Below are 57,671 nucleotides of genomic sequence, written 5' to 3'. Positions count from 1 at the left end.
TCTTCAAAGAATTTGTTGATTGCTGGAACCAAAGTAGCTGGAACTGCTACAACTGCAGCATAATCATTAGCTTCCCATGCTGCTAGGCTAGCTTCGGATGCTTTAGAAGCAGCTTCGAACAATGCTTTTTCCGCATCTTCTTTCAACAAGTCGCTATTAACGCCTGTATATTCTACATCTTTTACAAGATTGTACATACGAGTATAAGCTTGAACAAGCTCAACGTTTTCATCGATGCGGTTTGCTAACAATGCATTTACAAGACCTTCTGCATCAGCAACGGACAATTCGTTGTTGGACAACAACAAGTCGATGACATGATGAGGCACTTCACGATCAAGGAAGATGTTTTTCAAACGAAGTGTGAAGAATTCTTCTACTTGGCCAAGTAATTCGTCTTGTTTTTCAGCTGGTACATTAAGCAATTCCATAGAAGATTTGAAGATTGGACGCAAGCTGATATTCCACTCACTACCAAGTAAGATGTTCAAAATACCAATAGTTTGACGACGCAATGCATATGGATCTTGAGAACCTGTAGGGATTAAACCACGGCTGAAAGTAGCAACGATGTTATCTACTTTATCGATGATAGACAATACTTTACCTGCTTCTGTTTGAGGCAATACATCACCTGCAAAGCGTGGTAAATATTGTTCGAAAATAGCTTCTGCTACCTCAGGAGATTCACCATCAAGTAAAGCGTATTCTTTACCCATTACACCTTGTAATTCTGTGAACTCTGTAACCATACCTGTTGTAAGGTCAGTTTTAGCAAGCTCTGTAGCGCGTTCCAATACAACAGCTGCATCTTCGTGCAAGCCACATTCTTCGCCAAATACACGGCCCAATTTAAGCAAGCGTTCAGTTTTATCTGCTAAGTTACCAAGACCTTCTTGGAATACGATTTTAGTCAAACCATCTTGACGATCGATAAGAGGTTTCTTACGGTCTTCATTGAAGAAGAATTTAGCATCATCAAGACGTGCACGCAATACACGTTCATTACCAGCTTGCACTACTTCGATGGAATGATTGGAGCCATTACGAACTGTTAAGAACATTGGCAACAATTTGCCCTCTTGGTCAACTAATGGGAAGTAACGTTGATGGTCTTTCATTGGTGTAATAATAGCTGCATCAGGAAGTGCCAAGTAGGACTCCTCGAAGCCACCGCACAATGCTGTAGGCCATTCAACAAGATAGTTAATTTCTTCTAATAAATCATCATCCCAAACGATGGATGCATTTTTAGAAGCTGCTATATCATGTAATTGTTTGGAAATCAACTCACGACGAGCGTCTTGATCAACCATAACAAAGTTTTCTTTTAATGTGTCTACATAGGATGCTGCATTTTTGATAGTGATTTCATCAGCACCTAAGAAGCGATGTCCACGTGTTACATTACCAGATTTTACAGTAGCAAATTCTACAGGAATTACTTCTTCATCAAGTAATGCTACAAGCCAACGTACAGGACGTACGAATTTAGCATCTAAATTACCCCAATGCATGGATTTAGGGAAATTAAGACCTGTAATCAATTGTGGCAACATGTCTGTAACAATATCTTTTGCAGGTACGCCTGCCGTTTTAGTTTCAGCGTAAATATAGCCGTCTTCTACAACGAGATCAGCTACATCAAGACCTTTACCACGAGCAAAGCCGATAGCTGCTTTTGTAGCATTGCCGTCAGCATCATAGGCGATGGATGCAGAAGGACCTTTATGACGTTCACTGATTTCAGCAGATGTGTCAGCAAGACCTTTCACGATAAGAGCCAAACGACGTGGTGTACCATAGGTTGCGATGCTTTCAAAAGGAAGATGGGCATCATTTAATTTTGTTTCAGCCAATTGTTTCAATTGACCTAAGATATTTGGCATAAAGCCGGCAGGAATTTCTTCTGCACCGATTTCAAATAATAAATCCTTTGCCATCTTATTTATCTCCTTTCAAAAGTGGGAAACCTAATTCTTCGCGTTTAGCAAGGTATTGCTGTGCACAAATACGAGCTAATGCACGTACGCGGCCGATGAAAGCAGTACGTTCGCTGATAGAAATAGCACCACGGGAATCAAGCAAGTTGAATGTGTGGGAACATTTCAATACATAGTCGTAAGCTGGTAATACATAGCCCGCTTCGCAAACGCGTTTTGCTTCTGCTTCGTACATATCAAACAATTTGAATAGCATATCTGTATCAGCTAATTCAAAGTTATATACGGATTGCTCAACTTCATTGGCATGCCAAACATCGCCGTATGTAACGTTTTCATTCCATTTAAGATCATATACGTTTTCTACGCCTTGAATGTACATAGCTAAACGTTCTAAACCATATGTAATTTCAACGGATACTGGTTTACAGTCGATGGAACCAACTTGTTGGAAATATGTGAACTGCGTTACTTCCATACCGTCGAGCCATACTTCCCAACCAAGTCCCCAAGCGCCCAATGTTGGAGATTCCCAGTTATCCTCAACAAAACGGATATCGTGATCTTCAGCGTGAATGCCTAATGTAGCCAAGGATTGTAAGTACAATTCTTGGATATTATCTGGAGATGGTTTCACAATAACTTGGAATTGATGATGTTGGAACAAACGGTTAGGGTTATCACCATAACGACCGTCTGCTGGACGACGAGAAGGCTCTACATAACATACAGCCCATGGTTCAGGACCAATAGCATGTAAGAATGTAGCAGGGTTCATTGTACCTGCGCCTTTTTCGATGTCATATGGATTTTGAACGATACAACCTTGATCGCTCCAGAATTTTTGTAGATTTAAAATAATCTCTTGAAATGTCATTGCTGCCTCCACTTTACACAACCGACATAAAATCAACCATTTCGTTACAAACAAAAAAGTCCCTGTAACGAAAAACGTTACAGGGACGAGTATACCCGCGGTTCCACCCTATTTGGCTTGCGCCCTCTTTTTTCTATGTTGGCCTTTACTAACAGATACCTGCGTTCCTGCCAATGCTCTACAGCGCCTTCAACCAAATGTGAGCTTACACCATCCTCACTCGCTAGAGAGGTTTACTACTCTGCTTCATCGCATATATTATACACAATATTGTAGCAATACAGAGGGAAAAATGTCAATAATATATAAAAATGTCCTTATATATATATATATTATTCTTAACAAGGAACATATTCATTTATAGAAGTCAAAAACTCATCAACAGTAAGTATTTTTATATCATGACATAATCTTAAAGTATTACAATAATCAACTATCCCTCTAAGACGCTCTTTTGATGGTGAGTCTAATCCTCCAAGTATATTAATTTCCCTATTTAAAGACTCATATCCATTATTAAACTCAGTAGATTCATCACCGGGATTAAAAACAAGTATAAACCTATATTTTAAATTTGATTGAGAAATAACAAAATCATTTAATATACATTTCTCAAAAAAATGTATTGTATCGGCTAACTTTCTTTTGGTTTTAGAACGAGTATCTTTATTTCTACAATCACTATTTTTAAACTCTATAAGGTTGATCCAGTTATTATTCTTAACTAATGCATCTACACTAGCAAAAGATTTAATCCTTAACTGATTACAAAAATTTTGCATAAATTTATCATAGTCATATGCAAATAACTCACATCTACACCATGAATTATCATTTCTACAATCATCTTTAGCTAATTCAGTGATAGTATTTAGTTCAGCATCATGATTATCTAGGAACTCTATGACTTGACAACACATAAAACAGCCCCCATATTATTAATCTAATTACAATCTAACTCATCAGAAATATTATTTAATATAGAAAAAGTATTAGCCATTTTCTGATAAATTTCAGTGGTATTTTCAACTTCAGAGAAAGTAATCAGTGAATCAGTTCCAATTTTTGATAAGTAGTATTTACATTTTTGATTAAGTTCATACTTTTTTGAAAAAACTTCTATAGCTCTCAAGAAGAATGGACTATGAGTAGTTAATAATATTGTTAAATCAAAATATTTTTGTAACAAAACCAATAGCTCAGCATATACAATTTGCCATTCAGGATGAAGATGAATTTCTGGTTCATCTAAAATAAGAATATCTCGATTTACTATTAGGTTATCAGTTATTAATTTCTTTATGATTAAAAATGACTTTAAACCTGTAGATAAATTAGAAACATTTATCCCTTCAGGATATTCATTATTTTTTAAAGTATATCGCCCATCTTTTTTTAAGATTAATTGGCCCTTTATAACTAAATTAATCATTTCTTCTATCTCTGCATACTTATCTTTAGCTATAATTTGCTCAATTATTTGTTCTTCGTCTTCCTTAGAATGTAATAACTTAATAAGGTTATTATTAATTTCATTACGACCTCTAAGAGAATTAGTTGATCTAATAATTCTAGAATCTATAATATAAGGATCATCTACATAAATGGCCTTATTAATTAATTTAATATCATCTTGAACAACTGTACAAGTATTTTCGATAAATTCAGCTTTAATGTGCTTGTTTTTTATTAGCAAATCAATATATGCTGATTCAGAAATACTCATATTATTAATTTGATTGTCAAATATATCATTAAAATAATTACTAATAATTTCAGCTTTTATTCTCTTAACATCTAATTCTTCAATCTCTTTCGAAGAATTATCAATCATGTTATCAATATTTGAACGTATAAACTCTAGAGTTCTATCAGATATTAACCCTTCTAAAAATTTTAATATAGATTGTGAACTCTGATAATTCCCACGTTTAAACATTTGTATTAAAGCTGGTGACCCAAGAATAATAGAATCATCCAAGTCATAAGTAGAGAGCTCTTTAAAGACTCTAGCAATAATTGCATCATATTTATATTTATCAATAGCCTCATTAATATTATTAAACTTTGAAAATAAAGCAAATAATACCTTGCCGATAGTACTTTTACCAGTATTATTATTACCAGCAACAACAGTAATTCCATTAAATTCTAAAGTAGCAGATTTTATTTTACCGATATTTTTTATTTCTAATTGCATTATCTTTCTCCACTACACCAATATAATAAAAATATATTTATATCATCTTCTATATAAAGATATCTGTCAAGAAGTCAATATAAAAATATGATGATTATGAATACTAAGTAAGTCTTATAATTTATAAAGTATACAATTGCTATTAAGTTCCCTTAGCAATACGATCTAAGAGTTCAATATAGCTTTGTTTGTTTAATGCTGGTGTAAAGTTGTCTAATACCTCTTTAGCGCCTGCTGCGTCATCATATAGTAAATCTACGATTGTCATAGCCAAGGCTTGTGCTGTTTTAATGTACGCTACGTCAGGTACAGAGATTTCATATTCTGCACTGTGTAGTACACCACTGATACAGCCAACCCATGGATGGATAACCGGCATCAAGTGAGATACGTCTCCCATATCTGTACTAGCTGTAATATGTGGACCTTGGTATACATTGGCTTTACCAAAGATAGGATTTGAATTTTCACGTAATAAAGCATTCATACGTTCATCATTACGCATTGGTAAATAACCAGGTAGGTCATTAATAACACATGTGGCCCCTACTGCATCGCCACCGGCTTTTAAGGCTCTGTTAACACGATGATTGCCATCTACAATAGCTTCAATATTAGAAGCACGCACGTAGCTTTCAACTTGAACATAATCAGGCACACAATTTACCAATGTACCCCCTTGATTAATAATGGGATGGAATCTGAAATAATCGCTTTCTTTGAAAGTTTCACGAATGGAGTTAACCCCCATAACACCCATCAAAGCAGCATTAAGAGCATTGATGCCTTCATGAGGTGCTTGAGCCGCATGAGCCACCTTGCCATGATACTCAATCAGCTTAGATACGAAACCATTAGAGGTGCTACCAAGCCCCATTTCACCAGCTGGAGTTTTGGCAGTCTCCACATGCATTTGCATAGCCATATCGATATCGTCAAAAGCACCTTCATAAATGAGCTGTTGCTTACCACCCATATACTTAAGCTTACCTTGTTCACGCAATTTATTGCGGTAATCAATTTCAATCATTTCCTCTGCAGGGACAGCAAATAGTACAACATCGCCTGCTAATTCGTCCATCACTGCTTGTAGGCCTATAGCTACGGCAAACATATTAGTAATTTGTACATTATGACCACAGCAATGAGCAGCCCCTGTTAAATCATCGGCACGAGGATGGCGAGGACAGAGAATGGCATCTAATTCTCCCACCATTGCAACCGTATATTTACTATCTCGGCCTTTCATTCTACCTTTTACACCTGTCAATGCATGCCCTGTAGTATAAGAAATGCCAAGTTCATCAAACATAGCTTGAACCTTTTTAGAGGTTTTTACCTCTTTAAAACCTAGTTCAGGTTCAGCCATAATAGATTCAGCCAATTCTCGTAAACGCGGTTGTGCATCAACAATAGCCTTACAAACACGTTGTTTAACTTCTTCCTTTGTCATACGGCTCATACTATCTCCTTTATAAAATCGACCGTATAAAATACGGTCGATCATGTCATCATGATATATAGATATCTTCTAAAATATAAATCTATAATTATATCTTAACATAATTTAGACATCTAACATTATGATTTTGTATTAAATTAAACCTTCTAAATGAAGTACTAATTGGGCTAATGCTGTTGCACAGATGAAAGTACCTGCTGTTACAGCTAGTGCAACAGGAATAATGCGCCACGATAAGCGACGGAATGCACCAAGGTCTTTCCCTAAGGATAAACCTGCATAAGCAAGTACTGGTGTTGTAGTAGCAAGGAATGTTACTTGGCTAGTTTTAGCAATGATCCATTCTTGACCAGGCATACCTGGTAAGGATGCAACAACACCGACTAAGGAAACCCAGAATACCATAGGTAATTTATTAGCATATGGCAAGTAAGATATCAAAGCACCAATCGTAGCAAGGGCTGCCAAGATAGCTACGCCAACTAAGCTATCACTAAATAGATGTTTACCATCCATTACATTACCTACTGCAGTAATGATAGCAGCAATACAAATAACGATGACAAATTGTGTTAATTTTTCGCTTTTACTCATGATTTGCTGCCTCCTCTGCTAAATCCTGTTCACGGGTACGCCCTGTAAAGAAGTTGTATGTTTTTTCCATAACTGGTAAAGAAACAAATAGGCCAAAGTATACGCCTAGAACGGTAGTTAACAAGTTTGCAGCCCCTGCAAGAGCCATAATTTGTTGTTCGTAATCCGGATAAACTGCAATGATTGGAGCCGTAGCGGCAGCCATCATACTAGCACTACCTACGCCAGCGCCCATAGCTAATGCCAATGGATGGAACCAACCAGATTGTGCCAACATACCAGCCAATACGGAGGACCACATAGCACCGATAAGAACGCCACAGATGTACATGCCCATAACACCACGGCCCTCAGGAGAGCTAAAGCCAAATTTGTCGATAATAATCGCTACGTTCGGCTCACGGTCTACGGAGTAACAAGCACCTACTGCTTCACGACGCATACCAACTAATAAAGCTACTGGTAAACCGAATACAATAGTACCAAAGAAATGACCAAGCTCTTGTAATAACAATGCCCAGCCTGCACTTGTAAGAATACCAAGATTTGGTCCGATACCTAAACCTACTTTTACCATCAAGATCATAACGGCAATACCGATATAATCAGCGGATTTTTCCATCTGTTTAATAGTAAGAATTTTAAACTTAGGAATAGAAATTAATAAACCTAGAACCAATGTGTACAATAATGGCAATAATACAACGGGACCTAGTTTTTTTATGCCTATAAATTCAGCGACTACAGTTAGTACGAGCGCTAGAAAATGTATTTTGAGATTTCCCAAAAGCTGCATAATGACCTCCTATAAAAACTTATAATATAACATTGTTATATTATAAATAATTGTTATTAAAAGTGTCAACTACAGATGTACAAATGTCTATTTGGATTATCTTTTTTCAATCATATAAATACCCTTTTCAGCATCAATTACCTTAATGATAATATTTTCTATCATTGATGGTTTCACTTTATGAAACCTTTGATCTTGTTCATCATAATAAATGGCCCATTCAGACATAGATGCCGGAATAGTGTCACTATCATAATCCTTTCCCCTCCAAATGGCATCATCTCTAAAATAACTTAGTCCATCTTTTACTAATTCTGTTTCTAAACAAAATTCCCCAGCTAAGCTAATATGATTATCTAATAGAAGATCTCTAACAATGATGGCTTCATATTCCCAACTTAAGAAACATAAATAGTCAAAGTATCTAAGTGCCATTTTTTGATCCCAACTATTATTTAAAACCATCGTTTGAAATAACTTATTTATTACCCCATAATCAGCAGATATATAATAGTCATTAGTTAAAAGAAAATTATATATCTGTTGAATTTCTTGTAAATCTAAAGTTTTATCTTCATTTATTTTTTCTATAGGCAACGAAGAGAATATTATATCCATTTAGTACCTCATATATATTTCAACAAAAGGCAGTTTGATTTCTCAAACTGCCTTTTACTATCATTAAATTATAGAATTTAAAAACTTAACGCTTTGTAATGGTTTACCGATTTCTTGCTCGCAGTATGCCAATAATAGTTTTTCTAGTTCCTTCCATATTGTTTTGGGAAGTTCTATAGGCGTGTCTTCACCCCACTGATATCCGAGAATTTGAGGTAATCCAGCTTTTACAGAAGGAGAAATGCTAAGATTTGTCGTTTCTTTCAACTGTATCCAGAATGGATCGATACCATCTTGATGTGAAAAAGCATTAGCACTAGGCACAACCCCTGCGAGGGATAGTAATTGCCATCCTAACATTATCGTTCCTAGCTGTACATTTCGGCGCCGTATTTGCTTGGAATAGTTTACAACGGTATCAAACACCTTGCGATCTACATCATACATTGCAAATAGTTCTTGAATAAGCTCACTGGCCACTGCAGCATAAGCAATATTATCTAAATTAACATCTAATGATTCTACCACATAGGAACCATCAATTTGTGTTACATTTACATATTCACCATCAGGTACCACTGTGATATACATGGCACTAAAGGGACGTAAATAGGAACTGTTACGCATTGTCATCATACGCTTATGCGGGATGGATGCACGAATGAGTCCTAAGCTAGGTGTGATAAAAGTAAATACGGAGTATAGCTTATATTTTTTTCGACTAATGACGATGGCAGGTGTGTTAAAACCACCATTAAGCTTCTTCATGTTCTTCTTCCGTTGTTTCCTCTTCAGGTAAAGGTGTTACTTTAATACGAGAAACGCGATACCCTTGCATTTGTGTTACTTCAAAGGTATATCCCAATGCATCGACCGTATCACCAACGATTGGCGTCCGTTCTAAGAGACCAAATACATAGCCACCGATTGTATCAGAGTCAGAATCGTCAATTTCAACGTCCATCATTTCTTCTACTTCATCTACGAGGACCTTGCCATCAAACTCGAAGGACCCATCTGCATAAGCGATTTTAGCTGGTAAGTGTGGTTCATGTTCGTCTTGAATATCCCCAACGAGCTCTTCAATAATATCTTCAAGCCCTACGAGACCAACCATACCACCGTACTCATCTACAACAACAGCTTGATAAATACGGCGAGTTCTCATGTATTGTAGTAATGTAGATAATTTCATTACTTCTGGCACAGTTAAAATATCTCGTTTAACATTACGCAAATCCTTACGCGCTTGATTAGGACGTTCCATGAGGTCCTTAATATGAACAAGACCGATGATATGATCCTTATCCTCTACACATAGAGGATAACGTGTATGTGCTTTAGAACGAATAAATTTCATCGCTTCATCGTAACCGTCTTCAACGAAAATACAGTCCACATCTTGACGAGGTACCATAACCTCTTTGGCTCTACGGTCCACAAAGTTAAATACATTGTCGATCAATTCAGATTCCACTTGGTCTAGTTGACCTTCTTCATGACTTCGAGAAATCATCATACGAATTTCTTCTTCAGAGTATACAAGATCTAGTTCTGTTAAATATTTTGTTTTGTAAAAGCCCAAAATAACTGTGGAGATTTTGCTAGCAATCCAAATAAACGGATATACCAAACGACCTGCCGCTACTACAATACGACAATATGTATTTACGTACTTTGTTGGGAAGGATAAACCTAATGCTTTAGGTACGATTTCACCAAAGATAAGAACTATTAAGCTAATAAATAGCAATAAAAGTATATCTAGTACGAAGTGCATCCATGTACTATGCACATTAAATACCGATACAAGTTGATCTACGATATTATCAAATACATAAGTGCCTGTACCAGCAAGAGCCAAAATAAAGAATAAAATCAAAAACTGCGTCGTATTCAAGAAATACTCAGGGTTTTGATAGAGCTTTAATAAAAACTCTCGATCCTTTTCCAAAAGGATATCCATATCCTCTACATGCTCTTTACGAAGACGAGCAAAGGAGAACTTTGCAACCACAAAAAAGTTAATTAAAAATATACATACAAGACCAAACCCTATGGGTAACAGGCCATCTACACTATCCATCTTAATTCCTTTCGTACAATTGAGAAAACAAGTTAGTTTTTATTATAGCAAAAATTATTTTCTATAACCAAGTTCAGATAACATGCCAGATTTATTACGCCAATCCTTTTTAACCTTAACCCAAAGGTCTAAGTATACCTTTGTAGCCAATAGTTTTTGAATATCTGCACGCGCTTCAGCGCCGAGTTGTTTTAACAAGGCCCCTTTTTTACCGATGATGATACCCTTTTGGGAATCTCGTTCACAGTAGATAGTAGCGCGAATATAGGTTGTGCCATCATCACGTGTTTTCATTTCATCTACGTCTACAGCGATAGCATGAGGAATTTCATCCCGTGTAGACAATAAGATTTTTTCGCGTACGATATCGGAAATGATTAAACGTTCTGGTTGATCCGTAATCATATCTTCTGGGAAGTATTGCGGACCTTCAGGTAATGTTTCCTCTAATACCTTAAGAACTTCAGTTAAGTTCTCTTTATCTTTAGCAGAAATAGGAATGACCCCTGCAAATGGATATGCATCTTGATAAGAAACAATGGCTTCCAAGAGCTCTTCTTTTTTAAGGGTATCAATCTTGTTAACTACTAAGAATACAGGAACTTTTACACGTTTCAATTGTTCAATAATGAAGTTGTCCCCAGGACCGCGCTTTTCATTACCTGCTACTACAAATAAAACAGCTTCCGTTTCTTTCAAGGACTCAATGGCAGCATCTACCATGAATTCACCTAATTTATGTTTTGGCTTATGTACACCTGGTGTATCCATGAAAACGATTTGTTTTGCTTCATCTGTATATACACAGATAATACGGTTACGCGTTGTTTGAGCCTTATCGGATACGATAGCGATTTTGTCGCCAATAAGGGCATTAATTAATGTAGATTTACCAACATTAGGGCGTCCTACAACGGCAACAAAGCCAGATTTAAAATGTTCGTTCTTATTCATTATATGGTGCATCCTCCCGCACATAACCGAGATTACCTAAGATAAATTCTTCTTCAGTACGCATCTCTTTTTTATCTTCGTCGTTCATATGGTCATAGCCTAAGATATGTAAGCAACTGTGAGTCGTTAAATACGCTAATTCTCGTTCAAAGCTATGTCCATATTCGATAGCCTGTTCACGAGTGCGCTCTAAAGAAATAATCATATCACCAAGTAAGTGATGTTCCTCTTCACTGCCTTCGTAATCATCCCCTTCATTAAGGGCAAAGGACAATACATCGGTAGGTCTATCGATGCCGCGATATTCTTTGTTAAGCTCGTGAATCTTAGCATTATCGCAGAGCAAAATACTCATTTCATCCTCTTCAAGACCATATACGCGACTCACTTCATCACAGACCTTGCGTATAACAGCCTCAATATTGGAATCCTCTCGAATTCCTTCATCATAGCTAATATGTATATACATGCTTATCCTTTCGCTACATGGTCTTTAGATGCTGCTTTAGTTTCCGCAGTCTCACCAGCTAATTTACGTTCATGATACTGATCGTAAGCTTTTACAATACGACCAACTAAATCGTGACGAACAACGTCTTGATCGCTAAAGTAAACCATATTAATCCCCGGTACATGACGCAATACCTTTTCAGCCTCGCCAAGACCAGACACAACACGTGGTGGCAAGTCAATTTGTGTCTTATCACCGTTGACTACCATTTTAGAGTTGTTACCTAAACGTGTTAAGAACATCTTCATCTGCTCAGCCGTCGTATTTTGAGCTTCGTCTAGAATAACGAAGGCGTTTTCTAAGGTACGACCACGCATATATGCTAATGGTGCTACCTCGATAGTACCGCGCTCCATAAAGCGTTGTACTTGCTCGATGCCAAACATTTCATGTAATGCATCATAAAGAGGTCGCAAATAAGGATCTACCTTGTCTTGTAATTCACCAGGTAGGAAGCCTAATCGTTCACCAGCCTCTACAGCAGGACGAGTCAAAATGATTTTATCTACATTGCGGTTTTTTAAATAGAATGCGGCTAACGCTACGGCTAGGAATGTTTTACCTGTACCAGCGGGGCCTATACCAAAGGTAATGGTATTTTTACGGATGCTATCTACATAGTATTTCTGACCTTCCGTTTTAGGCGTAATATTTTTACCGCGCATATTAACAGATAAGGTATCTTCAAACATAGTATGTACAGCATCAGCTTTACCGTTCGCTACGAGTTTGGCCGCAATACGAACTTGGGACTCAGTAATGGTACTACCTTCACGATATAAAAATACCAGTTCCTCTAACGTACGATACAGGGCCTCTACTTGCTTTTCATCGCCTTTGATAACCACAGTATCCCCGCGTGCCACTACATCTACAGAGATGACTTCAAGCATCATATGCAAATATCGATTATGTTGACCTAGTATGGATTGTGCTAGGTCATATGTAGGAAATGTAAATACTTGTTCGCTCATACAACCTCCTAATCTATAAACTTACGAACGGCTTTGCCGTTTAAATAATCACATAAATCACCTTGATGGGCATCCAGTTCGTCTAATTTATCATCAATTAAGTCTTGAACTCGCCACCATCCCATAGACCAATTTGTAAATAACGTATTATCTTCAGGCGCTCGCCCAACAAGACGTTGTAATACAATGTCAGGGTGTAAATGACGGACAAAATTGACTACGCGGTCAGCATATTCTTCTGCACTGATTAAGGTGAACTGACCTTCTTGATACCACTTAGCCATCAATGTATTTTTAACGATATACAAGGCATGTAATTTAACTTGATCTACGCCGAGCGCTGATAAGATACGGGCCCCTTCAATAGTATCCTTCATAGTATCCCATGGAAGATTTACTATCATATGGGTTGTTACATTAAATCCATATCGTTTAATACGTAGTACAGCATCAATAAACTGTGCTAAATCATGGCCTCGATTAATTTTCTCTAATGTATCATAATTGACCGTTTGCAAGCCTAATTCAATATAGATATCCTTTTGAAAGCGATTTCTAATATCAGCCAATATGTCTAAGTATTCATCGGCAATACAGTCTGGTCGCGTCGCAATAGCAATACCTACCGCTTCGTCGATGCAGCCTTGCTCCATATAGCTTTTAAAATCATCAAGTCCCAAATAGGTATTACTAAAGTTTTGATAATAGGGTATAAATTTTTTCGCCTTATATTTAGGACCTATGTGAGCAATGTTTTCCTCTAATTGCATACGCACTGTCATCCAAGCAGGACGATTTTCATAGCCCGCACCAATTTCTCCGCAGAAGGTACAGCCCCCTACGCCAGCTGAACCGTCTCGATTAGGACAAGTCAAAGGCAACGCCACAGGCAATTTATAAACCTTTTCCCCATAGGTTTCTTTATAATATTTAGATACCATGCGGTATCGTTTTGGTCTCGTTGTATCGGTCATAACACTCCTATTTAACTAACCAATCATCGCTTGTTATGTAATATCTCAATTATCAAAAATTAGATAAATTATTTTTATGTTACTAACAAGCCTCTATTTCAGGACGTATAAATGGTTTTACCTCTTTATTAACGTCAATAATTACTGTAAATGGTGTATTAGGTACATTCTCTATGCCTAATACATGTGCCGTATCTTCAGACATTGGCATTTCTACGTATTGTTGGCGAATTTTGCGCCATTCTTTAAATGTATAGTTTGGAATATACTGAGATGCAATCTCTTCGTTGCGCCAGAATGCTTCCCCTTCTTGTAAAAACTCTTTTGTTTGTTTTGGTAAGCCAACGGCTTCGCTGCGAACCTTACCTCGATAGCTAACAAGTGTATCATATTGCAATAGTTCAGCTGCTACTTTGTCGCCTTTAGACAAGAAGAAATTATACAAGAACTCGATTTGGTCGATATCTTTCAAGTTAACCTTGTGATTGCCTGCATCGAGCCAAGCTTGTGTCATTTCACAGAAATAAGAAAAAGCATCTTTTTTAGGCTCCACTTTAGTTGGATCATACTTTTTCATTGGTGGTACATGATTTGTTACTGTATCTTCACCAGTTATGGATGTATCAGTATGTTCCTTAATAAGCTTACTACCAATATAACCAAAGACAGTTCTAAAACGCTCGCTATTATAGAAGCGTTCAAATACATCTTCAAAGTGCTTCAAGAAACGAACGTCTTTATATGGCAATACATGGGTACTTAAAACCTCGTAAGGTGCTAAAGGATCACTAATATATTGGTATTCCTCCATGCGGCGTACACCAGAGCCTTTTAATAGTTTCAAGAAACCTATTTGTAGCGCATGAGGTTGCAAGCTAAAGAGATCATTAAAGGATTGTCCAAATCGTTCTCTATTTTCATGTGGTAATCCTACAATCAAATCCATATGTACATGTGTACGACCGGCCTCAATAATAGGACGGATAGCCTTTTGAATGTACGGCCAATCATTGTAACGATTAATAGCATCCAAGGTTTTCTTATGTGTACTTTGTACGCCCACTTCGATTTGAATACGGCCTGGTGGTGTTTCACAGAGAATTTGTGTTTCCCACTCCGTCATGAGTTCTGGTTCCATTTCCAAATGGAAGTTCGTCTCTGTATCTGCATCACGCATGAATTCCATCATAGAGCGATGATGATGTGGTGCACAGTTAAATGTTCTATCTACAAATTTAACCTGTTTCACCTTGTGATCGATAAACCATTGTAACTCTTTGAAGGTTCTCTCCTGTGGGAAGAACCGTACTGTATTCTTATTACCAGATAAGCAATACTGACAAGAGAATGGACATCCGCGAGAAGATTCATAATAGATGATTTTATGTTCTAAATCCTCCATATCCTCTTCCACATATGGGAATGGAATGGTACTAAGATCTTTAACCTCTACAGCCTCTGTAGAGCCCATAAGTTTGCCTGAAATATGACATCCTCGTACCCCAGGGATTTCTTCTTCTAATCCATCCTTCCCATTTTGTAATGCACTAATGAGTTGATAGAAAGCTTCTTCCCCTTCGCCTTGTACAACATAATCTACAGCATGACAACGATTTAGAATTTCATCAGCAGTGAAAGATACCTCCGGACCGCCTAAGATAATTTTAATATCTGGTCGAACGGCTTTCACCATGTCCACCACATGTAAGGTCATTTCGATGTTCCAAATATAGCAAGCGAAGCCCAATACATCTATATTGCGCTCTGTAATATCGCTAAGAATATGTAAAACAGGCATATTAATAGTATATTCTACTATATCGTATGCCTGTCCGTGAGCCTGCCCGTAGGCTTTGAGATACCGCAAAGCCAGGGAGGAATGTATAAATTTTGAGTTTAATGTGGATAAAACTACGTTCATAGGTCCCCTTTAAATCATCGAATGGCTCAGCCACCGTCTAGTCATAATATATATATTATACCATTAAAAGAGGCCAAAGATAAAGGAAACAATAGCACCCACTAAAATGACAACCCCTACTACAGAGAGGATAATGCCACCGAAGAATACTACAGCTGCTAAAACAACAGCTAATATGATAATCAAAATGATGCGACTAAGCCAGCTTGTACTATTAAAGCTATACACCTTAACATGAGGGCCATATTGATTGTACTCTTCACCGCGTTGATACTCTTCGTTCATATTGCTAGGTGTAGAGTCCACATGAACAGAGTCTCCTACCTCTTCAATGGTTACACCATCAAAGTCACGGCGTTCATCATCAGATAATACCCGTGTATTTGGCTCTCCGAAGTGAGCATTACTACCAAAGCTATCGCTACGTTCATTATTTCTATATGTATTTTGATTGTTATTTGTATTGTGTTGATCAGACATCGTTACGTCCTTTATATGACCAAAAGAATAATTAATTTTATACAACTTATTATACCATATTTCTCTGATAAAAATGCAAATAAATATCCCCTATAGATATAAATTCATATATCTATAGGGGATATTTTTGTTTGTATTGCTTATATGACTATAGGCTAACGGGCAAATTAGTCTTTCAAGTATTTTTGAAGCAATTGATTTACCATACCTGGGTTAGCACGGCCTTTAGATTCTTTCATAACTTGACCTACTAAGAAGCCAATAGCTTTACCATTACCACCTTTGAAATCTGCCACTGGTTGTGGATTATTAGCAATAACTTGCTTAACGATTTCTTCAATAGCACCAGTATCTGTGATTTGAACAAGACCTTCTTCTTTTACGATAGTATCAGCATCCTTGCCAGATTCCCACATGGATACGATAACTTTTTTCGCAATTTTACCAGAGATTGTACCTTTATCGATAAGGGCAATCATACCAGCCAAGTTTTCTGGGCTTACTTTAGATTCAGCGAATGTTAAACCACTTTCATTAATCATCTTGGACAAGTCACCAAGCATCCAGTTAGCCACAGTCTTAGCATCTGCACCTGCTTTTACAGTAGCATCTAAGAAATCTGCAGTTTTACGAGATACAGTAAGGATTGTTGCATCTTCACGAGACAAACCATATTCAGATACAAAGCGTTCAATCTTAGCATCTTGCAATTCAGGTAACGCACGACGTACTTCTTCGATTTTTTCGTCCGTAATTACAATTGGTACCAAGTCTGGTTCAGGGAAGTAACGGTAATCGTTTTCTTCATCTTTCTTACGCATACCAATAGTAATGCCTTGAGCATCATCCCAAGTACGTGTTTCTTGATCTACTTTGCCGCCAGCTTCGATCAACTTAGCTTGACGCAAGGCTTCATATTCAACAACCTTTTGAATAGCTGTTAAGGAGTTAACATTCTTAGTTTCTGTACGTGTACCAAACTCTTTAGTACCGCGCAAACGTACGGATACGTTACAGTCACCACGCAAGGAACCTTCTTCCATACGACCATCAGATACTTCTAAGTATTGCAAGATGGAACGTAGTTTTTCAACATATGCTCTTGCTTCTGCACCAGAACGAATATCTGGTTCAGATACGATTTCAAGAAGAGGAACACCTGTACGGTTGTAGTCAACGTTAGAAGATTTAGAATCAGAAATAGTGTTACCACTGTGAACGAGTTTACCTGCATCTTCTTCCATGTGAATACGCGTAATACCAATGCGTTTAGTTTCACCATTTACTTCAATGTCCAAATGACCATTTAAGCAAATTGGCAAATCATATTGAGATGTTTGATAGTTTTTAGGCAAATCTGGATAGTAGTAGTTTTTACGGTCAAATTTATTAAAGTTTAGAATTTCACAGTTCAATGCTAAACCAACTTTGATAGCAAATTCTACTACTTGTTTATTTAACACAGGCATAGCACCAGGTAAGCCAAGGCAAACTGGGCATACATGTGTATTTTGATCGCCGCCGAATTCAGTGGTACAACCACAGAAGATTTTAGACTTAGTCTTAAGCTCTGTATGAACCTCTAAACCAACGACTGTTTCGTATTTACTACTCATAGAGAAACCTCCCCAGTTGGTGCTACTAATTGACAGTCTGGACGTGCTTGTTCAAATGTGAAAGCAGCACGTAATAATGTTTCTTCACCCATAGCAGGGCCAAGTAATTGTAAGCCAATTGGCAAATTATTGCTACTCATACCTGCTGGGATGCTAATACCTGGAATACCTGCAAGGTTTGCTGGTACTGTACAGATATCTTCTAAGTACATTGCCAATGGATCATTTGCTTTTTCACCAAATTTATAAGATGTATTAGGTGCAGTTGGTGTTAAAATCAAATCCACTTTGGAGAATGCTTCATCAAATTCATTTTTAATGAGGCGACGTACTTTTAATGCTTTCAAATAGTAAGCATCATAGTAACCAGCGCTCAATACATAGGTACCTAACAAGATACGGCGTTGTACTTCAGGACCAAAACCTTCTGTACGAGTTTTAGTAGACATATCTACTAAGTTATCTGCAGATACGCGCATACCATAGCTTACACCGTCATAACGAGCCAAGTTGGAGCTAGCTTCTGCCAATGCGATGATATAGTATGCAGACAACGCATATTTAGAGTTAGGTAAGGAAACCTCAACGATTTCAGCACCTAATTTTTTATATGTTTCGATAGCCTCTTCCATAGCTTTTCGAACTTCGCTATTGAGACCTTCGCCAAAGAATTCTTTTGGCACACCGATTTTAAGATTTTTTACATCATTTACAAGAGCTGTAGTGTAGTCTACACGAGCACCTGGAATGGATGTAGAGTCTTTCGCATCATGACCAGAGATGGCATTTAATACTAAAGCAGCATCTGTTACATCACGAGTAATAGACCCAATTTGATCCAAAGAGGATGCGAAGGCAATAAGGCCATAACGAGATACATTACCGTATGTTGGTTTTAAACCTACTACGCCACAGAAGGACGCTGGTTGACGAATAGAACCACCTGTATCAGAGCCAAGAGCCCAAATTGCAGAGCCACTAGATACAGCTGCAGCACTACCACCAGAAGAACCACCTGGTACGCAATCTGCATTCCAAGGGTTAGTCGTTTTTGCTAATGCAGAGTTTTCTGTAGAACCACCCATAGCAAATTCGTCCATGTTAAGTTTACCAAGACTTACAAATTGATTATCTTGTAAACGTTCAATAACAGACGCATTGTATGGAGGTACAAAGTTCTCTAACATTTTAGATGCACATGTTGCAGGTTCATCTTTAATACAAATATTATCTTTAATCGCACCAGGAATACCTGCCAATGGAGAAATAGCTTCACCTTTAGCAATTGCTTCATCTACAAGCTTAGCTGTAGCTAAAGCACGATCATGAGAATCGGATAAGTACGCATGTACAGTCGGTTCCACTTTCGCTTTATGTGCAATAACAGCATTCGTCAATTCAACGGCGCTGATTTCTTTATTCACTAGTTTCTTGTGTAATTCATGAATTGTTGCCACAGCAAAACCTCCTATTCTTGTACAACGCGAGGTACTTTAAAGTACCCATCCTCTGCTTCTGGAGCATTGGACAAAGCTAAATCATGGTCTAAGGATGGTTTTGTTTCATCCTCTCTAAATACATTGTGCAATGGTACTGCATGAGCCATTGGTTCTACATCATTAAGCTCTAATGCATCTAGTTCAGCAACATAAGTCAAGATATCGGATAACTCTTTTTCTACATGTGCCATATGTTCTTCCTTAACTTCCAAACGTGAAAGCCAGGCGATTTTTTTAATTTCCTCTTGGCTGATTTTCATCGGAACACATCCTTTCATAATTACTTATTATAAAGCATAGATGTGTTATTTTCAAAGAAATTAACATATCTATGATTAATGTTAAACTATAAACATTATAAACAAAATTTGTCAGCTCTTTTGCTTGTATTTTTACATTAGTATATATATCATTAAAGTAATAATATATAAACATATAATGCAACTTAGCTTAAGAGGTAATATACATGACTAAACTTTTATTATTAGTACTATTTATTCTAATACCACTTACGTCAAATGCTATATCATTAAACGAATTAAGAAATAATCCTACCAAATATAAACTTGTATACTCAGATAGTTCAGGTGATCAATATGTTGATAATGATACTATTAATGTCATTAGATATGCACCACCGTACTATGTTATAAGCTCTACATCATATTTAGTATCTTATGAATATAATGTTCTATCCGAATTGCATAACACATATTTTTATGATTATAACAATAACATATCAACTTTACTTGAAAAAACGCACTCAGAGCAGGAGTTTGGTAGTCAAGTCACACAATACGCTGGTATCAAATATAAAACTAATAAAATAACTATATTTAATTATAACGGGGAGGTATATCAAGGTCCAATTTTAAGGAATGAATCGGCAAAGATTCCAAAAATATTATCGCCTGCATATGAATCCGCTATGTATTCGTTTTATAAATCTTATAATACTTATTTCAATATTCCATCAAAAATTCAAAAATTCTAATAACTTATAAGGAGTGTATTAATCCTATGATTAAAATCTTTTTCTATATATTATTAATACTATTTCCTATCACCACTAATGCCATTTCACTTCAAGAAATAAGGGATAATCCAACAAGATTCAAATACATCTATGCAGATAATAGAGGAGATGGATACGTAGATATTAGTAGTATCAATGTTATAAGATATGCACCTCCATATTATGTCATAAACTCATCTCTATATTTAGTTGATTATAGTAAAGGTGCAATAGCACAAATAAATAGTACTTATTTCTACGACTACAGCCAGAATGTAACTTCAACTTTAGAAAAAAGTAAGAATAAAGCAGAGTTTACTAATAAAATCCTAAAATATGCAGGTATAAAACATAAGATTAATTCTATGCCAACATATGATTTTTCTGGTAATGTATTATCCACAACACCTTATTCTGGAAATTTAACAACTCCAGCACTTTTATCTCCAGCATATACTGCTGCTATGTTCTCGTTTTATAATTCATATAATGAATACTTTAATCCACCAGATAAACATCAAAAGTTCTAATTATGTCTCCCAATAATCGTGATCGAAATATCATGATTATTGGAGTTCTTTTTATAAGAAAATTAATTTTTTGATGGGACTTCTTTATATAAAATGTAATAAAAAGAAATTACTATACCTGTGCAGCGACATTACGTAGGACGGAGCAAACAGGTATAGTAATTTCTTTTTTACTAGTTAACACTAATATAACAGGGCCCCATCAAAAAATTAAATATCTTCTCCCAGTTCGCGTAGGAGTTCTACAAACTCTTCTTCATTCATAACGCGAATACCCAATTCATTTGCTTTAGTAAGCTTACTACCACTGTCTTCGCCAGCAATAACAAGGGTTGTTTTCTTAGATACGGAACCTGTTACCTTTGCGCCATGAGCTTCAAGAATCTTACCAGCTTCACTGCGGCCCATAACTTCAAGTTTACCTGTGAGAACGACGATTTCGCCTTCCATATGGTTGTCTGCTGCTTCAACAACATCTACAGTCATCTTAAGTCCTGCCGCTGTTAAACCTTCAATAATTTCTACATGAGCAGGATCTTGACGGTATTCAACAATACTATCTGCCATTGTAGGACCAATCTCTTCTACTGCAACGAGTTCTTCCTTAGTAATAGTCATGAATCGTTCCATAGATTTTACAACACTTGCAATTGTTCCGGCTGCCTTAGATCCAATTAGTCGAATACCAAGACCATATAGTACACGATCTAATCCGCGAGATTTAGAATCTGCGATAGCTTTTACCAAATTCTCAGCAGACTTCTTACCCATTCGGTCCATGGTAACTAGTTGTTCGACCGTTAAATGATATAAATCAACAACATTGGTGATTAATTTGTTATTGATTAGGTTTTCTACAATACTAGGACCGAGACCATCGATATTCATAGCATCGCGAGATGCAAAATGAATAATTTGTTCCTTTTCAATGGCAGGACAATGTTTATTGGTACAACGAACAGCGGCTTCACCTTCACGTCGAACTGTAGGCGATTCGCATACAGGACATGTATTAGGAATTGTGAAAGGCACTTCAGAACCAGTTCGTTTTTCTGGGACTACGCGGATAACCTCTGGAATAATCTCGGCTGCCTTGTGAATGATGACATGGTCACCAATACGAATATCTTTTTCATTGATGAAGTCTTGATTATGTAATGTAACACGACTTACATTTGTACCGGATACGAATACAGATTCCAATTCACCAGTTGGTGTAAGAACCCCCGTACGCCCCACATTGATAGTGATATCCTTAAGAATGGTTTCCACTTCTTCTGGTGGATATTTGTATGCTGTTGCCCATTTAGGATCCTTTGCAGTACTGCCAAGTACCTCTTGGTCGTCAAAACTATTAACCTTAATTACCATGCCATCTGTGTCGTAAGGCAAGTCATGACGCTTTTCATCCCAATAATTGATAGTTTCAATAACTTCATCAATGGTTTGACACACGCGATAGTGAGGATTTACAGAGAACTTAAAGCTTTCTAGGCTTTTAAGTAATTCCTCTTGGCTATGAATACTAGCACCTTCTTCAGAGCCAATAGCATAGGCAAAGAAAGCTAGGTTTCTACTTGCTGTAATAGCAGGATCTTGTTGACGCAAGGAGCCTGCCGCAGCATTACGAGGATTTACGAAGGTTGGCAAGCCCTCTTCATCACGTTCTTCATTTATGCGTTTAAATTCGCTATGAGGCATGTAGGCTTCACCGCGAACCTCAATAAATTCAGGTGCATTTTCTAGATATAAGGGAATGGACTTAATTGTTCGTACATTGGCTGTAACATCTTCACCAACACGGCCATCACCACGTGTTACAGCACGTACAAACATGCCATTTTCATAGTGCAAATTAACAGCTAAGCCATCTATTTTAAGTTCTACTACATAAGCAGAAGGCTTATGGCCCAATTCCTTTTCTACGCGATTTGCAAACGCACGCACTTCATCAGCACTAAATACATTAGATAAGCTCAACATAGGGCGGCCGTGAACGACCTTTTCAAAGGAACCTTCCACCTTCATGCCTACACGTTGTGTTGGAGATGATGGCACAATATATTCAGGATGAGCTGTTTCTAAATCAACGAGCTCTCGATATTTTTTATCGTATTCAAAGTCACTCATTGTAGGAGCATCTTTTACATAGTATAAATACTGTGCATGAGTTAGCTCTTGTTGTAACTCTTTAATTCTATCTTTTGGATTCATATTACATCCCTTTTACTATGCAGTAACAATCTATACGTTCCATACAAGCAAGGTAAAGAGGTTAACTGCTATACATAAGTTTTATCCCTTTTTAACCGGTGCAAATTTAGCCATGACCACACGTACACCTTGTGTGGGGAATTCAATAGTTAGCTTCATACCAGCCCCTTCACCAGCAACATTGATAACCTTACCATTGCCCCACTTACTATGAATGGCTGTATCACCAATCTTCCAATCAGCAATTACTTCATTGCGAACAATTGGCTTCGTAACAGGTCGGCTTGTGACACTCATATGTTGCGGCACATGACGCTTAATATCATCAGGTACTTTACGCTTAGCACGCAAACCATCTACTAACTCTTCAGGAATTTCGTCGATAAAGCGAGATGGTAAATAGCTGCTAGTGCGACCAAATACGGTGCGCGTAGTGGCATTAGAAATATATAATTCCTTTTCAGCACGAGTAATACCTACATAAGCAAGGCGGCGTTCCTCTTCGATTTCCTCAGGGTTCATCAAGGTGCGGCTATGAGGGAATAAACCTTCCTCCAATCCTCCTAAGAATACAATTGGAAACTCCAAACCTTTGGCAGCATGTAATGTCATTAATGTCACTTTAGACTCTTCTTGCTCGAAGGAATCAACATCATTAACAAGGGCTACTTGTTCCAAGAAGTCCTCCACTGTACCAGTTGGATTTGTATCTTGGAAGTCTTTAGCTACAGATAAAAGCTCACCGATATTCTCAGCGCGAGCCTGATCTTGTGGATCTGTACTTTCTTCTAATTGTGCCAAGTAACCTGTTCTATCTAAAATAGATTCTAAGATATCAAGAACAGTTCTATCTTCCATTTCAGCTACGAGAGTAAAGATAAGGATACCAAACTCCTCTAACTTTTCCTTTGTCTTACCTTTAATCGTATCTACCAGATGTAACTGTGTTAATGTCATAAACAAGGATGTGCCATTTGCACGTGCATAATCTTGTAGTTTTGCCACTGTAGTAGCACCAATACTACGCTTAGGTACATTGATAATACGTAATAGGCTCAAATCATCGAAAGGATTATATAATACGCGCAAGTAAGCCAATACATCTTTAATTTCTTTCCGATCATAGAACTTTGTGCCCCCTACCATTGTATATGGCAAAGCTCGTTTAATCAGTGCTTCTTCGAGTACACGAGATTGAGCATTTGTACGATACAAAATGGCCATATCTCCATAAGGTACACCATGAATATCGTGCTTTTTAGCAATAGTATCTCCAATGAAAGCCGCTTCTTCATGTTCAGACTGCGCCGTAAAATGCTGGATTTTAGCGCCTTCTGTCTTATCTGTCCACAAGTTTTTCTTTGGACGACCTTCGTTATTTTCAATTACCGCATTGGCTGCATCAAGGATAACCTTTGTAGAGCGGTAGTTTTGCTCCAACTTAATAGATGTACAGTTTGGATAATCCTTTTCAAAGTCTAAGATATTTTGAATATCTGCACCACGCCAAGCGTAAATACTTTGGTCAGCATCACCTACAACGGCAATATTTTTCCAATGAGAAGCTAATAATTTTGCCAATAAATATTGAGCATGGTTCGTATCTTGATATTCGTCAATCATGACATAACGAAAACGCTTGCTATATTTATCTAGCACAGCTTCATTAGATTGCAATAATTTTACTGCCACCAATAAAAGGTCATCAAAGTCTAAGGCATTATTTTTACGTAATTCCCGTTCATAATATTCATATACATCGGCTACCTTTTGTTGGTAAAAGTCCCGTGCTTGTTTTCTAAAATCAGAGGCAAATAACAATTTATTCTTTGCATCTGAGATAGCAGCGATCATAGCGCCTACGGGATAGTATTTATCGTCGAGGTTTAATGCCTTTAAGGCAGCCTTAATAACAGCTTGAGAGTCAGATGTATCATAGATTGTAAAATTACTGTTATAACCTAAGAAATTATCTAGCTCAAAACGCAAGAATTTCGCACAGAAGCTATGAAATGTGCTGAGCCAAATACGATTAGCTACATCACCTACAAGACCTTCTACACGACTTTTCATTTCTTTTGCCGCTTTATTGGTGAACGTAATAGCCAAGATTTCATAAGGATTGACACCTTGAGCCAATAAATGTGCAATACGAACCGTTAAAACCTTTGTTTTACCAGATCCGGCACCAGCTAAAATCAATAAAGGGCCTTCCGTATGTTGAACGGCTTGTTGTTGCTCTTTATTTAAACCTGTTAATAATGAATTCATCGGAACCCCCCTATCGACCTTACATATACTATAGTTTGATAATCATATAAATAGAGAAGAAGAACGTTGCAAGCAACGTTCTTTTCCCTTTGTATACTACTATACTATTTCATAGCCCCAAGAATTGGTGGTACGATTTGTTTTTTACGAGACATAGTATTTGCCAAGAATACGCCATTGTCTTTAACTTCTTTTTCAAATGCTTTTGTTACTACAGCTTCTACATCACCGCTGAATAACAATGTAGTACTTTCATCAAGAATATTAGTAACCATGATGTAAGATGCATCGTAGTTATTCGCAGTGCGAAGAGCCTCTAGCGCAGCTACAAGCTCAGCTTGTTTAGCCAATACATCTGTTGTATCCATAACAGAAATTTGACCGATGGAAATCGTTTTACCTGCTTCGGAGAATTCTTTCATATCTGTACGAACGATATCATCATTAGTCAAATCAGAAATATCAGCACCAGCTTTTAACATATCAAGACCATAAGACTCGATGTCAACACCGGCGATTTCAACCAATTTATGTGCCATTTCTTTATCTGTTTCTGTGCATGTTGGGGAACGGAATAATACAGTGTCAGAAATGATAGCAGACAACATCAAGCCAGCAATGCCTTTAGGAATTTCTTGATTGTTTTCCATGTACAATTTAGTAATAATTGTATTGGAGCAACCTACTGGTTCTAAGCGCATGAATACAGGACCATCAGTTTCAAAATCACCAATGCGATGATGATCAACTACGCCACACATATTCATGGATTTATAACCATCGATGATTTGCTTAGATTCATTGTGGTCAGTTAGGTATAAGTTGCCACCTTCTGGCGCAAACTCTTCCCAGTTTTTAACAATTTGCGGATGTTCAAAACCAAAATGGTTCAAAATGTATGTTGTTTCTTTGTTTGCTTCACCGGCACAAACTGGAGTTGCTGGTGTGCCCATTTGTGTTAATAAATTTGCAAAGGAAATAGCAGAACAAATAGAATCTGTATCAGGGCTTTTATGACCTGCTACATATGTTTTTACGTCACTCATAATATACCTCTTTTATTTTTAGTTTCACATTTTATATTGACCTAGGTCAATCCGATTTTTAACTATATTATTATACCATAAATTATACAAAAAAACACGCCACTACTATGTAGTGACGTGTTTTTAACATTCCTCATTATCAGCTAATATAGGGAATCATTCATGGTCTTTTTTACGATTTGTAAACAAACCAGGACCAAGTGTTTCAATAATGATGAACAACATTGGAATGATAAAGATACCAAATAATGTTGCTGTTGTCATCCCTGCTACTACTGTAATACCCATAGATGTACGAGCGCCAGAGCCAGCACCAGTAGAGATAGCTAATGGGAATACACCAAGAATAAAAGCAAAGGATGTCATCAAGATTGGACGCAAACGAATTTTTGCAGCTTCAATAGCAGCATCAACTACGTTCATACCGCGCTCGTCAACACGAATCTTCGCATATTCGATGATCAAAATCGCATTTTTCGCTGCTAAGCCAACCAATGTCAAAAGACCGATTTGCATATAAATATCGTTAGCTAAGGTATATCTACCAGTAAAGTTCAACAAGAATGGTACTAAAGCGGCACCAATCATACCAGATGGTACGGAGAACAATACGGCAAATGGAACCTTCCAAGATTCATACAAGGCAGCCAAGATCAAGAATACGAAGACTAGACCTAAACCAAGAATCATCATAGTTTGAGAACCAGCTTTCAACTCTTCTCGAGATTGACCTGCCCAATCATAGGTATAACCAGCAGGTAATGTTTTAGCTGCTGCCTCTTTCAATGCGTTAATAGCATCACCAGAGGAGTAACCACGTGCTTGGGAACCACCAATTTGTACGGCCATCGCATTATCGAAACGAGTAATACTAGATGGCATACCGGTTTGTTCCTTACTGATGTAGTTAGATACAGGAACCATAAGCCCCTTACTATTTCTAACAGCCAACATATTAAGCTGATCTGCATTTTGGCGGTATGCATCTTCTGCTTGAACTACTACCTTATAGTTTTTACCGTACATGGTAAAATCATTGACTTGAATACTACCGTAGAAACCTTGTAATGTAGTGAAAATATCAGCTAAAGCAACACCATCTTGTGCCGCTTTTTCACGATTCACATCAAACTGTAAGGATGGTGTAGATGTATCAAATGTAGTGTAAATAGATTGAATTGCTGGACTCTTACGAGCTTCTGCTAAGAATTCGTTAGCACGTTCCGCCATAACTTGTGGGCTGTCACCAGCTTTATTAATGATATACATACTGAAACCACCAGTAGCACCTAGACCAGGAATAGATGGTGGATTCATAGCAATTACAGTTGCTTCTGGTACGCCTTGAGCTGCAAAACCAAAGGTTTGACCAACCATTGCATTAATAGATGTAGCTTGTGTAGTACGATACTTCCAATCAGACATAGTCGCAAAGATTACACCAGCACTAGATTTTTGACCACCACCTAAGAGGTCAAAGCCAGCTACCGTAAATACTTCTTGGAACAATTGTTCATCTTTAGGTTTTTCTGGATCATTTTTACCTTCTAAGAAGGAAGCAATTTTTTCAAGTGTTGCCATAGTACGCTCAGATGTAGCACCAGGCGGCTCATTAACAGCAATCATGTAATAACCGCTATCCTCTGCAGGTACAAAGGATGTAGGCAAGAAGTGGAATACTAAGCCTGTTCCCCCCGCAAAGATAAGCAATGCAATAACGGTTAAGCTCAAACGATGGCTTAAACGAGCCAATTGGATACCATACCAATTGCTGAAACGTTCTAGGCCTGCATTGAATTTGTTTAACTGACGATGTACCCAGTCTTCGCGTTCTTTAGGTGTGTGAGGTTTTAACATCGTAGCACATAGTGCTGGTGTTAATACAAGGGCAACAATCGCAGAAATAACAACAGATACAGCGATTGTTAAAGCAAACTGTTTGTAAAGAATACCTGTCATACCACCCATGAAGGCAACCGGTACGAATACCGCTACCAATACGAAAGCGATACCAATTACAGGGCCTTGTACATTTTCCATCGCTTTAATAGCCGCCTCTTTCGGAGGTAAGCCATTATATTTTAATTCATACTCTACTGCCTCTACTACTACGATAGCATCGTCAACAACGAGGCCGATAGCCAATACCATGGCAAATAATGTTAACGTATTGATAGAGAAATCAAGTAATACGAAAGCCCCAAATGTACCAAGCAAGGATACTGGTACGGCAATCATAGGAATGATCGTAGATCTCCAAGATTGTAGGAACACATATACTACGATAAGAACGAGTAACAATGCTTCTACAAATGTATGCTCTACCTCATTAATGGAAGCACTTACGAATTTAGTATTATCTACAACCACGTTATATTGCATATCTGGTGGGAAAGATTTAGATTGTTCATCTAGTACCTTCTTAACATTCGCAATAGTTTCTAATGCATTGGCATCATTTTGTAAGGAAATAGCAAAACCTGCTACCTCTTTATGAGCGGACTTAGCAACAAAGTCATATCCTTTAGCACCAATTTGAATGCGAGCAACATCTTTTAGATGCAATACCTTACCATTAGAGCTTTTAATAGCAATGTTACCAAATTGTTCAGGTGTCACAAGACGACCTTCAATTTTAATAGGATATTGGAAAGCTTGTTCCCCATTAGTAGGATTTTGACCAACAGTACCTGCTGCAGCCTGTAAGTTTTGCCCCTTAATAGCTGCTGTTACTTCAGAAATAGTAACACCGAGATTTTGCATCTTTGCAGGATCTAACCAAATGCGCATAGCATAGTCAGAACCGAACTCTTGTACAGAACCAACACCCTTAATGGCTTTAATAGCATCCATCATATAGTTGGTAGCATAGTTCTTTAAGAATGTAGAATCATAAGTACCATCAGGTGAGCTCAAGGAGAATACCATAGCCATATCACCAGATGATTTAGTAGTTGTAACACCAACTGCTTGTACCTCTGCAGGCAATTGTGCAAGTGCTGCTTGAACACGGTTTTGAGTATTAACCGTATCCATATCGGCATCTGTGCCTTGATTGAACTGAATAGTCAAAGAGTAACTACCATTACTAGAGCTACTAGATGTCATATAGTCCATATCTTGTACGCCTACGATTTGTGTTTCAATAACACTGGCTACCGTATCATTAACAACTTGAGCCGTTGCACCAGTATAGGCTGTGTTAACACGTACTGTAGGAGGAGAAATTTGTGGATATCGAGCTATCGGAAGGCTCATCATAGAAATGAGACCTACCAAGGTAATAACAATGGCTATTACAATGGCAAAGATAGGTCGATTAATAAAGAATTTCGACACGATCTAGCCCCCTTCTATTTTGTAGCTTTTAATTGTTCTTTGGAAAGTAATTTTGCATTTACTTTCGCACCGTTTTTAACCTTAGTTAAACCATCAACGATGATTGTGTCTCCAGGTGCTAAACCGGCTTTAATAATTGTATCGCTACCACTTGTACCGCCAACTTCAACACTTTTTTGTTCTACTACACCATCAGCATTTACAACGAAGATAAAGTTTTTATCCATGATTTGAAGAATAGCGCGACTAGGAACAAGAATAGCGTTTTTAAGTTTTTGACCAGGAGAAATTACTGTGGCAAACATATTTGGCAACAACAAATGATCAGGATTTGGGAAAGATGCTTTCAACACAAGCTTACCTGTTGATTGATCAAGACTTTTTGCGGCTTGAACAATAGAACCCGGTTGATTATACGTTTCGCCATCAGCAAGTTTTAATTGAATATTTGGACCATTGGAATCATCGCCAGTTGGATTTTTCATGAAGTCAAGATATTCTTGCTCTGTCATACTAAATTCAACAAAGATAGGATCGATAGAATCAATAGTTACTAATGTTGTAGAACCTGCTTGTACAAATGTACCCATATCGATATCATCCATACGTAATGTACCAGAATATGGTGCATATACCATTGTATCGCCATAGTTATCTTGAGCAATTTTTACGGATGCTTCGTATGCTTCATAAGCTGCCTTAGCTTGTTCTACAGTGCTGCGTTGTGTATCTACACGTTGTTGCGCAATAGCATCTTGTTGAGCTAATGTTTCATAACGATTAAGGTCTACTTCAGCATTTTTATAGTTTGCATTAGCTTGAGCAGCTTGTGCTTCTGCATTGGCAAGAGTAGCTTCGTATTGACGAGAATCGATACGATATAATGGCTGGCCAGCTACAACTTGCTCCCCGCCTTTAACAAATTTTTCAACTACGTAACCAGATACACGAGCATGTACAGCTACAGAGTTTTCTGCAACTACTGTACCAGCATAGGTTTGGTTTACCTGTGCATCACTGGCAGTAATTTTGTATGCATTGACACTCACATCGCCTGCTTGCTGTTGATTACTGCCACAACCAGCAACCATTACAGCGGATACAACGAGAGCCGCTAACATACGGGAATAACGGAACTTCATTATCTGTACTCCTTTACACGAAACTAATCATCTATGTGTCATAATTACATAAATATCTATATATATTTTACAGGATTCTATAGACAAAGTCAATTTTTTCGATACCCTGCTACCTTTGTAAAACCTAGATAAAATCTAAATAGTTCCACATTCATTGTATACAACAAAAATGATAAAAATTATTGACTTTCATCATTTTTTGTGTACAAAAAAATGCTAGTAGTATAGAAACTATTACCAAGCATTCTATACTACTAGCATATATATTTAATATGGTGGAGATGAGGGGAGTCGAACCCCTGTCCAAAAGTGTTGCCATATAGACTTCTCCGAGCACAGTCTATGATTGAGATCTCAGGTTGCTACCGCTCACAGACAAGCTACACAACCCCAGTTCATGTTGTCTCGCCTAATTCATATGAACAACTGAATTAAGCCAGCCTACGGTTTGACGTCCATTCACACTTGGTAGGCACAAGTATGAGGGACGTAGCTTATGCAGCTAATGCAAAATTTTCTTCTGCGTTTAAATGTTTTCCCACCGTTTAACGGCCTCATGGAACGCCGACTCGCTATCTATACCACACGCACCCCTGTCGAAACCTTTACATCCCCGTGCGTCGGTCTCATAATTATAAGCCTATTTAGTAGTACTGTCAATTCAACCAAAACTTCTCTAGACCAACATTCTTACTTACTTTACTGTCTGCATCGCTTTATGTAATGTATGACATACATAATCAATTTGTTCTTTATTATGAGCTGCTGTAACGGTCAATCGAATTCTACTTTCACCAATAGGTACAGTAGGTGGACGAATAGCTGTTCCAATAATTCCAGACTCATATAGATAATCAGATACTGCCAGTGTATCTTCATTACTTCCGATTAGAATTGGGAAAATTGGCGTTTCATTGGTCGCATCAATTCCCATAGAAGTTAATTTATCTGCCATATAGTTTACATTTTCTTGTAAACGCCCTAAAACAGATGCATCTGTCTCAAGAATATGTAATGCAGCCAGGGCCGCTCCTATATCTGCAGGAGATAATGCGGTGGAGAATATAAAGCTACGACTCGTATTAACGAGATAATCTATGATAGTGCTATTTGCAGCTATATAACCACCAACAGATCCTAAGGATTTACTCAATGTACCGAGTTGAATATCTATCTCTTTCTCTAAATTAAAATAAGCAGCCGTACCATGACCATTACCAATTGTTCCTGTTGCATGAGCATCATCTACCATGAGCAATGCATTATAGTCACGGCTTAATTCATATAGTTTATCAAGCGGTGCAATATCCCCATCCATGCTAAATACACCATCTGTGACAATAAGCTTTCTTGCATTACGATCTACTTGCTTTAATAAATACTTTAGTTCGTCTACATCACAATGGCTATAAGCCTTTACGGCTCCTCTACTCAATCTACACCCATCAATAATACTAGCGTGATTTAAAGCATCGCTAAAAATGATGGTATGTTTATCAGCTATAGCAGAAATAGTTCCTACATTGGCCATATAACCTGTATTAAATACGAGGGCTTTTTCAGTATTCTTAAATTTTGCTAATTCATTTTCAAGATCAGTAAATAATGGAAACGTACCAGATACGAGGCGCGATCCACCAGACCCTGTACCATATTGTTGAGCTCCTTTCAGAGCCCCTTCTATTACACGGGAGTCAAAGGTAAGGCCTAAATAATTATTTGAAGCCATCATTAAATATTCTTTATCATCTCGTTTAACTCGCACTGCATCTATAGGACAATATTCTTTTAAGGTTCGTAAATTATGATTCTGTTCCTTAGCATCTAATTGCTCTTTAAAAAATTCGTACATGTTATCTCCGTTGAACAAGTATAGGAGCACTCTCCAAATACTCGATTACACTTTCACTATCTATATCAGACCGTACAAAGAAAACCCGTCCCCCTATATTAGACCCTAATTCTTTCATATGAGGAATTCGATGATATACACCATTACAAGCCACATAGCCTACTGTATAATCTGGATCATCAGACCAACATAATTCACCAACAACACCCTCTGCGGATTGAACCTTAGAGGCCAATACTAAAGCCTCCCTCATATGTTCATTGTCACCTAATGCATGAGAGTCAAAGGAGTCCATATGACTCACACGTACACCGCGATTGCCTTCATCTAAGCGTTCACCCGAAATAGCATCCACTAACATAGCGCCGCGCATGGATCTATCTAAATTTTTTAACATACCGATAGCTTTTCTAACAGCAGTTTCAGTAATAGTGGTACCTTGTAAAAGTTCCGTTGCCAATTGATGGGATTCAGGAATGCTACCAGTTTTATGTTCCTCTACCCTTAGACAGTCTATATAGGAAATCTTCTCCTGTGGAATTAAATCTACTGTAATATTTATAAAATCAGCAGTTCCTTTGCTGTGATGCAGTGCACGTTCAGCTAAGGATTGTGCTATAGCTCCAACTTCCTCTAATTTTACGATACGCTCTGCACCAGAAATATGGTGGCCCCCTTTTTCATGGGGACCACCTTGTGCTGCACGCATGCGTACACTATATAATTCACTCATTATGATACCTTGCCTTTTATTACGTTATTTTGATGTGCTTGACTATGAATTTTACGGAATACCTTTACAAATACAGGAGCCATAATAACCGTGAAAATCATGCCAGGCACTGCTAAGGCAACCATAGGTAATGCGGCTTTACCAATATATACGGACAAGGTTAACCGCGCTAAGGCAGATGCAATTGGACCTGAAATCATAATACCGATTAAGTGATTATGGCACATCCAAAGGATTAAACCTACAATAAGACGGAATTGCATAGCAATCATAACATTTAATATAGTTTGAGTACCTAGCGCTAAGCCGATTAAACTAGATAGACATCCACTAATAATATACTTCTTAAATCCGAATACAGCACATATTGCTACCGCCAACGGGGCCGATAATTGAAACTCTATACCTGGAATGACATTAGGTATTTTAATAGCCCCTAATACAGTAATCATAGCAGTTAAAATAGCGACCTCAGTAATGTACCGAATGTTCTGATTCATGATGTTTCTCCTCTACTTAGAAAATGTCAACCACAAACACGACTCTTTGTTTACATTATAAATTCAATATACATATTTATCAACTAAAAATACAGAGTAAGTTGACAAATATCACAAAAAAATCGAGTCATTATGACTCGATCTTTTTATTTTAATATTTTTGTTGTTCTTTAAGTCTCTTAGCAATGTCTCGCTTAGCATCGCGCTCTGCCATATCTTGACGCTTATCATATAGCTTTTTACCAGTTACAAGACCAACGGTTACCTTTACATAACCATGACTAAAATGGAAATTAAGCGGCACTAAAGAGAATCCTTTCTCCTTAACCTGAGCATGCAATTTATTGATTTCAGATTTATGCATCAACAATTTGCGAGTTCGTTCAGGTTCATGATTAAAGCGATTCCCCTGTTCGTATGGACTAATGTGAACGCCATACAATAAGAGCTCACCTTTATCAATGCGACAAAAGCTATCTTTTAGATTCAGCTTACCTTGACGTATGGATTTAATTTCAGTACCTGTCAAAGCAATACCGGCTTCATAGGTTTCATGAATATTAAAATCATGACGGGCCTTACGATTATCCGCAATAAGAGATGGACTAGATTGTTTCGCCATATATACCTCTATCGTTTACGTTTACTCTTAGATTTCTTAGATTGATTGCGCTTCGATGTTTTATTAGATTTCTTACGACTTGATTTACCTTTACCAGATTTTTTACTGAAAGTATCATATCTAGAATGACCAGATTTATTGCTATCCCGTCGTGAAGATTTTTTACTAGATTTGCTTGAAGATTTACGACCTTTACGACTACCAAAGCTATCTCGACTACTTACATAGTCAGAATCATTGCGCAATTGTTCTTGAATAGCCATTAAGTTATTTACTTCACCTAGTACAAAGTCGATTTGTTTCTTTTCTACATCAGCTTTTACTAATGTAACGGTTACCTTTTCACCTAAGTGATAGATTTTACCAGTTCTCTTACCTACGAGCACAAAATGTTCTTCATCAAAGAAATAGTAATCATCGTTCATCATGCTCATATGCACGAGACCATCGATACCATTTTCTAACTCTACAAACATCCCAAAGGATGTAATGCTAGAAATAGTTCCTTCAAAGACTTCTCCCACAAATGGAACCATATATTGCGTCTTTTTGAGATCTACCGTATCTCGTTCGGCCTCAGTGGCAACTTGTTCTTGTATAGAAGAATGTTCTACAGCCCCCACTAAGAAAGTTTCATCTACATCGCGTTTAGAATAGCCATTTTTCCAATGCATATCCGCTTTTAAAAGGCGGTGAACCATTAAGTCTGGGTATCGTCTAATAGGAGATGTAAAATGCGTATAACATGTAGATGCCAAGCCAAAATGTCCCACATTGTTGGTACTATATTTAGCTTGCTGCATAGAGCGCAAGGTCATAATTTGAGCTACTTGCTCAATATCTTGCCCTTTTACTACATCTAAGATTTTTTGGAAATCTCGTGGTGTCACACCATCAGTACTTAGAACTAGGTTTTGACCTAAATAATTAAGCACCTTTTGGAATAAATCTAGTTTTTCCTCACTAGGATTCTCATGAATACGATATACCGATGTACGGTGTGTATGCTCTAAATGTGTAGCCACTGTTTCATTGGCAATGAGCATACATTCTTCGATAAGTCGTTCTGCCATGGTGCGATCTCGTTTTACGATGCGCAACGGTGTACCATCATGATCAAGTAATACCTTGTACTCAGGAAAATCAAAGTCCAATGCACCTCTACGGCGACGCATTGCATTAAGAATTTTAGAGATTTCTGCTAAATCGCGAAGCATAGGCATAAAGTCTTGTAAATCGTCAGGAATAATATTTTCTTCCAGCGCCTTATACACTTCTTTATAGCTACAACGACGGCCTACATGGATAATAGATGGTCGAATGCGATAATGTACAACCTTACCATCTTTATTAATTTCCATCATACACGTCATAGCATAACGGTCTTCATGAGCATTTAAACTACAAATACCATTGGATAAAACCTCTGGTAACATCGGTACTACTCTATCAACTAAATATACAGATGTCCCCCGTTTATAGGCCTCGTTGTCAATGGCTTGCCCAGATGTTACATAATGACTTACATCTGCAATATGTACGCCTAATTCATAATTACCATTTGGTAATTTACGACCACTCACAGCATCGTCTAAATCTTTTGCATCTTCCCCATCGATGGTAACCATCTGTACATCACGAAGGTCCCAACGATCAGAATCCTCATGAATCACAGTATCAATTTTCTGGCTAGTTTTAATGACATCGTCTGGGAAATTAAATGGAATCTTATGATTCGCCATGATGCAGTTAATATCGAGACCTACATCACCTTTATAGCCAAGAATTTCCGTTATAATACCTTCTGGCTTTTTATCACCTTCCGGCCATTTTGTAATTTTGACTAGTACCTTTGCGCCACTACGAGCATCTAATGTATTTTTTAAATCTACAAAGATATCTGTCCCTATACGCTCATCATCAGGGATAACAAAGCCAAAGTGTTGTTGTCGGTCATAGGTACCTACTACAGTTTCATTAGCTCGTTCAATAACATCAACGATGACGCCTTCTCGTTTATGCTTTGTATAGTTAGACGGTACAACGCGAACTCGAACCTTATCATTGTGCATAGCAGTCCCTTTATTTTGTTCTGCTACATATATATCTTCATCATCAGGCATAATCACAAAGCCATACGACTTACGATAGCCCTTATAAATACCTTCATATTCTTCATGTTGTTGTTCTGCATATTGATATACATCAGGTCGAGAAGATGTTAGCACCCCTTCTCGAGCAAGCATTTTTGCTGAACGAATAAACATCTCAAGATCCTTACCACCTCGAATGTGATTATCCATAGCAGCATCTTCAATATGATATGCATGTGGTTGTATAGATTTATAAAAGTCTAATACTTTCTTCTTCAAATCTTCACCTCCTTATTCTGAAAAAAGAAAAAGCCTGCAAAGCAGGCTTTCATCATTAGAATTGATTAATCATTGCCCCTAACACTAAGCTCAACACAGCAAAGATAATCCCCAATATAATCGTACATTTAGATAAGAAAGCATCTAAACCGCGTTGCTTACCACCAAAAGAAGAGTCTGCCGCACCAGAAACAGCACCACCCATGCCTGCGTTTTTGCTATTCTGTGCAACAACTACTACGATTAATAAGATAGATACAATAACTTCTACAATCATTAAGAAATTTGTCACGACTGTCATCCTTCCTGTGTGGCTCTTGGAGAATCCAAAACCCGATGTTCTAAATACTTCTCTAATTTACGTTTAACCCTTTGTAACGCATTGTCTATAGATTTGACACTGCGATCTGTGACCTCAGCCATTTCTTGGTAAGAACGTCCGTCTAAATAGCCTTCCAAGACCTCCCACTCGAGTTCACTTAAAATATGACCAATATTGCGCTCAATATCATCCAATTCCTCTTGGCTGATAATAAGATCCTCAGGATTGGTAACCTTTGCTGAAGATAGCATCTCGATCAATGTACGCTCTGATTCCTCTGTATAAACTGGCTTATTTAAAGATACATAGGAATTTAAAGGCGCATGTTTTTGTCTAGTAGCCGACTTAATAGCCGTAATAATCTGTCTAGTTATACAAAGCTCCGCAAAAGCTCTAAAGGACGCTAATTTATCATGTTTAAAATCTCGCGTAGCCTTATAAAGACCAATCATCCCTTCTTGAATGATATCTTCACGATCTGCGCCTACTAAAAAGTAAGAACGCGCCTTTGCACGAACAAAGTTTTTATATTTATTAACAATATAATCGATTGCAAACTCATTTTGCTCTTCTTGAGCTATGACCACAACTTGCTCATCGGTCATTTCTTTGAAATTGTAATCGGGCTTGCGTGTATGAATTGTGTTCATATGCTCCTCCTTACAATTGAGCAGAAAAACCAATATATTCATTATACTGGAACTATATGTGATTTTCAACTATCAATGGCCACGCCGTAATTTCTCTAGCTTTTCAGCTACTTCAGGAGATAATAACCCTCCTACTTCATTACGTCGCAAGCTAAATTGATCTCGTCTATGTTCATGAGCGTATTGTAATCGTTCCTCTTCCTTAGCTATGCGAATCATATTTTGCAATTCTCGAGCTGGAATGCGTAAACCACCAGATCCAAGAATTTGATTTTGTTCAGCTCCATCAGAGGTTACAACATATACATTGGTATATTTGCCTTTCCGCAAAAATACCTCTCGTTCAATAAAGGAATCCGCCGTCTCTCCATCCTCAGTATAGACTTCAAGAAATCCGCTCATAATAGCCTCTACAGAACCGCCAGACTTTGTATATTTACCATCAAACACAAGGATAACTTCGTATCCCTTGAATTTTCCGTAGTTTAACAATCTATCTCTAAGCTCCATACGGGCATGTTCTAATGACTCATGAGCCAATTTCTTTAGATGAGTCCAGGCGAATATCACATTATATCCATCTACAATTAAGATATCTTTTAACATAATTATTTCGCTTGTCGTTGACGAACCGCTTCATACATAAGAACGGCGGCTGCAACAGATGCATTCAAAGAATTTAAATTCCCATACATAGGGATGGTAACGAGGAAATCACAAGCCTCTTTCACAACGCGGCTAATGCCCTTACCTTCATTACCGATAACGATAACTGTAGGAATTGTCATATCCGCCTCGTATAAGGTACGATCACCTTCCATATGAGCGCCCATAACCCAAAAACCTTGTTTTTGAAGTTGTTTAATAGTTTGAGCTACATTCCCAACCTGTACAAGTGGAATTTGTTCAATAGCACCTGCCGATGTTTTAGCTACAGTAGCATTAATAGGAGCATTGTGACGCTTAGGAATGAGTACGGCCGTAGCCCCTACACATTCCGCAGTACGGATAATTGCGCCCATGTTATGTGGATCCTCAACACCATCTGTTAGGATAAGCAAAGGGACATCATGATTCGTCTCTTGTAGTACTTCACCAAGTTCCTTAAATTGAACAGCAGAAACAAGAGCAATAACACCTTGGTGTGGTACCTCTAAATCATATTTATTCATTTGTTTGATAGGTGTTGGACGCACTTCAATGCCTTGAGATTTAGCAAGGCCAACAATATCAGCTAGACCTGTTTTAACCTTATCTTCACTGACCATAATGCGCTGGATGGAACGACCACTTTTAAGGGCCTCTTTAACCGCATTGCGACCTACAATATAATTATCCATACTACATACCTCGTAGAGTTATTGAAAAGGCTTGCTTCATAACATCTTGTAAGCGCTCATCTTGACGCGTTTCATAAAGAAATCCAAGTACGGCTTCAAAGGCTGTACTACTACGATACTCTTGAACAGAACTACTTTTTGGCACATTTACATTACTATTTCTAGCTCGTCGTGCAATAGCTTGTTCTTGTTCTGTGAAAGCATCCTCTATTTCAAGCAATACCTTCGCTTGTGACTTAGCACAAATAAACTCAGTAACAATGGTGTGCAACACTTGTACCTTAGATATATTCATTTGTACCACTCGTTCACGGACATACATGGAGTATACGGCATCGCCAATATAGGCAAGCATAACTGCATCTGCACTGAGACACTCCTCTATAGTTCGTTTACGCAAACGAAGCGGCTCTTGTTCAAGAGCCGTCAACTTTTTTATTGCTTCATTCTTTAAGAATTGAAATTGTTTAAACTTCACGTTTTTTCCACCGTGCACCTTGAGGGGAATCCTCAATAGTAATACCGATTTCAGCCAAACGATCGCGGATACAATCAGCTAATGCCCATTGTTTTTGATCGCGACATGCTTGACGTACAGACAAGATTACTTGCATTAATTCTTCATATTCAGCAGCGTTAGCACCTGTGTTGCCTTCCCATGCTTTTTCAAGAATACCAATTACTTCTGTCATGAACTTGAAGATACGTTTTACTTCAGCAATAGCTTCTTGGCAAACAACACCTTCACGACCTGTTACAGTTTGATAGTAAATGTTGATCTCTTTAGCAAGACCAAACATGCTAGATGTAGCTAACGCAGTATTGAAGTCATCGCTCATAGCTGCTTCGAATTCTTCTTCATACTCTTTAGCTTTTTCTAATAAGTGTTGCGCTTCATCACATGGACCTGGTTCACATTTTTCAAGGTACAATAGATTTTCAATAGCAGTGCTTAAACGTTCTAAGGATTTATTTGCTTCCTCTAAACGTTCATCAGAGAAATCTAATGGACTACGATAATGTGTACTCAACAAGAAGTAGCGCAATGCATCTGGACTATATTGTTCTAAAATATCTTTTACCAAGAAGAAGTTATTCAAGGATTTAGACATTTTTTCAGAATTAATAGTAATAAAACCATTGTGTAACCAATAGCGTACAGATGGATGTTGACCAGAACAACCTTCAGATTGAGCAATTTCGTTTTCATGATGAGGGAAGATCAAATCGCTACCACCACCATGGAAGTCAAATTCTGTACCTAAATATTTTTGGCTCATCGCAGAACATTCAATATGCCAGCCTGGACGACCGTTACCCCAAGGACTTTCCCAATATGGTTCACCTGGTTTTGCTGCTTTCCATAATGCAAAATCCATAGGATTTTTCTTACGGCCATCAACTTCGATACGAGCACCGGCTTCCATATCATCTAATGTACGGCCAGATAACTCACCATAATGTTCAAATTTATCAACGCTATAATATACATCGCCATCGAGTTCATAAGCATAGCCTTTTTCAATCAATGTAGAAATCATAGCGATAATGTCTTCGATATGTGTAGAAACACGAGGATAAATATTAGCACGTTGTACACCAAGTGCATCCATTACTTCAAAATAGCTATCAATATAACGGTTTGCAATAGTATCCCAGGATACACCTTCACCATTAGATGTATTGATGATCTTATCATCTACATCTGTAAAGTTTTGTACATATGTTACTTTATAGCCTACATGTTTCATATAGCGACGAATTACGTCCCATGTTACGAAGGGACGTGCATTGCCAATATGAGGATGGTTATATGGTGTAACACCACATACGTACATCTTTGCCTCACCTGGTGTTACAGGATTAAACACCTCTTTTTGGCGCGTCATAGTATTATAAACTGTAATTTCTCTCATCGTTACCGATGCCTCCATGTTCGTAAAATAAAAAAGACCCCTCATCTCATACAGAGACGATGGTCCGCGGTTCCACTCTGTTAGGTACCAATGTAGTACCCACTCATCGCATAACGGCGCGTCACCGGACAAACCTACCTATAATCGGAGTGTCAGCTCGTGAATGCATTTTGTCTACCTATCCTTGAACCCTCCCACCATCGGTTCTCGCTAAAAAGTTAGTTGTAGAGTACTTCTTTCAGTCTCAGCTATTAGTAATCATCTATATTCAGATATGTAAATATTGTATCAATTATCCTATAGAATGTCAATGAAAACAAGAAAACCCTCATCTTTCAACATAGCCAAACAATGTATTAAACATGCATATTTCGGATATAAATTTGAAAGATGAGGATGATGAATTAACTATTAAGCATTTTCCAACTTCTCTTGATCGTCATGTTTACGGCAAATACCTGCGAAGATAGAGCCTGTAAAGTTATGAATGATAGAGAATACTGCACCTGCTACTGCCGCTTGAGGAGTAAAATGTTTAAGCGCTAAAGATACGGATAATGCAGAGTTTTGCATTGCCACTTCAATTTGCATTGCACGACGAGAGGAAACATCAATACTAAGAGCCTTACATATAAAGTACGTTACTACATAACCACTCACATTTTGTACTAAGCAAGCTACGAAGATGATGAAACCAGTTTCAGCAATTTGTTTTTGGTTCACTGCAGTAACAGCAGCCAAGATTAATAATACTGCAATAGCCGCAATTGTAGGACATACAGATTTAACAGGTTCGATCTTAGAGCCGATGAAGTAATTCAATACGATACCCAAGATGATCGGTACCAATACGATTTTTACGATAGAAATAAACATCGGCATAAATTGGATTTCAATGGAAGATGTAGCACCTGCATACAATACAACGAATAAAGGTGTCAAAATTGGAGCCAATAATGTAGAAACAGTCGTTGCAGATACAGATAACGGAACATTACCATTCGCAAGGAATGTCATTACATTAGAGGCAGTACCACCAGGACATGCACCTAACAAGATGAATCCGATACCAATTTCTGGAGGGAAATTGAAAATAAGGGCTACCAAGAAACCTGCTAATGGCATCCACAAGAATTGAATTACAGATACAAGGATAACTTTCATCGGTTGCTTAAATACATCAAGGAACACTTGAGCTGTTAATGTTAAACCCATGGCAAACATTACAAATTGAAGCATGTACGCAATGTACGGCGTCATCCAAGAAAATACAGTTGGTAATACATACGCTAACACTGCCATCAATAGCACGACCCAGGAAAGATAGCTATTGAATAAGTGGTTAAGAGAACGAATAATACTCATAAATGCACTCACTTTCATAATAAATAAAAATAAAAGACGCCGATTATTATAGCATTTCTATAGGATAATCTCAATATACATAAAAAGCTCTCATAACAATAGCTATGAGAGCTTTTTTCTTAGATTGTATTACTATTTTGTTAAAGCGCTAACATTGTCTAAGCGATGCAAGCATTTTTCTTTACCAAGCAATGTAACAATATTATTCAAATCTGGACCATGCATTTGACCAGTTAAAGCTACGCGAATTGGCATGAATACGAATTTACCTTTCAAAGCAGTTTCTTTCATAACTGCTTTAATAGTTGCTTTTACAACATCAGGCGTAATTTCATCAAGTTCAGCCAATGCACTGCGGAATGCACCTAGAACTGTTGGTGCTGTTTCTTCATTCAATACAGCACGCAATTCCTCTTCGTGACCTTCTTCAAGGAATACAGTTTCACCCATAAACATGCCTACATGATCTTTAATTTGCGCCCCATAGCTAATATGGTCGCGGAATGTAGAGCATAATAATGTCAACCAATCAATATCCGCTTGATTTAAGCTATCTGGAGCCAAGCCAACTTCTTTCAAATGTGGCAAACAAAGATGGAATAAATCTTCGTCGCTCAAATTTTTCATATAGTGGAAGTTGATATGGTTTAATTTATCAATATCAAATACTGCTGGGTTCTTCGCTACGCGATCCATGGAGAAAGCTTGAATCAATTCATCTTGTGTGAAGAACTCTTCTTCCCCTTCTGGAGCCCAACCAAGAAGAGCCAAGAAGTTTACTAGTGCTTCTGGTAAATAGCCCAATTGTTTGTATTGTTCAACAGATGTAGCACCATGGCGTTTGGACATTTTTTTGTAATCTTTGCCAAGAATCAAGGAAATGTGACCAAATTTTGGCACTTCCCAGCCTAGTGCTTCATAAATAGCCATTTGACGTGGAGTATTAGATAAATGTTCTTCTGCACGAATAACGTGAGTAATCCCCATCATATGATCATCCATTACTACTGCAAAGTTATATACAGGAATACCATCAGATTTTACGATTACAAAGTCACCTACACCATTGGATTCAAAGGATACATGACCACGTACCATATCATCGAAAGCATATGTTTTATTCAAGGGAACGCGCAAGCGAATGGTTGGTTTACGACCTTCTGCAATATATTTAGCCTTTGTTTCTTCATCTAAATGTTGGCAATGGCCATTATATTTAGGTGTTTCACCACGATCCATTTGTTCTTGGCGAACAGCATCTAATTCTTCAGGTGTGCAATAGCACTCATACGCTTTGCCTTCATCCAACAAACGTTGTGTTACTTCTTTATATAAGTCAAGACGTTCTGTTTGACGGTAAGGACCATTATCGCCACCTACATCAATGCCTTCATCCCAGTTCATGCCAAGCCATTGCAAGGAAGCTTTGATATTTTCTTCACTTTCACGAGTAGAGCGAGCCAGATCTGTATCTTCAATACGCAATACAAATGTGCCTTTTTCTTTACGTGCTAACAACCAGTTAAACAAAGCAGAACGAGCGCCACCAATGTGGAATGGACCCGTAGGGCTTGGAGCAAAACGAACTTTCATGGAACTCATGATTATACCTCTCCTTCATATACAGAAACGACAGCTTGTGCAGCAATGCCTTCACGGCGCCCGATGGCCCCAAGCATTTCATTTGTTGTCGCTTTAATACTAATACGTTCTAATGGTATTTCTAAAACAGATTGTAAGTTAGACTTCATCGTGTCGATGTGTGGTTTTAACTTAGGTGTCTCTGAAATAACCATAATATCTATATTATAGGCTTGTAACCCACGTTCTTTCAATAAGGAATTAACCTTTTCTAGTAAAAGCATGCTAGAAATCCCTTTATACTGGTCATCTTCAGGCGGGAAATAATAGCCAATATCTCGTAGACCTGCAGCACCTAGCATAGCATCCATCAATGCATGAATGAGAACATCCGCATCGGAATGACCATCAGGGCCGAGTTCAGATTCGATATGAACACCGCCAAGAATACATGGGCGACCTGCTTTTAATTGATGAATATCATAACCAAATCCAACGCGCATACGTGTATCCTCAATTCCTAAATATCGCTTAGCTACTGCAATATCATTTGGTGTTGTCACTTTAATATTACAATAATCCCCTTCAACTATATGCACAGACTTGCCTACATACTCAACTAGTGATACATCATCAGTACCAAGATACTTAGTTTCATATGCCGCTTGATGAGCCTCTACAAATAATTCTTTTTGAAAGCCTTGTGGCGTTTGAATTTGGTATAGCTCACTGCGCTGTAATGTTTCTAGAACATTATGGTCCATATCAACTCGTTTAATAGTATCTGTAGCTGGAACACCTACCGTAGCAGCACCATAGGTATTAGCCGAGTCAGCAACATTATTAAACATTTCTGTAGAAGCTAATGGTCGCGCTCCATCATGAACAAGGACAATATTGGTATCCTCTGATACAGCCTGTAAGCCACATGCTACAGAATCTTGCCGTTCTTTTCCACCAAGTACGATGTGAACTGGAACAGTTAAATCCAACTCTTGAATATGTTTTGTCATATATTCTTGTTCACCATCGGCTACAACAAGAATAATCTCATTCAAACCTTCAACCTTTGCTACATTTTGTAGTGTACGTTGAATGATTGAAAATCGGCCTAAAGGGATAAATATCTTATTTTCTTTATATCCCATGCGGCGCCCAGCACCAGCGGCGAGAACAATACAACTAATTACCTTGTCCATTTTGTCCCCCATCTACACGAGCAAAAATCATGCGACCTGCACTCGTTTGTAATATAGATGTAACCATAACCTCTACGGTTTGGCCCACATAAGGTTTACCATCTTCCACAACAATCATGGTACCATCGTCAAGATAGGCTACACCTTGATGTACTTCCTTACCTTCTTTCATAATTTGCACGCGAATCCATTCACCTGCAATGAGGGCTGGTTTAAGTACATTAGCGAGCTCATTAAGATTGAGTACTTCAATACCTTGTACTCTAGCTACCTTATTTAAGTTGAAATCGTTAGTCATCAACTTCCATTGCTTGTCTAAAGCAAGACGCATCAATTTAGAATCAACTTCTGTAAGATCATCGTAATCATCTTCCACTACTTCAATAGCTACCTTATTGGCATCTTGCATCTCTTTCAAAATATCGAGACCACGACGACCACGATTGCGTTTTGTAGCATCTGCAGAATCAGAAATAATTTGTAACTCATTCAATACAAAGAGCGGTACCATTAGAGGTCCTTCAATGAAGCCTGTATTACATAGCTCCTTAATACGTCCATCAATAATAACGGATGTATCTAATAGTTTTGGAGTACTCGTCGTTTTATCAGATTTATGAGTGGAGAACATTTTAAAACGACTAGTCTTTTTATTACTATCTCCGCCCCATTGTTGTACATAATTATTGTACATTTCAGGGCCCTTGCGAGCCATGATTTTAAGGCCACTATATCCAAAGATAGCACTTAAAATAATAGGAATGTAAGGTCCTATAATAGGTACTTGATTGAATGCAACACCAATTAAATTTGCAATAATAAGACCGAATAATAAACCGATGGTGCCTGCAATCAATTCTTGATTTGGAATATGAGTAAGAATACGTTCTAATCGTTTAGCAATCACTAAACCTTGTTTTAAAATGAATGAAGAAATTAAATAACCAATAATAACGCCAATTAAAGTACCAAGAATTAATACTGAAATACGTGCAATGGTCAATGACATATCCCCAAAGGACTCGAATTGAGAGACCAAATATGGGTCGATAATAGGTGCTAAGCTATCCATTCCAACATAGGCCGCTGTACCCACAAGAATGGCTATTACATAGCGCAATATCCGATAAATCATCAAATCACCTCCTAATTAAGAAAATACCAGTTGCATTGCTTCTTGAATAGATTTAACGCCTCTAATTTTGATAGAACTATCATTATCCTTGATCTGCTTATAATTGCCTTCAGGAATAATAAACTTTTTAAAACCTAATTTTTTAGCTTCATTAATACGCTGTTCAATACGTGGAATACTACGAACATTACCGGTTAAACCAACCTCGCCTAAGATGACCATATCAGTAGGTACAATACGATTTTTTAAATTAGATACGATAGCAACAGCCATTGATAAATCACAAGCTGGCTCATTCACCTTGAGACCACCTATAACATTGACATATACGTCTTTATTACCCAATGTAAAGCCACATCGTTTCTCTAGTACTGCTAACAAGACAATTAGGCGATTTAAATCATAACCTATGGCAGTCCGTCGTGGCATCCCAAAAGCAGTTGTAACTACAAGGCTTTGTACCTCTACAAGAATAGGACGAACCCCTTCAAGATAAATCATAACAGCACTGCCACTTTCCTCATCAGATCGTTCTGCCAATAAGGATGCTGATGGATTAGATAGCTCTTGTAAGCCTTCCTCAACCATGGCAAAGATACCTGTTTCAGATGTAGATCCAAAACGATTCTTAATAGAGCGCAAAATACGGAATTGGTAAGACCGTTCACCTTCAAAATAAAGTACCACATCCACCATATGTTCTAACATCCGTGGACCAGCAATATTGCCTTCCTTAGTTACGTGTCCAATGATTACTGTTGGAATATTGCGTTCTTTACAGAATCGAAGAAGTCGAGATGTACATTCTCGCACTTGGCTTACACTGCCTGGAGCAGCATCAATATCACCGGTATACATGGTTTGTATAGAGTCAATAACAAGTAAAGATGGCGTCATTGCATCAGCTTGCTCTAAAATATGATCTAAATCTGTATCGGCAATCACTTGTAAACGTTCACTATTAATATGAAGTCGTTCTGCTCGAAGTTTAAGTTGTAACTGAGACTCTTCACCAGATGCATAAAGAACTGTACCAACAGTATCGGCTACCTTTTGGGAAACCTGTAGTAATAATGTAGATTTACCGATGCCTGGATCGCCACCTAATAGCATTAAAGCACCAGGTACTATACCTCCACCTAATACGCGGTCAATTTCACCAAAGGTTGTAGATACACGCGCAATGGAGGAAATTTCAATATCCGGTAAAGCAGTTGGTTTTGTTGTTTGGTTTCCCACACCTCGTGAAGGTGTGCGGCTATGTTTAGTTTCTTTAATAATCTCTTCAACTAATGTATTCCATTCGCCACACTGTGGACAACGTCCCATCCACTTAGATGACTCAGCCCCACAATTCTGACAGAAGAATACTGATTTTGCTTTTGCCATATTACCTCAAAATTTTTATATAAGATAAAAAAGGTCATGAATGATAACCATTCATGACCTTTTATGCATAATTTTACTACATGGTTAACTATCACTATTCTATAGTATACCATTTAAGCCATATAATTTATATGAAAGGTAGTCATTAACTATATATTTTTGTATTTATATTAAACCGTTACAACAATATCGTTATCCTTTGCATCTGCTTTAATTGTTTTACCTGCTATCGCCTCTCCTTTCAAAATAAGATCGGATACAGGGTCTTCAATTAAACGTTGAATAGCACGTTTTAAAGGGCGAGCACCCATAGTAAAATCTGAACCTTCTTTAACGAGTAATTTCATAGCCTCAGGTGTAATTTCTAAGTGCAAATCACGTTCTCCAAGACGTTTTGTTACATCACTCATCAAAATAGTCACAATTTTTGTTAAGTCCTCTTCAGTTAACGGATGGAATACAATCATCTCATCAATACGATTCAAAAACTCTGGTCTGAAATGACTTTTGACTGCATCCATAACAGACTTTTTAGCCTCTTTAAAATCAATATTTTTAGCATCTTTAGCATTAGATTCAGCTTTTTTCGGTGCTAAGAAGCCTAGTTCTGTAGAGTTCTTATGCAATGCTTTAGCTCCTAAATTACTAGTCATAATGATAACCGTATTTCTAAAGTCTACGGTTCTACCTTGACTATCTGTAAGTCGGCCATCATCAAGTACTTGTAATAGGATGTTAAAGAAATCAGCATGAGCCTTTTCTACTTCATCCAGCAAAATAACGCTATATGGTTTACGACGAACTGCATCAGTGAGTTGACCGCCCTCTTCATATCCTACATATCCAGGAGGGGCCCCAACTAGACGAGAAACAGTATGCTTTTCCATATATTCAGACATATCAAGTCGAATCATTGCAGATTCATCGCCGAACAAGGAGGATGCAAGTGCTCTTGCTAATTCAGTTTTACCAACCCCTGTTGGTCCAAGGAATAGGAATGAACCAATAGGACGTTTTGGATCCTTTAATCCAGCCCTTGCACGGCGCACAGCTTTCGCTACAGCTGTAACAGCATCATCTTGACCGATAACGCGTTTATGTAGCTCATCTTCTAAATGAAGCAAGGTTTCAGATTCTTCTTCTGCAATTTTAGCCACAGGAATCCCAGTCCACTGAGCTACTACTGCAGCAATATCTTCCTCTGTAACAATGAGTTTTTGATCACTTTCCTCTTTAGCTACAGCTTTTTTATCATCAATCTCTTTAACGAGAGCTTGCTCTTCATCACGAAGCTTAGCTGCCTTTTCAAAATCTTGAGATGTAACAGCAGCTTCCTTTTCCTTCTTTACCACATTGAGTCGGTCTTCTAAAGCTTTAACATCTGGCGCTGCAGAAAAGACTTTCATACGTACCTTAGAGGCAGCTTCATCAACCACATCAATAGCCTTATCAGGCAAAAATCGATCTGTAATATATCGACTAGATAAGGTAACAGCAGCTTTTAATGCTTCATCTGTAATTTTAGCCTTATGGAAAGCCTCATAGCGATCTCGCAAGCCCATCAAGATTTCAAGAGCATCCTCTTCATTAGGTTCCCCTACTTGAACAGGTTGGAAACGACGCTCTAAAGCAGCATCTTTTTCAATATGCTTTTTATATTCATCAAGTGTCGTAGCGCCAATCACTTGGAATTCACCGCGTGCTAAAGCTGGTTTTAAAATGTTTGCCGCATCCATTGCACCTTCAGTAGCACCTGCGCCAACCAATGTATGAATTTCATCAATGAAGATAATCATATCATCATGTTGTTGTACTTCATCGATTGCTTTTTTCAAGCGTTCTTCAAATTCACCACGGTATTTTGCACCAGCTAACATGGAACTAATGCTAAGCGAAATAATGCGTTTGTTGCGCAAAATCTCTGGCACATTTCCATTCACAATACGTTGTGCCAAACCTTCAGCAATAGCCGTCTTACCTACGCCAGGTTCACCGATAAGAACTGGATTATTTTTAGTTCTCCGGCTAAGAATTTGGATAACACGTTGAATTTCTGTATCACGACCAATGACAGGATCAATCTTACCTTGTTTTGCAGACTCATTTATGTCTGTAGCGAAATCAGCTAAATCACCTAGGTTACCATTATGACTCGCACCCTCTTGCCCATTATCATCACCATTTGTATTAGAGCCAAGAATGTGACGAATCGCTTCTACTATATCATCGGTACGAATATTCATAGCTCGTAGAATGCCAACTGCTACGCCGCCACCGTCACTGAGTAATCCTAAGAGAATATGCTCAGTACCAACGTAATTATGATTCATGCGATTAGCTACTTGAATCGCTAGCTCAAGTACATGCTTAACGCGAGGGGTCATATATATGGAGGTTGCTTTTTTATTACCACGACCAACTTGTTCTTCTACAGCTTCAAAAATATCTTCTGTAACAATACCAAGCTCTTCTAAAGCCTTAGCGGCAACACCATTTTTAACCTTTGTAAGGCCGATGAGTACGTGTTCAGTGCCTACATAGTCATGTCCTAGTTCCAGTGCTGCTTCTTGAGCAAAGGAAAGGACACGCTGTGCATCATCTGTAAACCGTTGCATCATAATATCACCTCATCTATCTATGTAAATTGTAATTATTTCTCTTCAAATATATGTAAACAACGGTAGGACATACCATTGGAATAGCTATTAATATGAAAGCTTTTGGCGGATTACCTTTGCCCGATAGCTATCACGCTCGATTTCTGTTAGATCATCATTTCCTGCATATTTAGAAAGAAAATTAGGTCTAGTTATGGCGATTAATTCATTAAATGAATCCTTACTCCAAGAAGGTAAAATCTCTAAGTCAACGCCTAATTGGATATCGCTAAGCTTTGTTAAGGCCTCTTTACCATTTACACGACGCGCATATTGTAAAACGCCAAACGAGCGCCATAATACATCTTCTAAACCTTCTTTATCATTATGTAATAAGGATTGTCGAGATTTTCGCTCTTCTGCAATGATACCTTCTACAATCTTCGTCAATTGCTCGATGGTATCCTCTTCACTGACACCCATAGTACGTTGATTAGAAATTTGGTAAATATTTCCTAACGCTTCGGAGCCTTCTCCATATAGTCCACGTACAGAATAGCCTAATTGAATGATGCTACGTATGAGTCGTGTAATTCGACCAGATATGGTCAATGCTGGCAAATGTAGCATTACAGATGCTCTCAAACCTGTGCCTACATTCGTAGGACAGGCTGTTAAATAACCAAATCGTTCATCAAAAGCATATGGATATTTTGCTTCAATAGCCTTATCTATTGTTTGAGCATGTTCATAAGCTTCTTGTAATCGCAATCCTGAAACCATTGATTGAATCCGCAAATGGTCTTCTTCATTCACCATAATTACAATAGATGCATCGTCAGATACTACTAAATTGCGATATGGCAATTTTTCCTCCAATGCAGGACTCATTAAATGTTTTTCAACCAATATAGCTCGCTCACGCTCGCTTAATTGCTCAAGATTAATATTGGAGTATTGATGTCCATCTACTTCTTTTAAAGGTTGAAGCAAACCTCTAGAAATGGTATTTACCTTTTCTAAAGATGACGTATCATTACGATTTGTAAACAATATACCATCAAAATTTCGTGCTAATCGGATTCGACTAGATATGACAATATGATCGGTTGCGTCCGTATCATGTTGTAGCCATGGGCTTAAAGGAGAATCTAATATAGTATCTAACATAATAAGAACCTCCTATTCTTTATCGCCACCAATGATGGCTTCTAATTCTTTTATTTTATCTCTTAAAATGGCTGCATCTTCGAAGTTCTCAGCTTGAATTGCTGAGTCTAATTGATGACGTAACCGCTTTAGTTCATACTTTGCTTTAAATACATTATGACCATGACTAGGAACAGTTCCTTCATATTCAGAACTACCTTGTAATCTTTGTAATAACGGTTTTATTTCACTAGCAAAGGTTTCATAACATGTATTACAACCAAACTTGCCTACCCGATTGAACTCATCATAGGTAATACCACATTGAGGGCAACGTTTAGACTGATGAGATTTTAATAGATTGTCAGGATAGACCATATTCTTAAAGAACTCATTGGTAAAAAAGCTATCATCCCACATATCATTCATAAAGGAACTATAAGGAGATAATTTTCCCTCCTGCTGTAGTGCTGTAGCACATGTATTGCACAAATGTTGTTCCGTCTTCTGATTATTTACAATATTTGTCATGTGGATGGTAGCTTCATTTTTATGGCAATGATCACATATCACTGATCATCACTCCTTCCGTAGTGTATCCACCATTGTTGCGTATAGCTCACGAATTGCATTATTTCGATGTTCAATATCTGTATTTTCAATCAATGTAGCAAAAGAATTATGCATCAATTGAGCCTCACGACGAGTAATTTTTTCTGCTTGTAGTAATTGAAATAATGATTGGTCTACATCTTTTATATCAATTAAACGATCTACTGTATTTTGACCTTCATAAATACGATAGGTTGTTACAGCTGGTAGAGAATCAGAACTTTCTGGATTTAATTTTGTGATTCGAATATATCCACCTAATCCACGTCTTGATTCAACATCAAACCCACGCTCATTGGAAAATCGCGTACTTAAAACATAACTAATTTGCGAAGGTGCACAATCTAACTCATCAGCTAATTCGTTACGCTTTAAAATTAATTTCTCTTGTTCTTCACGCATACGATCCAATATAAACTTTTCTATTTTATCAGCTATCATACTCATAAAAAACACCTCTTTAACATTTTATTTAATATATATTTTGACTATTTGCTTTTTACATATATCTATTATATTTGACTTTTTGACTTTAGTCAATATAAAGGTCAAATTTCTATACTATACATTTGACCTTTTAATACATCCCCCTATAATTGGACTTAATCTTAAATTATAGGTATAATAAATGAGATATATTTTTATGAAAGAAGGTGTTGTTATGGCAGAAGCATTAGGACAAGAACTGTTAATTGATTTATATTCCTGCGATGAAGATGCAATCTCATCCGCTACAGCTGTACAAGAAAGTGTAGCAACCGCATTTGATTTAGCTGACCTTGATGTTGATGAAATCAGTTGTCAAGTTATGGACGAGGAGATCGCCCTCCTATCTGTTGCACCAGGCTTTCACTTTACATTGCACACGTATCCTGCTCTAGGCTATGTGGCTGTTGATTTGTATTCTTTTGAGCAATCCTTACCGCTCACATTAATTATGAAAGCGTTGCGTAAATCTTTCAGAGCAGAAAAGGTAAAAGCAACAAGTGTACAACGTGGCGACTTTGGTAACGAGCGCGATATGAAGCCACGTCGCAAAACAAAGATTACTACACTTGGTCGTGTTTCTCGTACACGTATTCAACTCAAACAAACAGGCGGCAAATTGAAAAAACAAAGTGCTAAGGTTATCAAAACATTAGCTAAAAAAAGCGGTCTAAAAAAATAATACAAAGGACTAACCTTATTGGTTAGTCCTTTTATTAGATAGATACAAAAAGGCTAGAGGAAATTCCTCTAGCCTTTTTAAGGTTAATATTTTATTTATAAGAGCTTATCTACGAACCATCATTTCTTCAAGATCGAGAACGTCAGCAATTTCATCAACATTATCACAGATGTACTCTGCATCGGCTTCTTTTAGTTCAGCTTCTGTACCATAACCATAAGTAACACCGATAGAAATACAACCAAGTTCGTTAGCTGCCTCTACATCATACTTACGATCGCCTACCATAAAGGCCAAACGACGACCATTTTCATCAGTTAAAGGATTGCCACAAAGTTTAAGAGCTTTTTCAAGAATCTCTTTCTTATGCAATAAACCACTTTCATAATTAGCACCTACAATTACATCAAAGTAAGGTGTTAATTCAAAGTGATCTAAAATATCCTTAGCATAATGCTCAGGCTTTGCTGTAGCAACGGCAATAGTATATTGTTCTGTTTTGCATTTAGCCAACAAGTCTACAATATTCGGATACACTTGATTTTCAAATTTACCGATTGTACCATATCGTTCGCGGAATTTAAAGTACGTTTCTTCCGCTTGGTCAAAGGTCATGCCACAATGCTCTTGAAAAGCATCTACCAATGGTGGTCCTAAAAATAATTGCAATGTTTCTTCATCAGGAACATCATAGCCAAAATGTTCCAATGCAAATTTAATACTTTTAAGAATACCTTCTTGAGAATCTGTTAAAGTTCCATCTAAATCAAATAATATTGTTTTCTTCATATTATTTCTTTAAAGCCTCTTTTAATGTATGCCATGCAAGAACCGCACACTTAACACGCGCTGGCATGTTAGAAATATTTTGCAATGCCATAGCATCTTCTAATTCTTCTAACTCATTTTCATCGGTAATTTCTTTTTTGATCATACCTAAGAAAATTTCTACCAAACGAAGAGCTTCTTCAACAGATTTTCCCTTAATAATATCAATCATCATAGATGCAGACGCTTGACTGATAGCACAACCAGAACCGGTGTAAGCAGCATCTTTGATAATGCCATCTTCTACGTTGAGTTGTAATGTTAGATCATCACCACAACTAGGGTTATGGCCATGTTCAGAATTTGTAAAATGAGCTAACTCATGTTTATTACGCTTATCTTGGTTATGTTCCAAAATAAGTTCTGTATATAATTGATCCATTTCCATTGATGGTAAATCTCCTAATCTTTAAAACCCATTACTGAACGAACTGTCTTCAATACTTCTAGGAATGCATCTAGATCTTCCTTACGAGTATATAAGTACATGCTTAGACGAGTAGATGCAGATACATTGTAGAATGCACCTAATGGTTGTGCACAATGGTGTCCAGAACGAACACAAATGCCTTTAGAGTCCAAAATCGTAGCTACATCATGAGGATGTACATCATCTACAGTGAATGCAATTACACCATGTTTTTCCTTAGGATTTTGAGACCCAATCACATGAACATGTGGTAATGCAACAATTTTAGGAAGAATATATGCTACTAGTTCTTCTTCATAAGCTTCAATAGCATCCATGCCAAAGGATTCTAAATAATCAATTGCCGCATGTAAGGAAACGGCGCCATCAGCATTTGGTGTACCTGCTTCAAACTTATAAGGAAGCTCATTGAATGTAGCAGTTTGTTCTTTTACATATTCAATCATATCCCCACCCAATAGGAAAGGTGGCATCGCTTCTAATAACTCACGTTTACCATAAAGCACACCAATACCTTGAGATGCACACATTTTATGACCAGAGAATACGAAGAAATCACAATCTAATTCTTGAACATCAATTTTTTTATGAGGTGTAGATTGAGCACCATCGAGAACTACTACAGCACCTACGGAATGCGCTTTTTCAGTTAATTCCTTTACAGGGAATTCCATACCAAGCACATTACTAACATGAGCAAAGGCAACAATTTTAGTGTTCTCATCAATTTTATTGATTTCACCATCTTTTAAATGCCCATGTTCATCAAGGTACATATATTCTAAGGTTGCCCCTGTTTGTTCTGCTACATATTGCCATGTTACAAGATTGGCATGATGTTCCGCAACAGTAATGACAATCTTGTCACCTTTCTTCACATTATGAAGACCATAGCTATGAGCAATCAAGTTCATAGATTCTGTACTATTACGTGTAAATACCACTTCTTCACGCTCACGAGCATTGATAAATTCAACTACGCGATCACGTGCATTTTCATAATCTTCAGATGCTTCAATAGCTAAAATATGAGAGCCACGATGTGGATTACCATTACGTTGTGTCATATGTTCCACAACACGATCAATTACGGATTGTGGAATTTGTGCAGTAGCACCGCTATCTAAATAGATAACGCGGTGCCCATTATGCTCTTTATGTAGTATAGGAAAGTCTTTGTATGCTTCTGCAATTGGTCTCATAAAAACGCCTCTTTAAATTTTATTACGTACAGCTGCTAACGCTGCTTCTTCAATCGTTTCATCACCAATGCGATCAATAATAGGTCGAATCATAGATTCTACAATGATATGTTTTGCTTCTACTTCACTAAAGCCACGGCTCATGATATAGAACAATTTATTATGATCAATTTGGCCTGCACTCGCTGCATGATTACCCACTACATTATCTTCTTTACACAATAATAGAGGTAAAGAAACAGATTTTACAGTTGGATCTAACAATAAGCAAGTATCTTCTTCCGCACCTTCAGAAGCTGTTGCACCATGAAGGAAATCAAGAGTACCACGGAAAGATTTTTTAGAATTGCCACTAAGAGCACCTAATGTATGAATATCACTGAAGGATTTTTTACCACCATGACTCATAATCATGGAGATATCAAATTTTTGTTCTTCGTTACCAAGATAAGCAATATCATGAACCATATGAGATTCTTGACCTACTAAATCATGATAGTAGTTCAAAATATTTTCGCTACCACCAAGTTCAATATTGATGTATTCTACATCTGCTTTATCTTCCAATTTTGTATAACGATGTTCGATATGTTGTACATGTTCAGGTAAAAGATTTACCTTTTTCACTACAACTTTACCGCCTTCTTTTACATCGTATTCATTTAAATAACTAACATTTGTTAAAGCTTCACCAGTGCCAGTTACATAGAATTGTACCTCTAGTTCTGCCCCTTCACCAACGATGAATTGGAAACGGTTAGCTACACGTGCATTAGCATCAATGCGGATGCCTACAACTTCCTTTTCCTTAGCAGGAACATTGATAGCATAACCTTCTGCATTATCCACCAATGCTTGAACAGCATCCTTATTAGCACCTTCATATTTAGCATTTAACAGTGCTGTTCCTGTAGGCAATGGTGAAAGTATATTTTGATTCGCTTCTACAGCGATGGATTGTACAGATGTATCTTCTCCAGCTAGAGAGCTTACAGTATGGTTAACACGCAACCATCTGAATGTCGGTCTAGGGAGTTCATTAAATAGTAATTCGCTCATAATTCCTCCTTAACCGATAGAACCTTCTAATTCAAGATTGATTAGATTGTTCATTTCTACAGCATACTCAAGTGGTAATTCTTTGGAGATTGGCTCAACGAAACCACGAACGAGCATTGCACGAGCTTCTTCTTCGCTAATACCACGTGTCATGAGATAGAAAATCGCTTCGTCGGAAATACGACCGATTTTAGCTTCATGACCTAAATCCACATTATCGTTTTCTACGATAATCGCTGGAATTGTATCAGATTGAGACTCTGCATCAAGCATCAAGGATTCACAAGATACAGTCGCTTTGGAATGTTCTGCTTTAGGGCCAATTTTCAAAAGGCCACGGTAAATAGCAGCACCACCGGATTTGGAAATAGATTTAGAGTTTACATTACTAGTTGTGTAAGGAGCATTATGAACTACCTTACAACCTGTATCAAGGAATTGACCTTCACCAGCGAATGTTACACCTGTAAATTCAGCATGTGCACCTTCACCGTTAAGAATACTCATTGGATACAAGCAAGAAACTTTGGAACCAAAGGAGCCAGATACCCATTCGATTGTACCATTTTTACCTACTACACAACGTTT

General features: G+C 37.6%; 52 protein-coding genes, 1 other RNA gene and 1 other annotated feature (2 of these 54 running past the window's edge). Of the genes, 3 read left to right on the top strand and 50 right to left on the bottom strand.

The genetic code is table 11. The features are described from left to right. The 19 genes from glyS to gatC form a co-directional block, all read right to left on the bottom strand. Positions 1-1,943: the 5' portion of a glycine--tRNA ligase subunit beta gene (glyS, locus tag LKD20_RS00790; RefSeq protein ID WP_227720427.1), read on the bottom strand. Its footprint begins 109 nt before the window's first position; the window shows 1,943 of its 2,052 coding nt (coding positions 1-1,943); its start codon is at positions 1,941-1,943; its stop codon lies off the left edge, out of view. A 1-nt stretch (position 1,944) separates the two neighbouring features. Beyond that, the gene (gene glyQ, locus LKD20_RS00785; protein ID WP_039969172.1) at positions 1,945-2,820 is read right to left on the bottom strand and encodes a glycine--tRNA ligase subunit alpha; all 876 of its coding nucleotides are present in this window, start codon (positions 2,818-2,820) and stop codon (positions 1,945-1,947) included. A 338-nt stretch (positions 2,821-3,158) separates the two neighbouring features. Beyond that, on the bottom strand, positions 3,159-3,740 hold the full coding sequence (locus LKD20_RS00780) for a hypothetical protein (protein ID WP_227720425.1): 582 nt from the start codon (positions 3,738-3,740) through the stop codon (positions 3,159-3,161). A 23-nt stretch (positions 3,741-3,763) separates the two neighbouring features. Continuing rightward, positions 3,764-5,020, bottom strand: coding sequence for an AAA family ATPase (locus LKD20_RS00775; protein WP_227720424.1), 1,257 nt, complete (start codon positions 5,018-5,020; stop codon positions 3,764-3,766). 142 nt (positions 5,021-5,162) lie between these two features. Then, on the bottom strand, positions 5,163-6,482 hold the full coding sequence (locus tag LKD20_RS00770) for an amidohydrolase (RefSeq protein ID WP_227720421.1): 1,320 nt from the start codon (positions 6,480-6,482) through the stop codon (positions 5,163-5,165). A 132-nt stretch (positions 6,483-6,614) separates the two neighbouring features. After that, positions 6,615-7,076 carry a hypothetical protein gene (locus LKD20_RS00765; protein WP_227720420.1) on the bottom strand — a complete coding sequence of 154 codons (462 nt, stop codon included), beginning with the start codon at positions 7,074-7,076 and terminating at the stop codon, positions 6,615-6,617. After that, a complete protein-coding gene (locus LKD20_RS00760) occupies positions 7,069-7,872 on the bottom strand; it encodes a DUF3100 domain-containing protein (protein ID WP_119206430.1) in 804 nt (267 codons plus the stop codon). The genes LKD20_RS00765 and LKD20_RS00760 overlap by 8 nt, the downstream gene beginning before the upstream one ends. 96 nt (positions 7,873-7,968) lie before the next feature. Then, complete coding sequence (locus LKD20_RS00755) at positions 7,969-8,490, bottom strand: hypothetical protein (protein WP_227720417.1); 522 nt, start codon at positions 8,488-8,490, stop codon at positions 7,969-7,971. A 63-nt stretch (positions 8,491-8,553) separates the two neighbouring features. Continuing rightward, a complete protein-coding gene (gene recO / locus LKD20_RS00750; RefSeq protein ID WP_227720415.1) occupies positions 8,554-9,258 on the bottom strand; it encodes a DNA repair protein RecO in 705 nt (234 codons plus the stop codon). Then, entirely contained in the window at positions 9,245-10,576 is a 1,332-nt protein-coding gene (locus LKD20_RS00745; RefSeq protein WP_227720413.1) for a hemolysin family protein, read from the bottom strand. The genes recO and LKD20_RS00745 overlap by 14 nt, the downstream gene beginning before the upstream one ends. A 54-nt stretch (positions 10,577-10,630) precedes the next feature. Further along, positions 10,631-11,530: a GTPase Era gene (gene era / locus LKD20_RS00740; protein ID WP_195185797.1), complete on the bottom strand. Its 900-nt coding sequence runs from the start codon at positions 11,528-11,530 to the stop codon at positions 10,631-10,633. Further along, positions 11,523-11,999 carry an rRNA maturation RNase YbeY gene (ybeY, locus tag LKD20_RS00735; protein WP_178884903.1) on the bottom strand — a complete coding sequence of 159 codons (477 nt, stop codon included), beginning with the start codon at positions 11,997-11,999 and terminating at the stop codon, positions 11,523-11,525. The genes era and ybeY overlap by 8 nt, the downstream gene beginning before the upstream one ends. 2 nt (positions 12,000-12,001) lie before the next feature. Beyond that, the gene (locus LKD20_RS00730) at positions 12,002-13,015 is read right to left on the bottom strand and encodes a PhoH family protein (RefSeq protein ID WP_227720405.1); all 1,014 of its coding nucleotides are present in this window, start codon (positions 13,013-13,015) and stop codon (positions 12,002-12,004) included. An 8-nt stretch (positions 13,016-13,023) separates the two neighbouring features. Next, positions 13,024-13,989: a tRNA modification radical SAM protein MnmL/YtqA gene (gene mnmL, locus LKD20_RS00725; protein ID WP_227720402.1), complete on the bottom strand. Its 966-nt coding sequence runs from the start codon at positions 13,987-13,989 to the stop codon at positions 13,024-13,026. 82 nt (positions 13,990-14,071) lie between these two features. Beyond that, positions 14,072-15,910 (bottom strand): B12-binding domain-containing radical SAM protein, encoded by a 1,839-nt coding sequence (locus LKD20_RS00720; protein WP_227720400.1) that lies wholly within the window; start codon positions 15,908-15,910, stop codon positions 14,072-14,074. A gap of 63 nt (positions 15,911-15,973) precedes the next feature. Next, positions 15,974-16,390, bottom strand: a complete 417-nt coding sequence (locus LKD20_RS00715; RefSeq protein ID WP_119206436.1) for a DUF4229 domain-containing protein — start codon at positions 16,388-16,390, stop codon at positions 15,974-15,976. 167 nt (positions 16,391-16,557) lie between these two features. Beyond that, entirely contained in the window at positions 16,558-18,006 is a 1,449-nt protein-coding gene (gene gatB, locus LKD20_RS00710; RefSeq protein ID WP_008714014.1) for an Asp-tRNA(Asn)/Glu-tRNA(Gln) amidotransferase subunit GatB, read from the bottom strand. Next, positions 18,003-19,463 (bottom strand): Asp-tRNA(Asn)/Glu-tRNA(Gln) amidotransferase subunit GatA, encoded by a 1,461-nt coding sequence (gatA, locus tag LKD20_RS00705; protein WP_227720398.1) that lies wholly within the window; start codon positions 19,461-19,463, stop codon positions 18,003-18,005. Before gatA ends, gatB begins: the two co-directional genes overlap by 4 nt. An 11-nt stretch (positions 19,464-19,474) precedes the next feature. Beyond that, entirely contained in the window at positions 19,475-19,765 is a 291-nt protein-coding gene (gene gatC / locus LKD20_RS00700) for an Asp-tRNA(Asn)/Glu-tRNA(Gln) amidotransferase subunit GatC (RefSeq protein ID WP_227720396.1), read from the bottom strand. 206 nt (positions 19,766-19,971) lie between these two features. On the opposite strand from gatC, the gene LKD20_RS00695 reads away from it, so the two are divergent. Both LKD20_RS00695 and LKD20_RS00690 read left to right on the top strand, forming a co-directional pair. Beyond that, positions 19,972-20,499: a hypothetical protein gene (locus tag LKD20_RS00695; RefSeq protein WP_227720394.1), complete on the top strand. Its 528-nt coding sequence runs from the start codon at positions 19,972-19,974 to the stop codon at positions 20,497-20,499. 26 nt (positions 20,500-20,525) lie between these two features. After that, complete coding sequence (locus LKD20_RS00690) at positions 20,526-21,050, top strand: hypothetical protein (protein ID WP_227720392.1); 525 nt, start codon at positions 20,526-20,528, stop codon at positions 21,048-21,050. Positions 21,051-21,260: 210 nt separating this feature from the next. Here the strand turns inward: LKD20_RS00690 and ligA are convergent, their stop codons facing one another. From ligA to LKD20_RS00560, 26 genes are all read right to left on the bottom strand, one after another. Beyond that, positions 21,261-23,264 (bottom strand): NAD-dependent DNA ligase LigA, encoded by a 2,004-nt coding sequence (ligA, locus tag LKD20_RS00685; RefSeq protein ID WP_227720390.1) that lies wholly within the window; start codon positions 23,262-23,264, stop codon positions 21,261-21,263. Between the two features lie 81 nt (positions 23,265-23,345). Further along, on the bottom strand, positions 23,346-25,535 hold the full coding sequence (pcrA, locus tag LKD20_RS00680; protein WP_227720388.1) for a DNA helicase PcrA: 2,190 nt from the start codon (positions 25,533-25,535) through the stop codon (positions 23,346-23,348). Positions 25,536-25,639: 104 nt separating this feature from the next. After that, on the bottom strand, positions 25,640-26,581 hold the full coding sequence (locus tag LKD20_RS00675) for a manganese-dependent inorganic pyrophosphatase (protein WP_227720386.1): 942 nt from the start codon (positions 26,579-26,581) through the stop codon (positions 25,640-25,642). 156 nt (positions 26,582-26,737) lie between these two features. After that, a complete protein-coding gene (locus LKD20_RS00670; protein WP_227720385.1) occupies positions 26,738-29,920 on the bottom strand; it encodes an efflux RND transporter permease subunit in 3,183 nt (1,060 codons plus the stop codon). A gap of 14 nt (positions 29,921-29,934) precedes the next feature. Beyond that, positions 29,935-31,062, bottom strand: a complete 1,128-nt coding sequence (locus LKD20_RS00665) for an efflux RND transporter periplasmic adaptor subunit (protein ID WP_227720377.1) — start codon at positions 31,060-31,062, stop codon at positions 29,935-29,937. Between the two features lie 273 nt (positions 31,063-31,335). Next, positions 31,336-31,677: a transfer-messenger RNA gene (ssrA, locus tag LKD20_RS00660) on the bottom strand. Between the two features lie 79 nt (positions 31,678-31,756). Further along, positions 31,757-32,914 (bottom strand): 8-amino-7-oxononanoate synthase, encoded by a 1,158-nt coding sequence (gene bioF, locus LKD20_RS00655; protein ID WP_227720375.1) that lies wholly within the window; start codon positions 32,912-32,914, stop codon positions 31,757-31,759. A 1-nt stretch (position 32,915) separates the two neighbouring features. Then, positions 32,916-33,647 carry a 6-carboxyhexanoate--CoA ligase gene (locus tag LKD20_RS00650; RefSeq protein WP_227720373.1) on the bottom strand — a complete coding sequence of 244 codons (732 nt, stop codon included), beginning with the start codon at positions 33,645-33,647 and terminating at the stop codon, positions 32,916-32,918. Next, positions 33,647-34,147, bottom strand: coding sequence for a hypothetical protein (locus LKD20_RS00645; RefSeq protein WP_227720370.1), 501 nt, complete (start codon positions 34,145-34,147; stop codon positions 33,647-33,649). The genes LKD20_RS00650 and LKD20_RS00645 overlap by 1 nt, the downstream gene beginning before the upstream one ends. A gap of 151 nt (positions 34,148-34,298) precedes the next feature. Next, positions 34,299-34,769 (bottom strand): SsrA-binding protein SmpB, encoded by a 471-nt coding sequence (gene smpB, locus LKD20_RS00640; RefSeq protein ID WP_004697155.1) that lies wholly within the window; start codon positions 34,767-34,769, stop codon positions 34,299-34,301. A gap of 8 nt (positions 34,770-34,777) precedes the next feature. After that, positions 34,778-37,141, bottom strand: a complete 2,364-nt coding sequence (gene rnr, locus LKD20_RS00635; RefSeq protein WP_227720368.1) for a ribonuclease R — start codon at positions 37,139-37,141, stop codon at positions 34,778-34,780. Between the two features lie 55 nt (positions 37,142-37,196). Further along, positions 37,197-37,433 carry a preprotein translocase subunit SecG gene (gene secG, locus LKD20_RS00630; protein WP_004695991.1) on the bottom strand — a complete coding sequence of 79 codons (237 nt, stop codon included), beginning with the start codon at positions 37,431-37,433 and terminating at the stop codon, positions 37,197-37,199. 5 nt (positions 37,434-37,438) lie between these two features. Next, the gene (gene sigH, locus LKD20_RS00625) at positions 37,439-38,113 is read right to left on the bottom strand and encodes an RNA polymerase sporulation sigma factor SigH (protein WP_004696966.1); all 675 of its coding nucleotides are present in this window, start codon (positions 38,111-38,113) and stop codon (positions 37,439-37,441) included. A 72-nt stretch (positions 38,114-38,185) separates the two neighbouring features. Further along, positions 38,186-38,719, bottom strand: coding sequence for an NYN domain-containing protein (locus tag LKD20_RS00620; RefSeq protein ID WP_024065930.1), 534 nt, complete (start codon positions 38,717-38,719; stop codon positions 38,186-38,188). A 2-nt stretch (positions 38,720-38,721) separates the two neighbouring features. Then, positions 38,722-39,453, bottom strand: a complete 732-nt coding sequence (rlmB, locus tag LKD20_RS00615) for a 23S rRNA (guanosine(2251)-2'-O)-methyltransferase RlmB (RefSeq protein ID WP_004697367.1) — start codon at positions 39,451-39,453, stop codon at positions 38,722-38,724. 1 nt (position 39,454) lies between these two features. Then, the gene (locus LKD20_RS00610; RefSeq protein WP_004697373.1) at positions 39,455-39,931 is read right to left on the bottom strand and encodes a Mini-ribonuclease 3; all 477 of its coding nucleotides are present in this window, start codon (positions 39,929-39,931) and stop codon (positions 39,455-39,457) included. Then, positions 39,921-41,369, bottom strand: coding sequence for a cysteine--tRNA ligase (gene cysS / locus LKD20_RS00605; protein ID WP_227720365.1), 1,449 nt, complete (start codon positions 41,367-41,369; stop codon positions 39,921-39,923). Before cysS ends, LKD20_RS00610 begins: the two co-directional genes overlap by 11 nt. A 49-nt stretch (positions 41,370-41,418) precedes the next feature. Continuing rightward, positions 41,419-41,624, bottom strand: a binding site (T-box leader). Positions 41,625-41,780: 156 nt separating this feature from the next. Next, positions 41,781-42,734, bottom strand: coding sequence for a bile acid:sodium symporter family protein (locus tag LKD20_RS00600; RefSeq protein ID WP_004697231.1), 954 nt, complete (start codon positions 42,732-42,734; stop codon positions 41,781-41,783). 132 nt (positions 42,735-42,866) lie between these two features. Beyond that, positions 42,867-44,336 (bottom strand): glutamate--tRNA ligase, encoded by a 1,470-nt coding sequence (gene gltX, locus LKD20_RS00595; protein ID WP_004697293.1) that lies wholly within the window; start codon positions 44,334-44,336, stop codon positions 42,867-42,869. Positions 44,337-44,338: 2 nt separating this feature from the next. Continuing rightward, positions 44,339-45,514: a 2-C-methyl-D-erythritol 4-phosphate cytidylyltransferase gene (gene ispD / locus LKD20_RS00590; protein WP_227720363.1), complete on the bottom strand. Its 1,176-nt coding sequence runs from the start codon at positions 45,512-45,514 to the stop codon at positions 44,339-44,341. Continuing rightward, positions 45,498-46,649 (bottom strand): PIN/TRAM domain-containing protein, encoded by a 1,152-nt coding sequence (locus LKD20_RS00585; RefSeq protein WP_227720361.1) that lies wholly within the window; start codon positions 46,647-46,649, stop codon positions 45,498-45,500. Before LKD20_RS00585 ends, ispD begins: the two co-directional genes overlap by 17 nt. A 15-nt stretch (positions 46,650-46,664) precedes the next feature. Next, positions 46,665-48,038, bottom strand: a complete 1,374-nt coding sequence (radA, locus tag LKD20_RS00580) for a DNA repair protein RadA (protein WP_024065771.1) — start codon at positions 48,036-48,038, stop codon at positions 46,665-46,667. A gap of 170 nt (positions 48,039-48,208) precedes the next feature. Next, complete coding sequence (locus LKD20_RS00575; RefSeq protein WP_227720359.1) at positions 48,209-50,656, bottom strand: ATP-dependent Clp protease ATP-binding subunit; 2,448 nt, start codon at positions 50,654-50,656, stop codon at positions 48,209-48,211. Positions 50,657-50,743: 87 nt separating this feature from the next. After that, a complete protein-coding gene (locus tag LKD20_RS00570) occupies positions 50,744-51,805 on the bottom strand; it encodes a protein arginine kinase (protein WP_227720357.1) in 1,062 nt (353 codons plus the stop codon). Between the two features lie 12 nt (positions 51,806-51,817). Beyond that, positions 51,818-52,315, bottom strand: coding sequence for a UvrB/UvrC motif-containing protein (locus tag LKD20_RS00565; RefSeq protein WP_227720355.1), 498 nt, complete (start codon positions 52,313-52,315; stop codon positions 51,818-51,820). A gap of 48 nt (positions 52,316-52,363) precedes the next feature. After that, positions 52,364-52,843: a CtsR family transcriptional regulator gene (locus LKD20_RS00560; protein ID WP_024065767.1), complete on the bottom strand. Its 480-nt coding sequence runs from the start codon at positions 52,841-52,843 to the stop codon at positions 52,364-52,366. A gap of 214 nt (positions 52,844-53,057) precedes the next feature. Here LKD20_RS00560 and LKD20_RS00555 point away from each other — a divergent pair, with 214 nt between their 5' ends. Beyond that, positions 53,058-53,564 carry an S-adenosylmethionine decarboxylase family protein gene (locus tag LKD20_RS00555; RefSeq protein WP_005386379.1) on the top strand — a complete coding sequence of 169 codons (507 nt, stop codon included), beginning with the start codon at positions 53,058-53,060 and terminating at the stop codon, positions 53,562-53,564. Between the two features lie 105 nt (positions 53,565-53,669). Here the strand turns inward: LKD20_RS00555 and LKD20_RS00550 are convergent, their stop codons facing one another. The 5 genes in view from LKD20_RS00550 to sufB are tightly spaced (at most 14 nt apart) and all read right to left on the bottom strand, a layout consistent with a single transcriptional unit that may run on beyond the window. Then, complete coding sequence (locus tag LKD20_RS00550; RefSeq protein ID WP_227720351.1) at positions 53,670-54,353, bottom strand: HAD hydrolase-like protein; 684 nt, start codon at positions 54,351-54,353, stop codon at positions 53,670-53,672. 1 nt (position 54,354) lies between these two features. Beyond that, positions 54,355-54,780: a Fe-S cluster assembly sulfur transfer protein SufU gene (sufU, locus tag LKD20_RS00545; protein WP_024066921.1), complete on the bottom strand. Its 426-nt coding sequence runs from the start codon at positions 54,778-54,780 to the stop codon at positions 54,355-54,357. Positions 54,781-54,794: 14 nt separating this feature from the next. Continuing rightward, complete coding sequence (locus LKD20_RS00540) at positions 54,795-56,024, bottom strand: SufS family cysteine desulfurase (protein WP_060924276.1); 1,230 nt, start codon at positions 56,022-56,024, stop codon at positions 54,795-54,797. Positions 56,025-56,036: 12 nt separating this feature from the next. Further along, on the bottom strand, positions 56,037-57,083 hold the full coding sequence (locus LKD20_RS00535; protein ID WP_227720350.1) for a SufB/SufD family protein: 1,047 nt from the start codon (positions 57,081-57,083) through the stop codon (positions 56,037-56,039). Between the two features lie 9 nt (positions 57,084-57,092). Continuing rightward, positions 57,093-57,671, bottom strand: the end of a protein-coding gene (gene sufB / locus LKD20_RS00530; RefSeq protein WP_105089273.1) for a Fe-S cluster assembly protein SufB. 831 nt of this gene lie beyond the right edge of the window; 579 of the gene's 1,410 nt are visible here — the last part of the coding sequence; the start codon falls outside the window, past its right edge; the stop codon is at positions 57,093-57,095.

Origin of the sequence: Veillonella fallax (assembly GCF_020687175.1) — a bacterium.
Classification (GTDB): Bacteria; Bacillota; Negativicutes; order Veillonellales; family Veillonellaceae; genus Veillonella; species Veillonella fallax.
Note: the sequence above shows the minus strand (reverse complement) of the source record. Positions and strands in the feature narration are given on the sequence as shown.

Bases quoted from the DNA above. Each gene is read 5' to 3' on its own strand.
- LKD20_RS00650 (WP_227720373.1), bottom strand. From the start codon at position 33,647: ATGAGTGAATTATATAGTGTACGCATGCGTGCAGCACAAGGTGGTCCC.
- smpB (WP_004697155.1), bottom strand. From the start codon at position 34,769: ATGGCGAAACAATCTAGTCCATCTCTTATTGCGGATAATCGTAAGGCC.
- LKD20_RS00550 (WP_227720351.1), bottom strand. From the start codon at position 54,353: ATGAAGAAAACAATATTATTTGATTTAGATGGAACTTTAACAGATTCT.
- recO (WP_227720415.1), bottom strand. From the start codon at position 9,258: ATGAAGAAGCTTAATGGTGGTTTTAACACACCTGCCATCGTCATTAGT.
- LKD20_RS00585 (WP_227720361.1), bottom strand. From the start codon at position 46,649: ATGATTTATCGGATATTGCGCTATGTAATAGCCATTCTTGTGGGTACA.
- glyQ (WP_039969172.1), bottom strand. From the start codon at position 2,820: ATGACATTTCAAGAGATTATTTTAAATCTACAAAAATTCTGGAGCGAT.
- LKD20_RS00555 (WP_005386379.1), top strand. From the start codon at position 53,058: ATGGCAGAAGCATTAGGACAAGAACTGTTAATTGATTTATATTCCTGC.
- LKD20_RS00565 (WP_227720355.1), bottom strand. From the start codon at position 52,315: ATGACAAATATTGTAAATAATCAGAAGACGGAACAACATTTGTGCAAT.
- rlmB (WP_004697367.1), bottom strand. From the start codon at position 39,453: ATGGATAATTATATTGTAGGTCGCAATGCGGTTAAAGAGGCCCTTAAA.
- bioF (WP_227720375.1), bottom strand. From the start codon at position 32,914: ATGTACGAATTTTTTAAAGAGCAATTAGATGCTAAGGAACAGAATCAT.
- LKD20_RS00775 (WP_227720424.1), bottom strand. From the start codon at position 5,020: ATGCAATTAGAAATAAAAAATATCGGTAAAATAAAATCTGCTACTTTA.
- pcrA (WP_227720388.1), bottom strand. From the start codon at position 25,535: ATGAATTCATTATTAACAGGTTTAAATAAAGAGCAACAACAAGCCGTT.
- LKD20_RS00675 (WP_227720386.1), bottom strand. From the start codon at position 26,581: ATGAGTGACGTAAAAACATATGTAGCAGGTCATAAAAGCCCTGATACA.
- LKD20_RS00745 (WP_227720413.1), bottom strand. From the start codon at position 10,576: ATGGATAGTGTAGATGGCCTGTTACCCATAGGGTTTGGTCTTGTATGT.
- gatB (WP_008714014.1), bottom strand. From the start codon at position 18,006: ATGAGTAGTAAATACGAAACAGTCGTTGGTTTAGAGGTTCATACAGAG.
- LKD20_RS00540 (WP_060924276.1), bottom strand. From the start codon at position 56,024: ATGAGACCAATTGCAGAAGCATACAAAGACTTTCCTATACTACATAAA.
- LKD20_RS00600 (WP_004697231.1), bottom strand. From the start codon at position 42,734: ATGAGTATTATTCGTTCTCTTAACCACTTATTCAATAGCTATCTTTCC.
- sigH (WP_004696966.1), bottom strand. From the start codon at position 38,113: ATGAACACAATTCATACACGCAAGCCCGATTACAATTTCAAAGAAATG.
- sufU (WP_024066921.1), bottom strand. From the start codon at position 54,780: ATGGAAATGGATCAATTATATACAGAACTTATTTTGGAACATAACCAA.
- ispD (WP_227720363.1), bottom strand. From the start codon at position 45,514: ATGGACAAGGTAATTAGTTGTATTGTTCTCGCCGCTGGTGCTGGGCGC.
- LKD20_RS00760 (WP_119206430.1), bottom strand. From the start codon at position 7,872: ATGCAGCTTTTGGGAAATCTCAAAATACATTTTCTAGCGCTCGTACTA.
- LKD20_RS00560 (WP_024065767.1), bottom strand. From the start codon at position 52,843: ATGAGTATGATAGCTGATAAAATAGAAAAGTTTATATTGGATCGTATG.
- LKD20_RS00695 (WP_227720394.1), top strand. From the start codon at position 19,972: ATGACTAAACTTTTATTATTAGTACTATTTATTCTAATACCACTTACG.
- LKD20_RS00755 (WP_227720417.1), bottom strand. From the start codon at position 8,490: ATGGATATAATATTCTCTTCGTTGCCTATAGAAAAAATAAATGAAGAT.
- LKD20_RS00765 (WP_227720420.1), bottom strand. From the start codon at position 7,076: ATGAGTAAAAGCGAAAAATTAACACAATTTGTCATCGTTATTTGTATT.
- LKD20_RS00535 (WP_227720350.1), bottom strand. From the start codon at position 57,083: ATGAGCGAATTACTATTTAATGAACTCCCTAGACCGACATTCAGATGG.
- LKD20_RS00575 (WP_227720359.1), bottom strand. From the start codon at position 50,656: ATGATGCAACGGTTTACAGATGATGCACAGCGTGTCCTTTCCTTTGCT.
- LKD20_RS00770 (WP_227720421.1), bottom strand. From the start codon at position 6,482: ATGAGCCGTATGACAAAGGAAGAAGTTAAACAACGTGTTTGTAAGGCT.
- gatC (WP_227720396.1), bottom strand. From the start codon at position 19,765: ATGAAAATCAGCCAAGAGGAAATTAAAAAAATCGCCTGGCTTTCACGT.
- ligA (WP_227720390.1), bottom strand. From the start codon at position 23,264: ATGAATCCAAAAGATAGAATTAAAGAGTTACAACAAGAGCTAACTCAT.
- LKD20_RS00645 (WP_227720370.1), bottom strand. From the start codon at position 34,147: ATGAATCAGAACATTCGGTACATTACTGAGGTCGCTATTTTAACTGCT.
- LKD20_RS00665 (WP_227720377.1), bottom strand. From the start codon at position 31,062: ATGAAGTTCCGTTATTCCCGTATGTTAGCGGCTCTCGTTGTATCCGCT.
- era (WP_195185797.1), bottom strand. From the start codon at position 11,530: ATGAATAAGAACGAACATTTTAAATCTGGCTTTGTTGCCGTTGTAGGA.
- mnmL (WP_227720402.1), bottom strand. From the start codon at position 13,989: ATGACCGATACAACGAGACCAAAACGATACCGCATGGTATCTAAATAT.
- LKD20_RS00570 (WP_227720357.1), bottom strand. From the start codon at position 51,805: ATGTTAGATACTATATTAGATTCTCCTTTAAGCCCATGGCTACAACAT.
- radA (WP_024065771.1), bottom strand. From the start codon at position 48,038: ATGGCAAAAGCAAAATCAGTATTCTTCTGTCAGAATTGTGGGGCTGAG.
- LKD20_RS00730 (WP_227720405.1), bottom strand. From the start codon at position 13,015: ATGAGCGAACAAGTATTTACATTTCCTACATATGACCTAGCACAATCC.
- LKD20_RS00720 (WP_227720400.1), bottom strand. From the start codon at position 15,910: ATGAACGTAGTTTTATCCACATTAAACTCAAAATTTATACATTCCTCC.
- gltX (WP_004697293.1), bottom strand. From the start codon at position 44,336: ATGAGTTCCATGAAAGTTCGTTTTGCTCCAAGCCCTACGGGTCCATTC.
- LKD20_RS00620 (WP_024065930.1), bottom strand. From the start codon at position 38,719: ATGTTAAAAGATATCTTAATTGTAGATGGATATAATGTGATATTCGCC.
- ybeY (WP_178884903.1), bottom strand. From the start codon at position 11,999: ATGTATATACATATTAGCTATGATGAAGGAATTCGAGAGGATTCCAAT.
- LKD20_RS00780 (WP_227720425.1), bottom strand. From the start codon at position 3,740: ATGTGTTGTCAAGTCATAGAGTTCCTAGATAATCATGATGCTGAACTA.
- LKD20_RS00690 (WP_227720392.1), top strand. From the start codon at position 20,526: ATGATTAAAATCTTTTTCTATATATTATTAATACTATTTCCTATCACC.
- cysS (WP_227720365.1), bottom strand. From the start codon at position 41,369: ATGAGAGAAATTACAGTTTATAATACTATGACGCGCCAAAAAGAGGTG.
- LKD20_RS00715 (WP_119206436.1), bottom strand. From the start codon at position 16,390: ATGTCTGATCAACACAATACAAATAACAATCAAAATACATATAGAAAT.